This window comes from Ruegeria sp. CDSA020, from assembly GCF_059612345.1.
On sequence record NZ_JBXWQK010000007.1, the window covers coordinates 1 to 53,806 of the forward strand.

Consider the following 53,806-nt stretch of genomic DNA (forward strand, 5'->3'; position numbering starts at 1 on the left):
CAATGTCCGAATACGAAGACGCAGCTGAGTAAACAGACGACAACCAGATCAGCCCCCGCACTGGCCAGGGGCTGATCTTATGGGATGAAATTGCCAGGAACCCCAAATGGCGGCGTCTTGATTCTGGTCCCGGTCAGACCATGCAGAAATTCCACAAGACTGGCGATTTCTGCATCTGTCAGGTCAATCTCTGGGATGTCGATCCGGCTGCGTTGGCGCGCCATTTCGAACTGATCGTCCCATACCGCGAAATCAATCTGTTCCAGCCACGGAATTTCGGGCAGGGTGGCCATGTCACGGGTCCAACGCGACAGGCTGCGTTCAGGGTTGAGGTGATGGCGGATCACGCTGTCGAGATCGGGAAAGGCCCCGTTATGGCCGTATGGTGCGGTTAGAGCGACATTGCGCAGCATCGGCGTTCGAAAGCGGTAGGCATCCTCAAGCCGATCACTTTCGCCCATGCGGCCAACATCGCGGACATTGGGATCCCATTGCCGGGTGCGACCCGGGCCAAAGGGCGGCAAGGCCAGCGCGTGGAACTTCTGATCCGACATTAGCGGGCCGGAGTGACAGGTGGCACAGCGCGCCTTGCCGTAGAACAGGGCCATCCCGGACTTTTGGGTTGGTGTCAGAGCATCGGTGTTCCCAGCCAGATATTGATCAAACGGGCTGTCGATGCTGCGCCATTCGATGGCCATGAAAGCGGCCAGAGCATTGGCGATCTGGGTGATCGTTATGTCTTCGGATGTCTTGACTTCAGGAAAGGCTGCGATCATGGCCGGACCGTAGGCGGGGTCGGTGCGCACACGCTTGGCAAGGATCGGCCAGCCCTTGTCTATCCGGTCATGTACCGCGCCGGTTACTTCGTTTTCAGCCACATTTCCTGCCATCTCAAACTGGGATGTCATTGGAAACAGCGCCTGCGCGGCCAGCAGAGAATTCAATCCCGCGGGCAACCATTCCTGCGCCGGAGAGTTGAAGCCGTTGCCATAGACATCCGAGATACTCAGTCGTCCGTCATGGAAAACAGTATGGATGTTCTTCGCCCCGAGGTTCCAAAGGCCGGGCGAATTTCGGGGAATACGCTTGCGGATTTTGTCGGACCCAGTGCCCGGCGTGCGATCGGGGCCTAACCCCTGACCGCCTTCGCCGATGCCCAGTGACAGCCCATCGGATGTGCCGAAATCCGGGTGGTGGCAATGGGCACAGGCGATGTTTTGATTGCCCGACAGGATCGGATCGTAAAACAGTTGATGACCAATGGCGGCCTGTTCCATATCAAAGGACAGGAAATCATCATCGGTCAGCGGGCGTAGCAGCTCTTGCGCTGCGGCCGCACCGGCGAAAAGGAAAGCAATCCCATGCGCCAGTTTGTATTTGCCCTTTGCCTGTTTGCGGCCCCGGCGCTGGCCGAGCTGGAACAGGCGCGCGATCTGATGGAAGCCGGGGAGTTTCAGGCTGCGCGCGAGGAACTGATGCCCGCCGCACGGTCGGGCAATGCCGAGGCTGAAGAGCTGATCGGGGTAATGTACGGGCTGGGTCTGGGGGTTGAGCAGGATTACGAGCGCGCGTTTGAGTGGTATCTGCGCGCCTCGATGAAGGGGCATCCGGGGGCACAATCGGGGATCGGCTGGTATTATGAGTTGGGTCTGGGAATGCCCGCGCCCGATCTGGTGCGGGCGTATATGTGGTACACGCTCAGCGCTATTGGTGGCGATCCCGATGCGGCAATCAGCCTTGAGGAAGTAGTCAAGAAAATGTCGCCGGAGCAGATCGAAAAAGCGCATGTTCTGGTCAACGACTACAAGGGGTGGATGTACCCGTTTCGGTAAGGGCCGGGCTCGAAAGCCCGGCACCATGGCTTAGTTCAGGTCCGCATCGCGGGATGCGTTCACATCCGCCTCAGCTGCGGCAACAGCCTCGGTCAGGGCGGTGAACACTTCGTCCCCGCGCGCCACGTTGGACTGGAACCAGGCATAAACCGGGGTCGCGGCCTCTTTGAACGCGGCTTTCTGATCGGGTGTCGGCACATAGAGGTCGCCGCCACCGGCGACGAAATCCTCATAGGCCTGGATCGACTTGCGCTTGGGCGACGCGAACGTGGCCTGCTGCAGCGCATAGAACCCGTCGACCACCACGCGGCGCATGTCTTCGGGCATCTCCTGGAACTTGGCGTTATTCATCCACCACAGCGCGCCCATATAGGCGTGACCGTCCAGCGTGACATATTGCAGGCCAGCATCGGGGAATTTCATGCCCATGATGTCGGTGATGCCGTTCTTGGAGCCCTCAACCACGCCGGTCTGAAAGCTGGTGAACAGTTCCGGCCACGGGATCGGGGTGGGCGATGCACCCAGGGCTTTGACCAGTTCTTGCGGCAGGTCGGCAACCACGGTGCGGATTTTCAACCCTTCCATATCGGCAGGCTCGGCCACGCGACGTTGGGTGTTGGCAAAGTTGCGCCAGCCGCCGGTATTGCCGATGGTCATCAGACGGATCGCGCCACCGGAATCCTCAAGCGCCATGTCGCGCATCTGTCGGGTGAAATCACCGGACAGAACATGCTCGGCAATCCGGTCATCCGCCATCAGGTAAGGCAGGTCGAGGACCTGAACATAGGGAAAGATGCCCGACGCCCCGCCTGAGGTCGAGATATAGATGTCGATGGTGCCATCAGCCACGCCCTGCAGGCATTCCGCGCCGTTCGAACACAGCTGCGTACCGATGAACAGCTCGACCTCGATCGCGCCGTTCGAAGCGGCTTCGACATAGTTTTTGAAAACGATCAGACCGTCATAATCCTCGTCATTTTCGTTCGAGTTGGCCGTGGCGCGCAGCGTATAATCTGCTGCCGTGGCCACGATGGCTGATGCGGCGACCAGCGACGTGGCCACCGCTGCGGTTTTGATAAAGGTTCTGAGCATGCGTTTCCTCCCTGTGGAACTCAGTTAGTTGGCAAATCCCGTTATCCTCGGGATCGTCATGGATAATGCGGGGATGTAAGTGATCAGAAAGATCACGATGATTTCAACGGCCAGAAACGGCAGGATCGCTTTGGCAATGGTTTCAACCTTTTCGCGCGACACGGCGGCGGCCACGAACAGCACCAGCCCCATGGGCGGTGTGGCCAGACCAACGGTCAAATTGACGCTCATGATGATGGCAAAGTGGATCGGGTCGACGCCGAGGCTGGTAAAGATCGGTCCCAGGATCGGCCCAAGAATGATGATCGCAGGCCCGGCATCCAGAAACATGCCGACAACGAACAAGAGCAGGTTGATCAGAAACAGCAGGATCAGCGGGTTTTCCGACAGGCTGAGGATCAGCGAGGCCAGCTGTTCTGGCGCATGGCTGAGGCTGACCACGGTTTTGAACGCCATCGCCGCCCCCACCAGCAGCAGAACGACGGCGGAGGTCAGGCCGGCATTGCTGAGGATCTCGGGCACTTCTTTGAGCGTCAGGGTGCGCAGGATGAAAAAGCCGATCAGAAAGGCATAGCCGACGGCCACCGCTGCGGCTTCGGTAGGTGTAAAGATACCGCCCAGAATACCACCCAGAATGATCACCGGAGTCAGCAGTGGAAAGAACGCCTTGAGGCTGGCCTGACCCCGTTCACTCCATGTGTATTTGCGGCTGGCAACGGGAAAATCATACTTGTCGGCCATGAATTTGATCATCAGCATCAGGCCAACGCCAACCATTACGCCCGGCACGATTCCGGCCAGAAACAGCGCCGCAACGCTTTCTCCCATCACATAAGCGTAGATGATCATGATGCCCGAAGGCGGGATGATCGGGCCTATGACGGAACTGGCCGCCGTGATTGCCGCGGCAAATTTGCGGGTATAGCCCTGCTTCTCCATCGCCGGGATCAGCATTGAACCCAGCGCTGATGTATCCGCCACGGCAGAGCCTGAAAGTCCCGCAAACAGGATCGAGCTGAGCACGTTCACATGCGCCAACCCGCCGCGAAAATGGCCCATCAAGGCTTGGCTGAATTCCACCAGACGGATGGTTATCCCGCCGCGGTTCATTAGCTCTCCGGCCAGCATGAAGAAAGGGATTGCCATCAGGGGAAAGCTGTCCATGCCGTTATAGACATTGCGGTACAGCAGGGTGATGTCATTGGATTGGCCATTCAGCCACAGCAGGATACCCGGGGCGGCCAAAAGGGCGAAAAAGACCGGCAGGCCGATCATCAGAAAGACAAGGAAGGTGGGCAGGAACCAAATCAACATCTATTCAGCCCCCACCGGTGCGTCGGCAATTTCAGGCAGCAGGTCTGCGCCACCCAATAGCGAGACAATCGCGCGCAGGATCAGCTCGACATTTACTACGATCAGAAGGGCCACCCCCACCAGCAGCGAGGCCATCATCCAGCTGCGCGGGACACGGTACCATTCGTCAAAGCCAAATGAGGTGGGAATATACAAGGCGGCGGTTGCGAATTTGCCCCCGAACCCGGTCACTTCGGACCAGCCGATCTTAACCGCCACCAGCAGCACCGCCAGTGACACGAACAGCAGCGCGAGCATCAGTATCTGTCCCAATACGCGCGGAAGCATCAGGGGCACCATGTCGATGGCCACGAACCCGCCGCGGCGAAATGCGGTCGGGGCCATCAGACCCGTCATCCAGAGCATGCAGAACCGGGCGGCCTCATCCGGCCAGGGCAGTGCGTTGCCCAGCACATATCGGAAGAATACCTGAATCAGGATTGCGGTCACCATGAATGCAATCGCAACGACGCCAACCGCGCGGCCCAATCGCAGCACGGTTTCGTTCACGAATGCAATCGGCGCCAGCATCGTTGCCAGTCCGCCCATGCGTTTCCTCCCTATGTCAGCCGCGGGTTTGTCCCGCAGTCGTCAGAGCGCGCTTAGGACTGCGCGAATTGGCCGAGTTTTCCGGCATAGAAGGTCAGCGCGTCTCCATCGCTTATGCTGGCCTTCAGGACTTTGCCCACCACGATCACATGATCGCCTGCGTCGTGATAAGCGTGTTGTTCACATTCAAACCGTGCCAGACAATCCGGCAGCAGAGGGGTGCCATTCGAGCAATGCCCATGGGCGATGTCCCGCAGCGCAAAGGCGTTTTTCGAGCAGCCGAAACACAGCTCGGCCTGTTCAGAGGACAATACATGAACGCTGAAATGGCGCGCCTTGTGGAAATAGGGGAAGCGGCGCGAGTTGCGGTCGCCGGCCCACATGATCAGGGGCGGGTCTAGCGACAGGGACGAAAAACTGTTGGCGGTGATGCAGACCGGACCGTCCGTGCTGTTGCAGGTGACGATGGTAACTCCGGTGGCAAAGCGGCCAAACGCATCGCGCAGGGTTCGGGTGTCATCCTTGTGTGGGATGAAAGTATGGTTCATGTCCTGTGACATTGCATTCATCATGGTACCTCATGGCCCAGTGCCGCCTCATAAAGGCGGTACCAACTCTCGCGATCCAGATTGACTTTCAAGGCGTCCGAAATCTGTTTGATCCGGCCCAGATTGTTGGTGCCCAGCACCGGCAGGATGCCTGCAGGATGTGCCAGAAGGAAGGCCACGGCCACTGCCGCCCGGTCCACTCCGAATTCCGCCGCGATCTCATCCGCGACCACGCCGACCGGAGGGTTCCCGGCCATCAGCAGCCCTCCGCCCAGCGGCGACCACGCCATGATTGGCTGCCCATGCTGTTGATGGAATGCAAGGTCGCCATTGGTGAAGGGGCGGATTTCGCCCAGCGAGATCTCGATCTGGTTGGTGACCAGTTGGGTCTTCATCGCTGATTGCAGCAGGGTCCAGTCCCACGGGCGGAAATTCGATACGCCAACCGCGCCCACCTTGCCGCTGGCCACGACCTCGTCCAGCGCTGCGCCGGTCTCATGGTGGTCCATGAAGGGATCAGGGCGGTGGATCAGTAGCAGGTCGACATGGTCGATTGCCATCTCGGTCAGCGAGGTTTCAACCGATTTCAGGATATGCGCGCGCGATGTGTCATAATATTTGACCATGGCGTCTGCGTATCGGCCCATCGGCGCAACGATGTCGCATTTGGTGACGATCTCCATCCGCGCGCGCAGCGCCGGGTTGGCGCGCAGGGCGTTGCCCAAAACCGCCTCGGCTGCGTAACCGCCATAGATATCGGCCTGATCGAATGTGGTGATGCCCTGATCCAGACAGGCCTGAATCTTGGCCTCGACATGGCCCACAGATGTGTCTTCGTCATCGCCCAAGCGCCACATACCATAGACCAGACGGCTTAGTTCCAGCGTGTCGGACAGTTTTACACGTTGCATCAGCGGCGCACTCCGTTGCCCAGCGGGGTGGCTGGGGTGGTTTTGGGCACGCGCCCGTATTCCTCGGGCAGCGAGCAGGTTTTCAGGTTGGGCATCACGCGGGCGCCAAAGTGCTTGGCCTCTTCCAGATGCGGATAGCCCGAGAAGATGAAGGCGCGGATGCCCATCTTTTGATAGCCTTCAATCTTGGACATGACCTGATCGGTTGACCCAACCAGCGCCGCCCCACAGCCCGACCGCGCGCGGCCAACGCCGGTCCAAAGACCTGGCTCGACATAGCCGTATTCATCCGCCAGATCGCGGTTCCTGGCCTGATGCGCCACACCCAAAGAGGTCGAATCCAGCGCCCGTTCGCGGATGGCGCGTCCGTATTCGTCGTCCAGCTTGGATACGATGTAATCAGCGTATTCCTGCGCCTCGGTCTCGGTATCGCGGACGATCATGTGAACGCGCAGGCCGTAATCCAGCGTCCGGTTATAATTCTCGGCCACCGCATGAACCGCCTTCATCCGCTCGGCCAGTTGGTCTTTGGTTTCGGGCCACATCAGATAGACATCGCAATGCTCGCCACACAGGTTCAGCGCGGAGGGAGAGTACCCGCCGAAATACAACAACGGCCCGCCTGTCTGATAGGGCTTGGCCGGATCGGTGGTCAGGCCCGAGAAATTATAGACCTCGCCCGCATGATTGATCTCATCCCGCGTCCAGGCCTGTTTCAGAATCTCGACGACCTCGCGTGAGCGTTGATAGCGGAAGGCGCTGTCGTCTTTTTCCCCGGGGAAATCGGATGAGATGATGTTGACCGTCAGCCGCCCCTTCAGCATGTGATCCAGCGTCGCGATGGTGCGGGCCAGCATGATGGGCTGCATTTCACCGCAACGCACCGCGGCCAGCAGGTTGATCTTGTCGGTGATCGGCGCGCAGCCTGCCACAAAGCTCAGCGTGTCCTGGCCGACCTGATAGGAGGACGGGCACAGGATGTTGCGAAACCCCTGCGCCTCGGCCTCTTTCACGATGGCGGAACAGTGGTCCCAGCTGGACCGCAGATCGCCATCGGGCATCCCCAGAAACTGATAGTCATCCGAACACAGAGCCGAAAACCACGAGACCTCGGCCGCATTCAGATCGGGGGAGGTGATTGGGACGATCGTCATCTGGGTCGTTCTCCGCACAGGATTTGCTTTTTCTCTTGCGTAGCAATCACATTGATGTAGATCAATAGTGTATCAATTTTTCCTGTGACCAATCGAAGCGCCCCGACGTGCCCCCCACAAGCCGAAACCCCAATGCCCTTCCGATATATGTTCAGATTGCAGAACTGCTGATCCGCGATATTGCGGCCGGCCGTCTGATTGACGGTGAGCGCCTGCCGCCGGAACGGGACATGGCGGCGGACCTGAATGTCTCGGTCGGGACCTTGCGAAAATCGCTGTCCGAGCTTGAGAAAAAAGGGATGCTGGAACGCATTCAGGGCTCGGGCAATTACATCCGTGAGACCGGAACGCAGAACAGCGTCTATGCGATGTTCCGTCTTGAGCTGCCCGAAGGGGGCGGTTTGCCAAGCGCGGATATCCTGTCGGTCGATCATCTGGAAAAGCCTGCCAATCTGCCCGGTTTCGGAGCCGCGGCCACGGGGTCGCGCGTGCGCCGGATGCGCTATTTGAATGACACAATCATCGCGGTCGAAGAGATATGGCTCGACGAATCAGTGGGTTTGATCGACGGCGACCTGCTGTCGGACTCGCTGTATCGCTATTATCAGCAGCAGTTGGGGTTCTGGATCACGCGGGCCGAAGACAGGGTTTCAATCGCGGTGCTGCCCGATTGGACACCGACGGGCTTTACCAAGCCCGTTGGGCAGACCGTCGGGTATATCGAGCGGTTCAGCTGGTCAGAACAGGCCGAACCCGTCGAATTCTCTAAAACTTGGTTCGATCCGGATCGGGCCACCTATGTTCAACGTTTGAAGTAAAAGGAAACGCGCATGACCCGGACCATCAATTACGGGCTGATCGGATGCGGCATGATGGGGCAGGAGCACCTGCACAATATCGCTCTGCTGGATGGCACGCGCGTGGCGGCGATCTATGAGCCCGACCCGCAGATGGCCCGCGCGGCGCAAGTGATTGCATCGGAGGCCGAGATGGTGGGATCAGTGGCGGATCTTCTGGCGATCGAGGATCTGGATTGCCTGGTTATCGCCAGCCCGAACCACCTGCATGTGGATCAGATCTGCGACATCGCGGCGATGCGCCCACTGCCCCTGTTGGTGGAAAAGCCGCTTTTTACCGATCCGCAGGATGCGGCGCGGCTGGAAACGGTGCAGCGTGACTATCCCCATCCAATCTGGGTGGCGATGGAATATCGCTATATGCCTCCGATTGCCGCTTTGATCAAAGGGCTCCATTCCACCGGCGGGGTGCAGATGCTAACGATCCGGGAACATCGATTCCCCTTTCTGGAAAAAGTCGGCAGCTGGAACCGATTCAATCGCAATACCGGCGGCACATTTGTCGAGAAATGCTGCCATTTCTTCGACCTGATGCGGCTGATCCTTGGGTCCGATCCGGTGCGGATCACCGCCAGCGGTGGGCAGGCGGTAAACCATCTGGACGAAAGCTATGATGGGGAAACGCCGGATATTCTGGATCACGGTTATGTTCTGGTTGATTTCGCCAACGGCACGCGGGCGATGCTGGAACTGTGCATGTTCGCCGAAGGATCGCGGTATCAAGAGGAAATCTCGGCCACAGGACCGCAGGCCAAGATCGAGGCGCTGGTGCCGGGGCCGGGGCGCTTTTGGCCCGATCATCTGGGTGAGCCGCCGGTGCCGCAGGTGATTGTCAGCCCGCGTAATCCGAAGGGGCCGGTGTCACAGGACATCCCCGTCGATCCGCGCCTGCTGGCCGCCGGGGACCACAATGGATCGACCTATTACCAGCATCAGGGGTTCCTGGCGCTTGTTCGAGGCGAGCGGGCCGCGCCGGATGTGACGCTGCAGGATGGGCTGTGGGCCGTTCGTATGGGGTTGGCGGCACAACAGGCGCTGGCAACGGGTGAAGCCGTTCGGTTGACCTGATAGGCAACGAGGACGATGCGCTGAGCCGGGGACGAAATTGCGCCTATCGGAAACGCGCTCCCCCCACTTGCGCATAAAAACCTGTCGTTTTTGATTTCTGATGAGTCTTTTTCGCTTGTTGATGCTGCGTCTGCACCCTAGCTCTGTCCGTGGGACACCCCTCCCCAACGAGGGGCGTGTATCTGGAAGGGTAATACACATGACTATCGAACAACCGGCGTCGCATGACGCCGTGCGCAAACCTGAAATGCGGCCGGCAAATCCGCGCTTTTCCTCGGGCCCCTGCGCCAAACCCCCCACATTTGACCTGACCAAACTGGCTGACGCAGCGCTTGGCCGTTCGCATCGCGCTGCTGTTGGCAAGGACAAGCTGAAAGCGGCCATCGAAGGTACGCGTGAAGTGCTGGACATTCCAGCAGATTACAAGATCGGCATCGTTCCCGCGTCTGACACCGGCGCGGTTGAGATGGCGCTGTGGTCGCTGTTGGGCGAACGCAAGGTCGAGATGCTGGCCTGGGAAAGTTTTGGCGCGGGATGGATCACGGATGTGGTCAAGCAGCTAAAAATCGACGCCGAAGTGAAAACAGCCGATTATGGGCAGATCATCGATCTGGCCTCGGTCGACTTCTTCCATGACGTGGTCTTTACATGGAACGGCACGACTTCGGGCGTGCGGGTGCCAAACGGTGATTGGATTGCGGATGACCGTCAGGGTTTGACGATCTGCGATGCGACTTCGGCGGCCTTCGCGATGGACCTGCCGTGGGACAAGTTGGATGTGACCACGTTTAGCTGGCAGAAAGTTCTGGGCGGAGAGGCGGCGCATGGGATGCTGATACTTTCCCCGCGCGCTGTGGAGCGGCTTGAAAGCTATACCCCCGCATGGCCATTGCCCAAGATTTTCCGCCTGACCAAGGGCGGTAAGCTGATCGATGGTATCTTTACTGGCGCCACGATCAACACCCCGTCGATGCTGGCGGTTGAGGACTATCTGTTGGCATTGGACTGGGCGCGCTCAGTTGGTGGTCTGCAGGGATTGATTGGCCGGGCCGATGCCAATGCCGGTGAGGTGCATGCGTTCTGCGAGCAGAATGACTGGATCGCCAACCTGGCTGACGACCCGGCGACGCAGTCGAATACGTCTGTCTGTCTGAAATTCACCGATGCGCGCATTCGGGACGGCGCAGCCTTCGCCAAGGCCGTTGCAAAACGGTTGGAGGCCGAGAATATCGCGTTGGATATCGGGGCTTATCGCGACGCACCTGCGGGTCTGCGTATCTGGTGCGGCGGCACGGTCGAAACTTCGGATATCGAAGCGATGTTGCCCTGGCTAGCCTGGGCCTTCGAGGCTGAGCTCGCAGCACAAACTGAAGCCGCCTGATCTTTCCCAATCTTCACCGGGCCGCCTCAGGCCCGGACATCTCATTACATTCAAGGACCACAGACATGGCTCCCAAAGTACTCGTTTCTGACAAACTCAGTGAAACCGCTGTTCAGATTTTCCGCGACCGCGGCATCGACGTGGATTTCATGCCCGACCTGGGCAAGGACAAAGACAAGCTGGCCGAAGTGATTGGCCAATATGACGGCCTTGCCATCCGCTCGGCCACCAAGGTCACGCCGACCTTGCTGGAACATGCGGACAAGCTGAAAGTCATAGGTCGCGCCGGCATCGGCACCGACAATGTCGACAAGGATGCCGCCAGCAAGAAGGGCGTCATCGTGATGAACACGCCCTTTGGCAACATGATCACCACAGCCGAGCACGCGATTGCGATGATGTTCGCCGTGGCGCGGCAAATCCCCGAGGCCAGCACTTCGACCCATGCAGGCAAATGGGAAAAGTCTAAGTTCATGGGGATCGAGCTGACCAACAAGACCTTGGGCGTCATTGGTGCGGGCAATATCGGCGGGATCGTCTGCGAACGCGCCCTGGGCCTGAAAATGAAGGTTGTCGCCTATGATCCCTATCTGGGCGAAGAGAAAGCCGCCAAGATGGGTGTTGAAAAGGTTGAACTGGATGAGCTGCTGTCGCGTGCCGATTTTATCACCTTGCATGTGCCGCTGACCGATCAGACTCGCAACATCCTCAGCCGCGAAAATCTGGCCAAGACCAAGCCCGGCGTGCGCATCGTCAACTGTGCCCGTGGTGGTCTGGTCGACGAAGAGGCGCTGGCCGAGATGTTGCAATCCGGCCATGTCGCCGGGGCCGCCTTTGACGTGTTCAGCGAGGAACCTGCCAAGGAAAACGCGCTGTTCAACCTGCCCAACGTCGTCTGCACGCCGCATCTGGGGGCCGCAACGACCGAGGCGCAGGAAAACGTGGCGCTGCAGGTGGCTGAGCAGATCTCGAACTACCTGCTGACCGGCGCGGTTGAGAACGCGCTGAACATGCCGTCCGTCACCGCCGAAGAGGCCAAGGTCATGGGCCCGTGGATCAAATTGGCCGGGCATCTGGGCGGATTCATTGGTCAGATGACGGATGAGCCGATCAAAGCGATCAACATCCTGTATGATGGTGTTGCGTCAGAGATGAATCTTGCCGCTTTGAACTGCTCGGCTGTTGCCGGGATCATGAAGAAGTTCAATCCCGAGGTGAACATGGTTTCGGCCCCGGTTGTGGCCAAGGAACGTGGTATTCAGATTTCGACCACCAATCAGGACAAGTCTGGCGCCTTCGAGGGCTATATCAAGGTGACTGTCGTGACCGAGAAACGCGAGCGTTCGATCGGCGGAACCGTGTTCAGTGATGGCAAGCCGCGCTTCATTCAGATCAAAGGCATCAATATCGACGCCGAGGTGGGCGCGCACATGCTTTATACCACAAACGAAGATGTGCCGGGTATCATCGGTGCGTTGGGCCAGGCCATGGGTGAGCACAGCGTCAATATCGCGAACTTCACCCTCGGACGCGCCGAGGCAGGGGGGGAGGCGATCGCCTTGCTTTATGTTGATGAACCCGTACCAGCCGAGGCGCGGGCAAAGCTGGCCGAAACCGGCCTGTTCACGCAAATCAAACCGCTGGAGTTCGACGTTGCCTGAGGCGGTGTTGAATATCTGAGACACTTCATACCCGCGTCTTCCAAGGCGTGGGTATTTTCTTTTCCCGGCCGCCAAGACGCGTCACAAGCAGGGTGTTCCTGTTGATTTAGGGTTTTCCATGTCCTCGCCAATTTATGCAATCGGTGACATCCACGGCCAGCTCGGCATGCTGCAGGTTGCGCTGTCGCGGATCGAGGCCGATGGCGGGCCAGATGCAAAGATCGTGTTTCTGGGTGACTATGTCGACCGGGGCCCGGACAGCCGCGCTGTGCTGGACCTGCTGATCGAAGGCCAAAAAGCGGGGCGCAACTGGGTCATGGTCAAGGGCAACCACGACCGCATGATGGCCCGCTTTGTGCAGGACCGAGAAATCGCGGACAAGCAGCTGCCCATCACGCTGAACTGGCTGAACCCTCGGCTGGGTGGCGGGGAAACGCTGGCCTCCTACGGGGTGGAAGTCACGGACAATGACCGCATCTATCAGGTCCATGAACGGGCCTGTGCCGCCGTACCGCCAGCACATCTGGATTTCATCAACGCTTTGCCAGTTTACCATCAAGAGGATGAGCTGCTGTTCGTCCACGCTGGCATCAGGCCCGGTCTTCCACTGTTGCAGCAATCCGAAGATGACCTGGTTTGGATACGGCAGGAATTTTTGGTTGAATCTGGCCCGCACCCCTGGCTGATCGTGCATGGTCACACCCCTGTGGATGCGGCGGAACATTGCGGCAATCGGATCAATTTGGATGCGGGTGCGGGCTATGGTCATCCGTTGGCCACTGCCGTGTTCGAGGGCCGTGATTGCTGGTTGCTGACCGCACAGGGGCGCGCGCCGCTGAGACCTAGTCTTCGGTAAACAGGTCTTTGTAAGCTTCGCGTAGCGCGTTTTTTTGCACTTTGCCCATCGTATTGCGCGGCAATTCGTTCAGCACGATCAGCTTGCGGGGATGTTTGAATCGCGCCAGTTGGGTCTGTGCGCTTGCCATGATGGCCTCGAGGTCGGGCGACTTGTTTGGTTCGGCTACCAACAGGCCCAACACGGTTTCGCCGAAATCCGGATGGGGCACGCCGATAACTGCGCTTTCCAGAACACCGAGCTGGTCGTCCAGCACCAGTTCGACTTCTTTGGGATAGATGTTGTACCCGCCCGAGATGATCAGGTCCTTGCCGCGTCCGACGATATGGACATAGCCGTCCACGTCCACACGTCCAAGGTCGCCGGTGATAAAGAACCCGTCCTCGCGCAACTCTGCTGCGGTCTTCTCGGGCATTTCCCAATAGCCCTCAAAGACGTTGGGACCACGCACTTCGATCATGCCGATTTCGCCCTGTGGCAAGGTCTCACCCGTCTCAGAGTCGGTCACTTTCAGCTCAATGCCCGGCAAGGGGAACCCCACGGATCCGGCGCGGCGTTCACCGTCATAGGGGTTCGAGGTGTTCATGTTGGTCTCGGTCATACCGTAGCGTTCAAGAATGCGGTGCCCGGTGCGGGCCTCAAACTGCTGATGCGTTTCGGCCAGCATTGGGGCCGAGCCCGAGATGAACAGCCGCATATGACGTGCCAGATCGCCGGTGAACCGGTCGTCATCCAACAGACGGGTGTAGAAGGTCGGAACCCCCATCATCGCGGTTGCATCAGGCAAATGCCGCAGTACCTCATCCAGATCGAATTTTGGCAGAAAGATCATCGACCCGCCCGAAGCCAGCACCACGTTGGTTGCCACGAACAGCCCATGAGTGTGAAAGATTGGCAGAGCATGCAGCAACACGTCATCGTCGGTAAACCGCCATTCCCGTACCAATGTTTCGGCATTCGACAGCAGATTGGCCTGTGACAACATCGCGCCCTTGGATCGGCCGGTCGTGCCGGACGTGTACAGGAAGGCGGCCAGATCATCCTCGGTGCGGTTGACCGGCTCGAAAGCAGGCAGCATACCCAGAGCACGCCGCATCAGGCTGCCGGATCCATCAGCGTTTAGCGTTTCAAGTCGTGCCTTCTGGGCGGCGGCGACGGGTGCCAGTCCAGCCTTATTTACATCATCGCAGACCACCAGCGCAGCGCCGCTGTTTTCGATGAAATAGCTCAGTTCGCTGACCGTATAGGCAGTGTTGAGTGGCAGAAAAACCAGACCGGTCTGCACACAAGCAGCAAACAGCGCAAGCGCTTCGGGCGACTTTTCCACCTGAACCGCAACGCGTTGTCCGGGTTCGAGCTCAAAGCCGATTAGGGTATTGGCCAACCGAGATGCCATGTCCAGGAAATCAGAATGGGTCAGCACCTGACCGTTGGGCAGATGCAGGAAAGGCGTCTCTTTGCCCGCGTGAATGCCAAACAAGCGATCGTAAAGCGGGTTGCCCATTTACCGAGTTCCTTTCTGTCCAGTCCTGGCGAATCTGTCTTGGAATGGCGTGCTGGTAAAGCCCTGAAAGGCGCAATCGGTCGCCGTTCTGTCCGCACGATGTGCCAGAGGTTGCTGCGGACAAACTGTCTTCTGGCGATCGGGGGCTATCTGCGTTAATCGCAGGTGAATTCGCCGGAGATAGACTATGTATGTTGCCACCCTGTTGACCAATCCCGAAACGCGCGCGCTGGATTTGGCGCTGGTCGAGTCGTTGCGGAATGCCTGGGGCGGGGCCGAGATCATCTGGCTCAGCCCGGATGAGGCGGCGGAGTTTGCGCTGCAGGAACTTCCGGGCAACCAGTGGGATGTCTGGGGTGATTTGCAGAAGCTTGGCGTTGACCTGATCGTGCAGCCTGCCGAGGGGCGGCGCAAAAAGATGCTGTTGGCGGATATGGACAGCACCATGATCCAGCAGGAATGCATCGACGAATTGGCGGATGAGGCCGGTGTCGGCGACCGCGTCAAGGACATCACAGCCCGCGCAATGAATGGTGAATTGGATTTCGAAGGCGCGCTGACCGAACGGGTCGGGTTGCTGAAAGGGTTGGATGAGGCTGTGATCGGCAAGGTTCTGGCCGAACGCATCACCTTGATGCCCGGCGGCAAGGAGCTGGTCGCGACGATGCGCGCCAATGGCGGCTATGCGGCGCTGGTCTCGGGCGGGTTCACGGCGTTTACTGCCAAGGTGGGCAGTGAATTGGGGTTTGACGAAAACCGTGCCAACACTCTGCTGGCCGAAAACGGCAAGCTGACCGGCGATGTGCAGCGACCGATTCTGGGACGACAGGCCAAAGTCGACGCGCTGGAACAGATTACCAAGCGTCTGGGCCTGTCCGAAAACGATGTGATCGCTGTGGGTGACGGGGCAAATGATCTGGGTATGTTGGGCCGGGCCGGAACCGGGGTTGCGCTGCATGCAAAGCCTTCGGTCGCGGAACAATGCGAAGTGCGCGTCAACCATGGCGATTTGACCGCGCTTTTGTATCTGCAGGGCTATGCGCGGCAGGAATTTTCCCAAGCCTGAAAGCCGGGGCTTCCCTTTATTTAGCAAAAATGTTAAACAGTGGTCATGAGCACGCTTCTGACCACATTCTTCGCCTTGTCCGACGCCACGCGGTTTTCCATCGTTGAACAGTTGATGCAGGACGGAGAGCAGCCCGCAGGCGACCTGATCGAAGGGCGCGGTATGTCAGGTGCTGCGGTCTCGCGCCACCTGAAGGTTTTGCGTGAGGCCGGGCTGGTTCGGCAACGGGTGCAGGGCACCCAGCGGATGTATTCGATCCGCCCCGAAGGTCTGCGCGCAATCGCGGAATGGACCATTTCGAAACGACAATTCTGGGAAAGCAGTCTGGATCGTCTGGGCGATGCTATTGAAAGGGATAATTCATGGCCGATCTAAAGCTGGAGCGCACGTTCCCGATACCGCCAGAGGATCTGTTTGCGTGGATCAGTGTCGCAGAACGGCTGTTGCAATGGTGGGGCCCCGAAGGGGTGCATGTGCCCGAACATACTCTCGATTTTTCGCGCGTTGGTCCGTGGTATTCGGTCATGCAGAATGGCGAGGGCCAGCGGTTCAAGGTCTCGGGCCATGTGACCCATGTCGACCCGCCCAATTCGGTTGGCTTCACCTGGGGCTGGCATGACGATCAGGATCAGCGTGGGGCCGAAAGCCATGTAACACTGCGGGTCGAAACTGCGGGCGGCGGCGCTCGGCTGGTGGTCGATCACCGCGACCTGGGCGATGACGAAATCGCCGCAAACCACGAGAAAGGCTGGACCTCGACGCTGAACAAGCTGGCCGGTCTGGTGCAATAAGTTTTCATCTGGGAGGAAAGAAATGCCACAGTTTCTGTTTGTCTATCACGGCGGGACCACGCCATCGGACCCGGCCGAAGTCGAAGCAACCATGGCCGCCTGGGGCGCGTGGTTTCAGAATATGGGTCCGTCACTAGAAATACCCGGCAACCCGGTGGGCCAGTCCTATACCGTCAGCTCGGGCGGTGTGGTCGACAATGGCGGTGCCAACCCGGTATCCGGCTTTACCGTGATCAAGGCCGACAGCATCGACGCCGCCAATGAAATGGCCAAGGGATGCCCCATGGTCGTGAACGGGTCAGGCTCGGTCGAGGTGGCCGAGATTCACGAGATTGAGATGTAGCGGCCCTAGCCGGGGAATCCCGGCGCGGGTCGGATCACGCCACATTCCAGCCCGCGACGGCTGTATTGCGTGGCGTTCATAAAGGTGCGGGTGGCCGGGTGATCGGCCTCCAGTACGCCGAGGCTGACCAGAATGGCAGCAATGGCGCATTCGCTGGCACGGGTGGCGCCATCGGTGATCTTCAGCGCGACGCCCATGCGTTTTTCAGGGATGATGGCGATGAATACGGCCTCGGCCCCGGTCTTGATCGCGGCGCGCCCGTTCATGGCGCGCATCAGCTCGGTACAGGCGCGCGTCTCTCCGGCCACCAGCTCGGGATGTTTGATCATCGCCGCGGTCAGGTGTTGTGCTGCATCGCTGGCCCGGTCCGACCGGTCCGCCGCCGAGGCAAACCACGCCATCGACCGTGCCATCCCCACCAGCGAGGTGGCAAAGTTCGGGGCGGAACAGCCATCGATGCCATAGCCGGGGCTGGTTTCGCCGGTGGTTTCTTCCAGCGCGGACAAACAGGCCTGTTGAACCGGGTGGTCGATTTCAAGATATTCCGGCCCGGCGCCCATATGCTGTGCTACCGTCAAAAACCCGCAATGTTTGCCCGAGCAGTTGTTATGGATCTGACAGGGCGTGTCGTCGGCAAGTATCAGCCCGTCGCGCGCCGCCATATCCTGTGGCTCTTGCGGCCCACAGCGCAAATCGGGTTCTGCCAGGCCCAGATGGTCCAGCCAGGACGTTACCCTGTCTGTGTGAATATGCGCGCCGTTATGCGAGGCACAGGCCAATGCCAGATGCTCGCTGTTCAGCCCGTATTTCGCGGCCGCCCCAGATGTAATCAACGGCAGGGCCTGTATCATCTTGGCCGAAGACCGGGGGTAGATTATCGCCTCCGGGTCGCCCCAGCTGCGCACGATCTGACCCGTGTCATCACAGATAACCGCATGTCCCAGATGCAGGCTTTCCAGTAAAGGCCCCCGCCATAGTTCGGTCATTGCTACAGGCTGCGTCATCGGGACCCTCCTAAACATGCGCAAAAAACTGCCAACCGCCCTTTCGCCTATGGCGAAACTTGCGATAGTGTGTGTATGTCGGCAATCACCGGAAGACGCAACTTACAGACGAACCGTCAGGGTTCGCGAGCCATTCCGGTGGGTATGAGGTATTAGGTCGAGCTAGGAGGCTGGACAGATGGGATCAAAGCTCGTCCGCGTAATCGCGGGCCTGTGCGTGGCAGGGATGACAACGGCTGCAACCGCTCAGCAGGCAGACAGCACCAATAGAGTATCCGTAAACACCGACTGGAGTGTGTTTGTGGAAGAGGACCCAACCGAATGCTGGAGCGTTGCAACGCCGGATGAAACCGTCAACACGCGCGGCGGGCGCGTTGTTTCGGTAAGGCGCAGCGACATCCTGCTGTTTGTCGTGTTCAGACCTGATCCCGATGTGAAGGGGCGCGTCTCATTCACCGGGGGCTATCCGTTTGCCGCGGGATCGACCGTATCTGTATCCATCGACGGAAACAGCTTCGAATTCAGCACCGAAGGCGAATGGGCCTGGCCCGCGTCAGAGGGTGATGACCAAAAAGTAATCGCTGCCATGAAGAGCGGTACCGAAGCAGTGCTGACCGCCCGGTCCGAACGCGGTACTCAGACCAAAGATACTTTCTCATTGCTGGGCTTCACAGCCGCTTTAGACGACGCCGAGAAACGCTGTACCAACTGAGCGCGCCAGCGCTCGGGCAGTGGCCCGGCTTGCAAAGTGGTGCCAGTTTCGCAGGATAGGACCGCCCTCCTTCATAGCTTAACTTAACGTCATCTATAAATTTGATCTGCGTCAATGCTCCGTGCTCTGAAATACTGAACTAATCGGTTCAAGCAGAGAGAAAAGGAGAGCATCGATGCAGAAGAAAGTTTTGGGCCTGTTTGTGCTGACCGCCGTCGTATTGCTGAGCGCTTGTGATAAATCCGCTGAGACATACCCGGTTTCGGGAGAGCAATGTGGGCCAAACGATCCGGTCAAAACGCTGGACGCCGAGGATTGCTTTATTCCACCAGCAGGTGCGTGATCCAGTACGGCTGGCCTGGAAACGTCCGGGCGGCATAGGAGTTCGAATGACCGCGGGGTTGATCCCCCCGCGGTTTTTTGTAACCTCTGGCGTCGCTGTGCTAAGCTGAACGCGTTAGTCTAACGACCCTTCGAGGAGTATGTCATGCGTTTGGTGCTACTGGCTGTTTTAACCCCCACGTTGGCTGTGGCGGATCCTGCAATGGAATGCACGAACGCAAGTTCACAAGTCGAAATCGGATCTTGCGTTGCCAGTATGGAAGCGGGGGTTGAGGCCGCGCTGACCGATAGTTTTGGCTTTGCCATGGATGCAGCCAACGCGTTGGACGAGGTGACCGGACGGACAAGCGCGGCGCCTGCGATGGAGGCGGCGCAAAGCGCCTGGGTCGGGTATCGTGATGCGCAGTGCGAGGCGGTCGGCGCGTCTTTTGGTGGTGGGTCGGGAACCGGCATTGGTATCACCTCTTGCCGGATTGAATTGGGGCGCCTGCGGATTGACGAATTGCTGCGTTTTGTAAATTAGGCGCGACGAATTCTTTTGATCTTTGCGCGCAGTCCTATATAGAGGCGCATTCCAAGCCAGAATCTTCGAGACCCACCTATGTCGCCCAAAGCGCCGATCACTCAAGACGTCATGACCATCCCCCGCAAATTGCCGGAGGGGAAGGTGAACCTTGTCGGGTTGACCCGGGATCGCCTGCGCGAAACCCTGATCGAACACGGCACGCCTGAAAAACAGGCCAAGATGCGCACGGGCCAGATCTGGCAATGGATTTACCAATGGGGTGTGCGCGACTTTGCCGAGATGACCAATCTGGCCAAAGCCTATCGTACCCAGCTGGCCGAGCATTTCGTGATCGAAATCCCCGAGGTTGTGACCCGACAAGTGTCCGAGGATGGCACACGCAAATATTTGGTCCGTATTGCTGGCGGGCATGAGGTCGAGGTGGTCTATATTCCCGAGGACGATCGCGGCACGCTGTGTATCTCGTCTCAGGTCGGTTGCACGTTGACTTGTTCCTTCTGCCATACAGGCACGCAGAAACTGGTGCGCAACCTGACGGCGGCGGAAATTGTCGGTCAGGTGATGATGGCGCGGGATGATCTTGACGAGTGGCCGGTACCGGGTGCGCCCAAGGACGAAACCCGCCTGCTGTCGAACATCGTTCTGATGGGTATGGGCGAGCCTCTTTACAATTTCGAGAATGTCCGCGATGCGATGAAAATCGCGATGGACCCCGAAGGTATCTCGCTGTCTCGCCGCCGGATTACCCTGTCGACATCGGGAGTGGTGCCCGAGATCGCGCGTACCGCGCAGGAAATCGGCTGCCTGCTGGCAATTTCGTTCCACGCGACGACCAATGAAGTCCGCGATGTGCTGGTGCCGATCAACAAACGCTGGAATATCGAAGAGTTGCTGCAGGCTTTGGCCAGCTATCCCAAGGTTTCCAATTCGGAACGGATTACGTTTGAATACGTGATGCTTGATGGTGTGAATGACAGCGATGAGGATGCGCATCGTCTGATCGGACATATCAAGCGCCACAAAATCCCGGCCAAGATCAATCTGATCCCGTTCAACGAATGGCCCGGCGCGCCGTATAAGCGCAGCTCGAACAATCGTATTCGGGCTTTTGCCAATATCATCTATCAGGCCGGGTATGCCTCGCCCATCCGCAAGACGCGGGGCGAGGACATTATGGCGGCCTGCGGTCAGCTGAAATCGGCCACCGAACGCGCCCGTAAATCGCGCAAGCAGATTGAGGCCGAGGCCGGTCTCGACCGCGGATAAGCGGCTGAATAGAAGGGCGTCGCAAAATTAATTTTTGGGGCGCTGTCTATCGAATGCAAAATTTGATATGTTTCATTGGCTAGGTGTGGATGCACCAGGCTCACTTGCGCACAATAGGGTGAGTTCGGTGGCTGGCATGTGGCAAATTCGTTCACGGCGGCTACCTTGTATTTCAGCTCCGTGTGCCGATTGCGGCATAACAGGTTACGAGTTGGGTTATCTTTATGATGTTTCGATTGAAAATCCCGTACTTTAATTTTGTTTTAGTTTTGGCTTGTGCGGCCGTAGCCGTAACTGATGCTGTTGCGCAGTCAAATGATGAGGATGCTCATCTGGCTATCGAAAATCCGGCTGATCTGACCAAGGACGACGCGCGTGAAATTTATGACTCGTTGCAGCGCCGGATGGCACGCGGCTATGCCGCAGCGCAGTTGGATCTGCTTCTGAATTACCAAAACTGGCCGCTGTACAACGATGCGCCGTATATATCTGAAACCCATGGTCGACGATTTGTGAACAGCTATGCGAACCGGATGGCGTATAATTATGCAACCCTGACGGATGGCGAAAAGCTCCCGGTGGGGTCTGTGCTGGCCAAGGACAGCGTGACCGTTACGGATGAGGGGAAAAGCCATCCCGGCGCGATGTTCGTCATGCAGAAACTGGCCGAGGGCGCCAACCCTGCTACGGCTGACTGGCGCTATATCATGGTCATGCCGGACGGGTCATTGTTTGGGGACACGATGGGGGATCGCGCCAACGCAGTTGCGTATTGCCACGATTGCCACGAGGCGGTTGCCGACCGAGATTACACATTCTTTGTTCCCGAAGAATATCTGGTCGACAATTAGGCCGCTCTCACCCGAATCTCGCGGTGCCGATCACTTTGATCAGCTGCTGACGAACCGGATCTGGCTGCGCTGCGACGGCGTTCAGGACCTCTCGAAGTTCTGCGCGCAGCCCATGCATCTGGTCGATCAGGGAAATCATCATCGACACTGCGTCTGCCTCCATTTCGTATTGGTCGTGCAACTCGCAGGCCAACTCCAGCCGGGCAACGTCGAGGCTGTGATAGACCAATCCGCGATCTGTTTGTTCGGGGATCACGATTTCGGCGGCCAGATATTCTGTCAATCGGGTCGAAGTCAGCCGGGCTACGGCAGTGATCAGTTCCTCTTCGGTCAGGGTGCGGGTCATGACGGCATTCCTTTGCGTGGGTCATAGCGGTGGGTTTCTCGCCATGAATCCATAAATTGCCTCAACTCATCATCGATTTGATCGGGCATTGAAATGGTCAGCTCGATCAACTGGTCGCCCCGTTCGGCCGAGCCGCGCTTCTTGACGCCCTTACCCCGCAGGCGCAGGGTTCTGCCGCTGCTGGTTCCGGCCGGGACGGTCACGTTTACACCCCCATCGATCGTGGGCGCCGCCACTTTGGCGCCCAGCACCGCCTCATCAATCGTGATGGGCAGCGTGATGTGAATGTCATTTCCCTGACGGTCGAATACCGGATGATCCGCGACCGATACTGTCACCAGCGCATCGCCGCGCGGCCCCTCACCATAGCCAGCGGCACCCTTGCCCCGCAGGCGAATGGTCTGACCGCTTGTGATCCCTGCGGGTATCTTGACTTCGATCCGGTCCCCATCCGGCAGGGTCAGCTTCTGGCTGGCGCCGAATACCGCATCCAGAAAGCTGATCTGAAGCGTGAAGTTCAGATTGTGGCCGGGCGCGTGAAACTCGCGGCCGCCTTGCCCACCAAATCCGCCGCGACCCCGCATGAATTCAGCAAAGATATCCGACATGTCGTCCGGGTCCGTCGCCTGCCCGCGATAAGGGTTGCCGGCAGCTTCGGCGTAATCGCGATAGTATTGCTGTTGCGGGCGTTCCTGTCCCGAGGCATCAATCTCACCATTGTCATAGCGTTTGCGCGTCTCAGGATCTTTCAACAGATCATAGGCCGCGGCGGCGGCCTTGAACTTGGCTTCGGCCTCGGCGTCCCCGGGTTTCAAGTCCGGATGGCATTCCTTGGCAATACGCCGATACGCTTTTTTGATTTCAGCGTCGCTGGCATCTTTGGCCACGCCAAGTGCGGCATAGGGATCGTCGCTCATCTCACCTCTCATGGATGGGGGAAGGGCTGATCATGATGAAGGTATTTTATCACGTGATTTCAACAGGTCAAAAAGAACCGGTGGCTAAATCGGTTCGCAAGTTTCGTAATCTCTGATACTATTAGGTTGTTTCATATTATTCATTGACGGAGATCAGCCGATGACGCGCAGACTTAAATCGGTTCTGGCCTTGCTGGCGGGCAATGCCATTGGGTTAATGTTGGCCGCTTTGCTACTGACCGGTTTTGCAATCAAGCCGATTTCATTCATCGTTGTGGTGATCGTCTTCACGCTGGTGCAGGTGGTGGCCGAGCCGCTGATCCTGAAGTTGGGTGAGAAAAGGGCGCCTTCGTTGAAAGGTGGGATCGCGTTGATCGTGACCTTTGTCGGCTTGCTTGTGACCGATCTGGTGACCAATGGGCTGACGGTTGGCGGAATTTCCAACCTGCTGGCTGCGACATTGCTGGTCTGGCTGGGCGCGCTGATCGCCAGCGTCGTGCTGCCGATCTACGTGTTCACCGAGCTGCGCGCGCCCAAAAAGTAATTACAGCACGTTCAGGCTGGCATCGATTGCCTGCCAAAGCTCAACCACCGGCTCGCATCCCACCGACAGACGGACAAAAGCGGGGTCAACGTCGTCGCCCCAACGGGCGCGGCGCTCGGCCGAGCTATGGACGCCGCCAAAAGACGTCGCAGGGCGCAGCATTGGACAGGTGTTGATGAAGGTTTCGGCCTTGGCCTGGGTTTCCAACGTGATCGACAGAAGGAATCCGAACCGCGTGGTCTGAGCCTGTGCCAAGGTGTAGGATGGGTCACCTGGCAGGCCGGGATAGCGGATGTCTTTCACAGCCGGATGCGCCGCCAACCGTTCCGCCAGTACCTGGGCTGAGCTGCACATCCGGTCGAACCGAACATCCAGCGTTTCCAACCCACGATGCAGCAACCAAGCCTCGTGCGGACCGGGGATCGCGCCAGAGACACGCCGCCATTCCTCGACACGCTCCATGGCATCTGTATTACGGCTGGCCACATGGCCCATCAGCAGATCGGAATGCCCACCCATGGCCTTGGTGTCCGAGGACACGACGATATCTATGCCTATATCCAAAGGACGCTGGCCCAGTGGTGTCATGGTTGTGTTGTCAGCAATGGTGATCCCACCAGCTGCGCGCACGGACGACGCGATGGCTGGCAGGTCCATCATATCCAGACCAGGGTTCGAGGGGCTTTCGACAAAGACCACATCGAAGCCGTCGAACCCGCCTTCGGAAAAGGCGGTTGTCGGGCGTTCTGTCACGATGACACCCAGACCAGACAGAAATCGGTCGGCCAGCACGCGGGTGACGTAATAGCCATCCGACGGGATTAGGATGCGCGACCCGGCTTTGACCGTGGCAAACAACGCGGCCGAGATCGCCGCCATGCCCGACGGGAAAGCCAGGCAGGGGGCGTCTTCAAGATGGGCGAGAACCTGTTCCAGATGTTCCCAGGTTGGGTTGTTGACGCGACCGTAGAAATCATGCCCGTCCGGTGCGCCGGGCAGGTGAAACATACTGCTTTGGGTCAGGGGCAGGGCCACGGGCTCGCCCTTGGTCAGTGCGTTGCCCCGCAGATGCAGCATCTCGCCGGTCTTGCGCCCCATCGTTTAGCGCCCCGGTATTTCGTCACGGGGCGGGGTGGGTTCCCATTTCTCGATTATGTCGACCGCCTCTTGCGCGGTATCGACGAACCGGAACAGGTCCAGATCCTCGTCCGAGATGGTGCCGGCATCGGCCAGCGCCTCCCAGTTGATGACCTTTTCCCAGAACGCGCGACCGAATAGCAGGAAAGGCACACGCTCCATACGGCCGGTTTGAATCAGGGTCAGGGACTCGAACAGCTCATCCATGGTGCCAAAGCCGCCGGGGAAGATGGTGATGGCGCGGGCGCGCATCAGGAAATGCATCTTGCGGATGGCGAAATAGTGGAAGTTAAAGCTGAGCTCGGGCGTAACGTACAGGTTCGGTGCCTGTTCATGCGGCAGCACAATGTTCAGACCGATGGAACAGCCGTTCGCATCCTGTGCGCCGCGGTTGCCAGCCTCCATCACGCCGGGGCCACCGCCGGTGACGATTACATTCTCTCGCCCGCCGGTTTCGTTCGATTTCTCGGTCATCAACCGGGCAAACTCGCGCGCTTCGTCGTAATATTCCGACAGCCCGGCCAGCGTTTCCGTCCGCGCGGTGTGTTTCTGTGATGGCTCAGGGATACGCGCGCCGCCGAACATGACGATGGTCGAGGTGATCTCACGCTCGGTCATGATCATCTCGGGCTTGAGCAGTTCCAGCTGCAGGCGCACCGGGCGCAACTCGTCCCGGCACAGGAAATCCTCATCGGCAAAGGCAAGGCGATAGGCGGGTGAGCGGGTTTGCGGGGTGTCGGGTACCTCGCTTGCGGTCGAACGGTCGGTCTGCGCGTCGCGAAACGGGCTGAGGCGGTCTTCTCTCATGGGGTAACGATCCCTGCTTGCGTGTTTTCCAAACAGCTATAGGGTTCGGGCGCAGAGTGCCAGTCACGGAAAGATGAGAATGAATTGGAAGAGCGAAATACTGGCGGCGCAACACCGCATAAGTGGCTATGCGCAGGTGACGCCAGTGGTGGAAAGCCGTGCCCTGGGGCTGGATTTTCCGGTGGAAATGAAGCTGGAGCATATGCAGCACACCGGCAGTTTCAAAGCGCGCGGGGCGTTTAACACTCTGATCAGTTCGGATGTGCCCGAGGCCGGGGTTGTGGCCGCATCGGGCGGCAATCATGGCGCAGCCGCAGCCTTTGCGGCACAGGCGCTAGGCTATCCGGCCAAGATTTTTGTCCCGGAACTGGCAGGGCCGTCCAAGATCGCGCTGATTGAACAGGCAGGCGCAGATCTGAGCGTGGTGCCGGGAGAATATGCCAACGCTCTTGCTGCGGCGCAGGCGTATGAGGATGCGTCGGGCGCGATGCAGATTCACGCCTATGACGCCCCCGCTACGGTCGCCGGGCAGGGAACCTGCTTTGCCGAATGGGAGGCACAGAGCCTGAAAGCGGATACCGTATTGATCGCGGTGGGCGGTGGCGGCCTGATCGCCGGGGCGCTGGCCTGGCTGCAAGGCACGCGCAAGGTCGTGGCGGTTGAGCCGGAAACCTCCTGCGCGCTGAATGCAGCCCTGCAGGCGGGAGAACCGGTGGATGTGTCCGTCTCGGGCATTGCGGCAAATGCGCTGGGCGCGCGGCGGATCGGCTCGATTTGTTTCGATCTGGCACAGGGCGTGCAATCGGTTCTGGTCAGTGATCAGGCCATTTCTCAAGCGCAGCAGGCCTTGTGGCGGGCGCATCGCGCTCTGGTGGAACCAGCGGGCGCAACAGCCTTGGCTGCGCTGCTATCGGGGGCTTACACGCCAGAGCCGGGCGAACGGGTGGCGGTGCTGATCTGTGGTGGAAACATCTCACCGGACCCTCTGAACGGCTGAAACCGCAACAAACAGCCGCAAAGCGCGCGCTCAGCGTCGCATTGCAGCCAGTCCGTCGCTTGCGTATAGGCAACACAAGCGTGAACAGAATCTGCAGGGAGCCGCCAAATGTCCAACGCGCAACTGGAAGCCGCCATCGAAGCCGCCTGGGAGGCGCGAGATGCCATCACCCCCGCCACCACCGGCGAGACACGCGAAGCGATCGAAGATACGCTGAACGCGCTGGACAGCGGGTCGCTGCGGGTCGCGGAAAAGCAAGACAGCGGCGACTGGCATGTGAACCAGTGGGCGAAAAAAGCGGTTTTGCTGGGCTTTCGCATCAAGGATATGGAAATCCAGACCGGCGGCGCTCAGGACGGCGGCTGGTGGGACAAGGTGGACAGCAAGTTCGCGGGTTGGGGTGAAAACCAATGGCGGGCCGCTGGCTTTCGCGCGGTGCCGAATTGCGTCGTTCGCAAATCCGCCTTTATTGCGCCCGGCGTGGTTCTGATGCCGTCATTTGTGAACCTGGGTGCCTATGTGGACGAGGGCACAATGGTTGATACTTGGGCCACCGTCGGTTCATGCGCGCAGATCGGCAAGAACGTCCATCTGTCGGGCGGTGTTGGGATCGGCGGCGTTCTGGAACCGATGCAGGCGGGTCCGACCATCATCGAAGACAACTGCTTTATCGGCGCCCGGTCCGAAGTGGTCGAAGGCTGCATCGTGCGCGAAGGCTCGGTTCTGGGCATGGGCGTGTTCATCGGCAAATCGACCAAGATCGTCGACCGCGAAACCGGCGAGGTCACCTATGGTGAGGTTCCGCCCTATTCGGTGGTTGTTGCGGGCTCGATGCCGTCCAAGAACAACATCAACCTCTATTGCGCTGTGATCGTGAAGCGGGTGGATGAAAAGACCCGCTCGAAAACCGGGATCAACGAATTGCTACGCGACTAAACTGGGCGCGGATCAAACAAGGGGGCTGCAGCGCGATCCGCTGCGGCCCTTTTTTTGTTATCGCTTACCCTTTGACCGGATAGCGGTCCGGTTCTTCGAACACATCAATGACGCGCGACCCGGCTTTGATCTTGCCGCCATGCTCCACTCCTGCGGGGATCGAATAGCTGTCACCGGGGCCATAGCTCTTGGTTTCATCGCCAATGGTCAGCTCAATCTCACCTTCGACCACAGTTCCCCATTGTGCCAGATGGGAATGAAGGGGCAGTTCGAAATCCTGAAGAAAGGTAAAAAACGCCACCAGCCCCGCGTCTGATCTGATCACGGCCGTTTGCACCACATCTTCGGGGAAGGGCACGTCGAGGCTTGGGAATCCTGTGATGAAATCCGGATAAGTCATGGCAACGTCCTTTTGTGATCGGTGTCAGGTTACTGCGGGCACTATGGCGGCACAGGCGATCCACTGCAATTCCCCGGCTGCTTGACCGCAGGCAGGTGCGCGGCTATGGCCCCTTGCATGGAAAAGCAAAAGAAACCTTCGCGTCAGCAGGTCTATACCCTGCTTGTGCAGATCGGTCGCAAGGATGGCGATGGCCTGCCCGACGGCGCAACCGGGGCGGCATTGATGTGTTTTGCCAGCGGCGTCGACGAGGCCGAGGCCGTGCGCGAAACGGTGGCGATCCTGAAACAGGCAGATACCGCGCCTTTGGATGTCACAGGCTATGGCACTTTGGCCGAACGTGAGGCGCAAGGTCACGAGATCGACCCGGATGAACGGGCCCTAATGCAGCGCGCGCTGGATGAAAATGCAGTGATCGTGGCGCAGATGACCCCGTTTTTCGGGGATGAAGAGACGGCTTAGTTCCGCGCCCCAAACCACTTGCGATAAATCTCGTCATAGGTGCCGTCTTCGCGCAGCGCCAGCAGCGCCTGGTTGACGTCTTCGACCAGCGGGGACCCGGTGGGGAAGGCAATACCGTAATTCTCGCGCAGGAATATACCGCCTGTCATCGAGGCAATCCGGCGTCCTTCATGGGCGGCGAAATAGGACAGGATCGGCGCGTCGAACACTATGGCGTCCAGTTCCTCGTTGCGAAAAGCTTCAAGCATGGGGTCGAGCCCATCATAGTTGGTAAACTCGATCTCGCGGCGGTTCAGGAAGTTAGCAGCGGTTGAATTCGAGATTGTTCCGACCTCTTTGCCGTAAAGGTCATTTATCGAATTCACGCTGCCACTGATTGCATCCACTGTCATGACCGAGGTGATCCGCGCGGTGAAGACCGAGACGATAAACAGCGAAGACACAACCAGCACTACACCCAGAATTCGACCAAATGGCGTTCGCGGCATTCGTTCCTCAAACCCGCCATTGACCACCAGGTTCAAGGCCCACCAGAATGAGGGGAACCAGGCCTCGTCTAGCTTGCGGTCGAAATAGGGCTGCGAGCGGCGCTCGAACACCCACATCAGCATGCCGCCGCCAAGAAGGATTGCAAAGGCGAGCCCGATAGCAATAAACAATTCGCGCGACAGTAACGCATGTAGCAGTGACGGGCGGCGCACCGCGTCCGATGGCACCATGATCTGCAAACCAGCCTCGAAAATCGGCTGGCTGAAGTCCATCTGCGTTTCTCGCGAGGCAGTGATCGAGATATTGGCGATGGCCAGATCGGCGGATCTGTTCTGCACTGCGCCCAGCATGTCGCCAAAGGCGTCGGAACGCTGGATGGAATAGTCCCAATTCAGGGATTCAGCCAACGCCTCAAGCAGGTCCATCGAGAATCCGGTTTGGGCTCCATCTTCGACAAAAGAAAACGGAGGCCGTGTCACGGTCGAAACCGTCAGCGTCTGGGCCTGGCTTTGCTGGCCGAGAACGGCGAAAGTCAGGCAGATCAATGCGAAAAGAGCACGTGTCATCGTAAAATCACCTGTTTCGCGGCCCTCTAGCGCATATTCGAACCGGCAGACAAGGCAATCGCAGCGTAAGGCCCCATGTTTTCCGGGGGTGTCAGTTCGATACAATGTGGAAAAAGCCCGCGGTTTCTGGCCTGTTGGGGTTGGCAATCGGGCCAATTCGTTGAATCTGTGCACGAACCTGAAAGAAATTTTATGGAAAGGGCCCACCATGACAGATCCGATTGCGTTGACGGCCGACCTGATCCGTTGCCCATCGGTCACACCTGAAGAAGGTGGTGCCCTTGTCCTGCTGCAGGATGTCCTGTCACAGGCGGGGTTTGATTGTACCCGTGTTGATCGCGCCGGCATCAGCAATCTGTTTGCGCGATGGGGTGCAAAAGGTCACGCCCGAAGCTTTGGTTTCAACGGTCACACCGATGTTGTTCCAGTGGGCGACGAGGCCGCTTGGACCACACCGCCTTTCGGGGCAGAAATCCGGGAAGGGTTCATGTATGGGCGCGGGACCACTGACATGAAATCGGGTGTGGCGGCCTTTGCAGCGGCGGCAGTGGATTTTGTACGCGACACGCCGCCCGACGGGGCCATCATCCTGACGATCACGGGTGACGAAGAGGCTGATGCGCTGCATGGCACCACCGCCCTGCTTGACCATATGGATCAATGCGGCGAGCGGATGAGCGTCTGCCTGGTCGGTGAACCCACCTGCCCGAACAGGATGGGTGAAATGATGAAGATTGGCCGTCGCGGCTCGATGACCGCCTGGTTTACCGTAACAGGTGTGCAGGGCCATTCGGCCTATCCGCACCGGGCAAAGAACCCACTACCCGCCATGGCCCGGCTGATGGACAGGCTGGCCAGTCACGAGTTGGACCAGGGCACCGACCATTTCGATGCCTCGACGCTGGCGGTTGTGGCGATCGACACCGGCAATTCCGCCACAAATGTCATCCCGGCACAGTGCAGCGGGGCGGTGAACATCCGGTTCAACGACCTGCATTCCGGCGCCAGCCTCAGTGATTGGCTGCAAGCGCAGGCGCGCGATGTGGCCACCGCGTTTGGTGTCGAAATTGACGTGCGTATCAAGATATCGGGCGAAAGCTTTCTGACCCCTCCTGGCCCTCTGTCGGAATTGGTGGCCAAAGCGGTTGCGGCTGAAACCGGGGTCACGCCCGAGATGTCGACAACCGGAGGTACTTCGGACGCACGTTTCGTCAAAGATCATTGTCCGGTTGTCGAATTTGGTTTGGTCGGCAAAACCATGCATCAGGTGGATGAATGCGTTGAGGTGGCGCAGATTGAACAGCTCAAGGCGGTCTATACCCGTATCCTGACCGACTATTTTTCCTGATTCATGCAGCGCACCCTGGTGATCATGGTGAAAGAACCGCGCCCGGGCCGTGTCAAAACCCGGTTGGGGCGCGATATCGGTATGGTCGGTGCGGCGTGGTGGTTTCGGCATCAGACCCGCTCTTTGATCCGGCGCCTGCGCGATCCGCGCTGGCAGATCGTGCTGGCGGTCTCGCCGGACCGCGAAGGGCTGAACAGCCGCATCTGGCCCGCTGATCTGCCACGTGCGCCACAGGGTCGAGGGGATCTGGGCGATCGTATGGGGCGGATGCTGCGGAAAATGCCAACAGGGCCAGTCTGTCTGATCGGTGCGGATATCCCGGGGGTTACACGGGGGCATATCGCGCGCGCGTTCCGGGCATTGGGGCGCAACCAGATGGTGTTTGGTCCGGCCCCGGATGGCGGATATTGGCTGGTCGGGGCGCAACGCATTGGTGCCCTGCCGCACGGCCTGTTCCAAAACGTGCGCTGGTCGACGGAACATGCGCTGGCCGACACGCTGGCCTCGATCCCCGGATGCCGGGTGGCGATGCTGGATCAGCTGCGCGATGTCGATACGGTTGCCGATCTGCGAGGCTGACCCTTTTTGGTCATGACGCCGCCGCATCTCCGTGTTAGGCCGATCTCATGACACGTATTCCGACCAAGCAAGAGGTCCTCGACTGGATCTCGGCAAACCCCACCCTGACCTCGAAACGCGATATCGCCAAAGCCTTTGGCATCAAGGGCGCGGATCGGATTGATCTGAAGCGTATTCTGAAAGAGCTTGAGGCCGAAGGGCATCTGGAAAAGCGCAATCGCAGTTATCGTGACCCCGACCGCCTGCCGCCGGTCAGTGTGTTGCAGGTGAAGGCTCCGAATGCCGATGGTGACCTGTTCGCGAGACCGTTGGAATGGCATGGCGAAGGTGTTGAACCCATTGTGCTGATGGTTGCGCGGGCCAGTGATCCGGCGCTGGGCGAGGGCGACCGCATTCTGGCGCGCCTGACAGTGGTCCACGAGGAAGACCACAATTATGAGGCGCGCCTGATCCGTCGCATCGGGACCAACCCGCGTAAGATTGTTGGTATCTTCCGGAAAAGCGCAGAAGGTGGCCGGATTGTACCAATCGACAAGGCCGGCCAGAACGAGTGGCTGGTTTCTGACGGAGCGGTTCACGGCGCGAAGGATGGCGAACTGGTCGAGGCGGAACAAGCAGGACCGAAAAACCGCATGGGCCTGCCGCGTGCGCGTATTGTCGAGCGGCTGGGTGATCCGTCGGCACCCAAGGCCGTCTCGTTGATCGCCATTCACCAACACGGTATCCCGGATGACTTTCCGGACAAGGTGATTGAAGAGGCTGACAAGGCCAAACCCGTTGGTCTGAAAGGGCGCGACGACCTGCGGGACATACCCTTGCTGACCATCGACCCGTCGGATGCGCGCGACCACGACGATGCGTGTTACGCGCATGAAGATGATGACCCGAAGAATAAAGGGGGACATGTGATCTGGGTCGCCATCGCGGATGTCGCCGCCTATGTGCAGCCCGGTACAGCGCTGGACCGCGAGGCGCGCAAACGCGGCAATTCCAGCTATTTTCCTGACCGCGTGGTTCCGATGCTGCCGGATCGTTTGTCGGGTGACCTCTGTTCTTTGCACGAGGGTGTCCCCCGCGCCTGTATCGCTGTTCGGATGCAGATTGACGCGGACGGCAACAAGATTGACCACCGCTTTGTGCGTGGTTTGATGCGGTCTGCCGCCTCGCTGCACTATGGCGAGGTGCAAGAGGCCATCGATGGCAACCCGAACGACCGCACCGGGCCGCTGTTGGAGACGGTTCTGAAACCGCTCTATGGCGCCTATGCCGCGCTGAAAAAGGCGCGCGCGGTGCGCCAGCCATTGGAACTGGATCTGCCTGAACGCAAGATCGTTCTGAGCGATACCGGAGAGGTTACCAGCGTCGCCTTCCGCGACCGGCTAGATGCGCATAAGTTAATCGAGGAATTCATGATCCTCGCCAATGTTGCAGCCGCCGAAACGCTAATCGCCAAACAACGCCCGCTATTGTTCCGCGTGCACGAAGAACCCGCGCCGGAAAAGCTGGAAAGCTTGCGGGAAACGGCGCAAGCGGCGGGGCTGAATCTGGCCAAGGGGCAGGTGCTGCAGACCCGGCATCTGAATGCTTTATTGAATGCTGCCGCTGGAACTGAAGACGCAGAACTGATCAATCTATCGACTTTGCGGTCTATGACGCAGGCCTATTACAACCCTGAAAATTTTGGCCATTTCGGACTGGCTCTGCAGAACTATGCCCATTTTACCTCACCCATCCGCCGCTATGCCGACCTGATCGTTCACCGTGCGTTAATCACGGCTCATGGTTGGGGCAAAGATGGGCTGACCGAGGATGAGATCGCCCGATTGGAGGACACCGCCACCCATATCTCGGATACCGAGCGCCGCTCGATGATGGCCGAGCGCGATACGACCGATCGCTATTTGGCCGCCTTTCTTAGCGAGCGGGTGGGCAATGAGTTCACCGGTCGGATCAGTGGCATCGCCCGGTTCGGCGCCTTTGTGAAGATGGACGAGACCGGAGCGGATGGTCTAGTACCGGTGCGGTCTTTGGGGCGCGAGTTCTTTCATTTCGACCGCGAGGCCGGAACGCTGATGGGATCGGACACTGGTCTGATCATCGCTATCGGTCAACGTGTCACCGTACGTCTGACCGAGGCGACACCTGTGACGGGCGGGCTGGAGTTGGAGCTGTTGTCGATCGACGATCAGGCCCTGCCGACGGGGCGCGGAGGGGCATCCAAGCGCCCAACGCGACGCAAGGCAGTCAGCACCAAGCGCAAGAAGGACAAGATCAAACGCAAGGTGGAACGCAAACGCCGTCAGAAGTGAGTTCGCATCTCGGGAACAAGGCGCATGTAAGTCAGCCTTTTGCGGGAAGGTGATAGGTCAACGCGCGGGCTATAAGCCAGCCATGGCGGGTGGCGTCGATCTGATCCGGATCATCAAACAGAACAGCCCGGTTGCCGTCTATCCGATCTTCGCCCGGAAAGGCCGAGGTGAAATCGCCCATCAACCGGCTTTGGCAATGCACGAACAGGGCAAAGCGGGCCGCTTTGTGCCCGCCCAATCGGATCGTGGATCCCTTGGGCGCCAGATAGGCGGGCTGCCCCCAGCGCAATGCCTCTTGCAACGGCTGCGCGCGGGGCAACGAAGTGGCGGTTTCCAGGATCAACTGACGCAGTGCAAGCGCCCCGGCACGTGTGCCTTCGGGCAGGGCTTGATAGGCCGCTGCCACTGCGGGATCGTCAAATTGTGTCATGACAGCGGTATCGCCTGCTCCATCCGGTCTATGTAGTCGCTCAACAGCTTATCCTGTTTGATCCGCCGGGTCAGTGGTGTATCGGCCGGCGTCGCGCGCATCGCGGCAAGCATGGGGGCCACGCTCATATCCACTGAGGTCGGGGTTTCTCCCATCAAATAGGTCGACTGCCATAGATAGGCCGAGATCGCCTCAAGATCGCGTTCCAGCCTGTCCTGACGTTCCGCATCTGAGAATCGAGAGACGCCCTGAAACCCCAATCCTTTAACAACGTTCTTGCGGACGGAATTGGCAACTGGTTTGCGGATCAGGGCGGGGATGCCAGTGAAAAAGGTCTTATACAGAATCGGCCAGACTTCGTCATTCGCCCAACGGTCCTGGACGATCTGAAAATACAGATGCTCTTCGGCCAAACGGATCAATGCGCGCGATTGAGCTTTTTGCAGATCGCTCAGCCCGTGATCAAAATCACTACCTTGCGTCTCAAGCCAGTCGCGGATCAGGTCGCTGTCGGGGATCAGACGCTGCGGCGTGCGCAGAACCGGCAGCTTCTGATGCGGCATCTTGCGCGGATCAAGGAGGTCAGATCGCTGCCAGCGTTGGCCCGATGTTTGCAGCATTAGTGCCGTCTTCACGCAAAACGGGCTGGCGCTGAACAGGCCAAAGGCAGAGGGGTAGGTCAAAAGGGTCAGCATCTTGGGCTCCATCATGGGTATAGGTGATGGGTATGCCGAGCTAATGACAATTTCTGTCATTAGAGATAAAGTAACCTGCATTATGACCCGCACCGCCCGTTTGTTCCAATTAATGCAATCCTTGCGCTCTGGCCCGTCGCCAAGAACGTCGATTGAGCTGGCTCAGGATCTGGGCGTTTCGCCGCGCACGATTCACCGAGACATCGATTCATTGCGCAGCCTCGGCGCCGTGATCGACGGAGAGGCGGGGTTCGGGTTCACCCTGATCGAGGACGCCACCCTGCCACCGCTTGGCTTCACCGATGATGAGCTTGAGGCCCTGGTGCTTGGCCTGCGCGAGGTACAATCCATTGGTGATCCCGGCCTCTCAGAGGCTGCCAGCGAAGTCCTACGCAAGCTGCAGGGTCGTTTGCCACCGCGCCAGTCCCAACGCCTCAGCCATGCGGTGCTGACCGCCACACGGTTTGACCGGCCGGCGAAACCAACGGTGGATGTCGCTGAACTGCGGCGGGCCACCTGGGACGAACAGACGATCGAATTTTCCTATTGGGATGCCAAAGGCGACGAGACCCATCGCTGCGTAAATCCGTTGAGCATCGTTTACATGGACCGCGCCAGCGTGCTGATCAGCTGGTGCCTGTTGCGGCAGGATTTCCGCGTGTTTCGGTTGGATCGCATGCAAGAGATGCAGATTACCGGGGCCTCGTTCCGGCCCAACCGGGTTCCGCTGCTGCGCGAAGCCCTGAACCGGCTGCGGTCTGAGCGGGAGGCGAGAGACCGCGACTCGGAAAGCTGAGCGCTTTGTGATTTGCCATTTTTGCGCTATCCTGTGGTTGAGCAGTTATCAGGAAATTCGGAATGCGTAGATGCGTAAGCGGCGTTATGACCGCAGCATTATGGGCATCCATCGTACAGGCGGAGTCCATCAAAAGCCCGGAAGGGCCACAGCCGATACAATTGGCGTCGGCTGATCTTACAGTCTCAATCCGACCGGTCGTCCGACCATCGGAGGAGATGTATCGCGTGTCAGAAGAAAGAAGCGCCCGGTTTCAGGCGTGGCTTGGCGATTTTCGGACGCGGGCACAGACCCAGGGTATCTTGTCCGGCACTCTGGATCACGCGCTAGCAGGGCTGGCCTATGACAAGGATATCATCAAGCGCGATCGCAATCAGGCCGAGTTCACCAAGCCGATCTGGGACTATCTGGATGCGGCCGTTTCTGATCGGCGCGTCGCAGACGGACGCGCGGGGTTGGAACGCCATGCCGCGGTGCTGACCCGGATTGAGGCGCAATATGGCGTCGAAAAAGAGGTCGTGACCGCGATTTGGGGGCTCGAGACGTCTTTCGGCACATTTCGGGGGTCGGATCAGACGATCCGTTCGCTTGCGACGCTGGCCTTTGATGCCCGACGGGCTGAGTTCTTTGAAACGCAACTGATTGCCGCCCTGCGGATCATTCAGGCAGGCGATGTCAGCCCCGCAACGATGGTCGGAAGTTGGGCCGGAGCAATGGGGCATACGCAATTCATGCCGACCTCGTTTCTGGATCACGCCGTGGATTTCGACGGTGACGGGCGGCGGAATATATGGACGGATGACCCGACCGATGCGCTGGCCTCGGCAGCGGCCTATCTGGCGCGTCATGGGTGGACCAAGGGACAGCCATGGGGTGTTGAAGTGCGCCTGCCCGCCGGGTTCGATTTTGCAGCCGCGAGACGCGATTACACGCTGCTGCCGTCAGGTTGGGCGGCGCTGGGCGTGGTTGCGTGGGATGGACAGCCCGTTGCGGATCATGGTCAGGCAGCGATTTTGTTGCCAGCAGGCGGTGAAGGCGTCGCATTGATGATCTTCGACAATTTCCGCGTGATCGAGCAATACAACGGTGCAGATGCCTATGTGATCGGCATTGGGCATTTGTCCGACCGTCTGGCGGGCCGCGCGGCGTTTCAGGCCGAGTGGCCTCGGGGTGATCGGGCGTTGAGCTTTGCTGAGAAGAAGGAATTGCAGCTCCGGCTGACCGAGGCCGGGTTTGACACGCAGGGGATCGACGGGCGCACCGGCCCGAACACCACCGAGGCGGTTCGAGCCTATCAACTGGCGCAGGGGCTTTTGCCGGACGGCTATGCCTCCGCGCCGCTGTTAGAGCGGTTGAGGTAGGGGAGGGGGCTCTGCCCCCGTCGCCTGACGGCACCTCCCCCGAGGTATTTTCTGCCAGATGAAGCTGCGCGGGTCAGGAGGCCGCTTTCATCAGGCCCTGTGCGATGATCTCGGCCTGTGCCTCGTCCAGCGATTTGTGGATGCGTACGAGCATTTCATCAATTTCCGCGGGTGTTAGAACCAGCGGAGGAGAGATGATCATCCGGTCGCCTACATGGCGCATCACCAGGTTGTTGGCAAAGCACCGATCGCGACAGATATAGCCGACAGTGCCCGGATTGGACGCGAATTTGGCACGGCTGGCCTTGTCCGGTGTCAACGCGATTGACGCCATCATGCCGACAATCTTGGCTTCGCCCACTAGCGGGTGATCGGCCAGCGCCTCCCATTTTTTCTTCAGATAGGGGGCGGCTACGTCGCGGACATGCTCGACGATCTTTTCTTCTTCAAGGATGCGCAGGTTTTCCAGTGCCACGGCTGCAGCGACCGGATGGCCGGAATAGGTGTAGCCGTGATTGAACTCGGTTCCGCCAATGACCTCGGCAATCTCGTCACTCACGATGGACCCGCCAATAGGCGCATAGCCCGAGCTGAGCCCCTTTGCGATTGTCATGATATCGGGGCGAATGCCGACGGTTTGAGACCCAAACCAGTTGCCTGTGCGACCAAAACCGCAGATGACCTCATCCGCAATCAGCAGGATATCGTATTTGTCACAGATGCGCTGAATTTCAGGCCAGTAGGTATCCGGTGCAACAATCACGCCACCTGCGCCCTGTACGGGTTCGGCGATAAAGGCTGCGACGCGGTTTTCGCCAAGTTCCTCAATCGCCTCTTCCAACTCGCGCGCGCGGGCCAGGCCGAATTCTTCGGGAGACATGCTACCACCTTCAGCCCACCAGTTTGGTTGGTTGATATGGTGGATATTCGGGATCGGGATTCCACCCTGCGCGTGCATCCCTGCCATGCCGCCCAACGACGCCGAGCCGACCGAAGAGCCATGATAGGCGTTATGTCGGCTGATGATGATGTTCTTGTCGGGCTGGCCTTTTTCGGCCCAATAGGTCCGAACCAGACGGATGTTTGTGTCATTCGCCTCAGACCCGCCGGCTGCAAAGAACACATGGTTCAGATCGCCTGGCGCAAGTTCCGCGATCTTCGCGGCCAGCGCGATGGCAGGGACGTGGGTCGTTTTGAAAAAGGTATTGTAATACGGCAGTTCGCGCATCTGGCGGGCTGCGACCTCGGCCAGTTCATCGCGACCATAGCCGATATTGACACACCACAGGCCCGCCATTGCATCGAGTATTTCTTCACCCTCGCTGTCCGTAAGGTAGACGCCCTTCGCACGGGTGATCACACGCGCGCCTTCTTTCCCTAGGGCGCCATTGGCCGAAAAAGGGTGCATGTGGTGGGCGGCGTCCAAGGCCTGCAGCTGGGCCGTGGGCAAATGGTTTGTGATGGTCGACATCGGAAAATCTCCTGCAAGAGCGATTGGCAGCTACAATATGATCAAATTTTTTCCTGTCAATCGAATCGGACAGATCTAAGCGTTGACTAAGGCGTCTGCCATCAGCTCCATGCCCTGTTCGATATCTTGTGCGGTTGCTTTTGCTGCCATATCCGCGTCCTGATTGCGCAACGCCGAAATGATATCCTTGTGGCGGTCCGGCAGGCTCTGAGTGCCGAATCTACCGCATACAACGCGCAAAGACGGCCCGAATCTAAGCCACAGGCGCTCGGCCAGATCATTGAGAATCGGGGCATTTGCATGGCCGTAAAGCGTTTCGTGAAACCGGTGGTTGAGGCGCAGATAGCCGCTAACGTCTCCGTCGCTGATAGTGCGATCCAGACGTTGGTCGATCTGCTCAAGATGATCAATGTCCTGAGGTGTCACATTCGCAGTTGCACGCCTCGAAAGCTCTGATTCTATTTTGATTCTTGAATAAATCATCTGTTCGACGTCGCCGTCGGTCAGAAGAGGAACACTCACTCGGCGGTTGCCCTGAAACACCAGAGCACCATCGGATATCAGGCGTCTGATAGCCTCCCGCACAGGGGTCATTCCAACACCCAGCGAATCAGTGAGACCCTGGATCGTGACGGGTTGCCCCGGCACCAATTCACCGTACATGATTTGTGATCTGAGGGTATTATAGACCTGTTCATGCGCAGGTCGTTTTTCACGCGCACCGTCAGTGCTGGATGCCTTATTTTTGATCAAATCCAAGTGGTTTGCCCTGTTTCCCGCTATGTTGACTTGTCAGGTTTCTGACCTCGTGAAACCATACGACGGATCGTGCGAAAACGCAAAACTTGATCAAATCCAAAAAAACGGGAAAATAGCGCGTACACTTGCAGGGAGAATAATATGACAATCAAAACGCTGACCATGACAGCGGTCATCGCATTGGGGACTTCGGCGGCCTTCGCTGAAGAGGTGCGTGTTTACAACTGGTCCGACTATATCGACGAAGAGCTTCTGACAAAGTTCGAGGAAGATACCGGTCTGACTCTGATTTATGATGTTTTTGACAGCAACGAGGTATTGGAGACCAAGATGCTGGCCGGTGGATCAGGCTATGACGTGGTGGTGCCTTCGGGTACTTTCCTTCAGCGTCAGATCCAGGCTGGAGCCTTTCAGGCGCTTGACGCTGCACAGCTGTCGAATTCAGGCAATCTGTGGGATGTGATTCAGGAACGTACTGCCGGGTATGATCCGGACAACGCCTATTCTATCAACTACATGTGGGGCACAACCGGGCTTGGTGTAAATGTTGGAAAAGTGCAGGAAGCGTTGGGCGAGGATGTTGCGCTGAACAGCATGGATCTGGTTCTGAAACCCGAGAATATGGAGAAACTTGCATCCTGCGGCGTACATTTCCTGGATGCTCCGGCAGAAATCATTCCGATGGTTCTGCAATATCTGGGTGAAGACCCGGACAGCCATGACAAAGATGTTATTGGCAAGGCCGAGGCGGTTTTGACCAGCGTTCGACCGCACATTCAGAAGTTCCACAGCTCGGAATATATCAACGCATTGGCCAATGGCGACATCTGTGTCGCCGTGGGGTGGTCGGGTGATATCCTGCAGGCCCGCGATCGTGCGGCCGAAGCCGATAATGGTGTTGAAATTGAGTACCATCCCTTTGCTGAAGGGTCGTTGATGTGGTTCGACCAGATGGCGATTCCGGCTGATGCTCCGAACCCGGAGGGTGCGCATAAATTCCTGAATTTCATTCTGGATGCCAACAATATGGCGGCGGCCTCGAACTATGTTTACTACGCCAATGGCAACAAGGCTTCGCAAGAACTTCTTGAGGAAGACGTGATCGGTGATCCGGCCATTTATCCGGATGATGCGACCATGCAGAACCTCTATATCACGACGCCTTACCCGTCGAAGATACAGCGGGTCGTGACCCGTTTGTGGACCAAGATCAAATCGGGCACCTGATCCGGCTTGTTTCAGCAGGGCGGACCAACCGCCCTGCCATTCTTTTCAGATTGCCGAACGGGGGCCGTTTTGAACTCTACTGTTTTTGTGCCGTGGGAAGACCCACAGGCGAAACCTCTGATCCAGTTCCAGAATGTCACCAAACGGTTTGGTGAGTTCACGGCCATCGACAATCTGTCCTTGGATATATTTGAGAAAGAATTCTTTGCTCTGCTAGGGCCCTCGGGCTGCGGCAAGACCACGATGATGCGAATGTTGGCCGGGTTTGAAAAACCGACCGAAGGGCATATTCTGCTGGGCGGGCAGGATATAGATCCCATTCCACCGAACAAACGGGCTGTGAACATGATGTTCCAATCCTACGCGCTGTTTCCGCATCTATCTATCTGGGAAAACATCGCCTTTGGTCTGCGTCGGGACAATATGCCAAAGCATGATCTTATGGATCGTGTCGAAGAGATGTTGCGCCTGACCCGGCTTGAACAATTCGCCCGTCGCAAACCGCACCAGATCTCTGGTGGTCAGCGTCAGCGCGTGGCGCTTGCGCGATCCCTGGCCAAAGCGCCGAAGCTGCTGTTGCTGGACGAACCTTTGGGGGCGCTGGATAAGAAATTGCGACAGGATACGCAGTTCGAGCTGATGGATATTCAGGAAAAGACCGGCACCACCTTTGTGATCGTGACCCATGATCAGGAAGAGGCGATGACCGTGGCCAGCCGGGTTGCGGTAATGGATCAGGGTAATCTGATACAAGTGGCGACACCCGACCGGATTTATGAGAATCCCAGTTCGGTCTATGTTGCCGATTTCATTGGCGACGTGAACATCATCCAGGGCCGGGCCACGGCAAGCGCCGATGAGACCTATCAGATTGATTGGGCTGAAGGTCAGGCACCTTTGACTGCGTCCTCGACCACAGAGTTTTCGAACGGCCAGCTCTGTCATCTGGCGATCCGCCCCGAGAAGGTGATGATCTCGGTTGATCGTCCAGCGGATGCAATCAACGCAGTGCAGGGCAAGGTGCTTGACATTGCCTATCTGGGCAATCTGTCCACTTATCACGTCGAACTGAATAACGGCACGATTATCAAGGCGCAGACGGCAAATACCCGTCGCATTTCGCGTCGTTCCTTTACATGGGAAGACCCGGTCTGGCTGTCCTGGACAGCCACCGCCGCGGTTCTTTTGGCGGATTGATGCGCCGCGCCCTTCTGATCGCCGTCCCGTATGTCTGGCTTTTGGCGCTGTTTCTGGTGCCATTTTTCATCGTTCTGAAAATCTCGCTTTCGGACACGGAACTGGCCATCCCGCCTTACACGCCGACACTGGATTTATCTCATGGCTGGGCCGGGCTCAGGGATTTCTTCAGCCAGCTGGATTTTGAGAATTTCGTCTGGCTAACCGAAGATGACCTGTATTGGAAAGCTTACCTGTCCAGCGTCAAAATCGCGTTGATTTCAACCATACTGACTTTGCTGGTGGGGTATCCTATCGCGTATGGCATGGCCCGCGCACCGGCTGAGTGGCGCCCGACGTTGATGATGCTGGTTATCCTGCCGTTCTGGACGTCGTTCCTGATCCGGGTCTATGCTTGGATGGGTATTCTCAGCAACGAAGGTTACCTGAACCAACTGCTGCTGTGGACGGGCATCATCTCGACCCCGCTGACCATTCTGAACACCAACACAGCTGTCTATATCGGTATCGTCTATACCTATCTGCCCTTCATGATTCTGCCGATCTATTCCGCGCTTGAACGAATGGACGAGTCGCTGATCGAGGCCGCAGAGGATTTGGGCTGTTCGCGTATTCAGGCCTTCTGGCTGATAACAATCCCTTTGTCACGCCCGGGTATCATCGCGGGTTGTTTCCTGGTGATGATTCCGGTGATCGGCGAATTTGTGATCCCATCATTGCTCGGAGGATCCGGGACATTGATGATCGGCAAAGTGTTGTGGGAGGAGTTCTTCTCGAACCGCGACTGGCCGGTGGCCGGTGCCGTGGCAGTTGTGCTGTTGCTGATCCTTGTGATTCCCATCGTGCTGTTCCAGCGCAACCAGCAGAAACAGACGGAGGCTGAGCAATGAACAGGTTAAGCTGGTTCAACGTCGTCTCGTTGACGCTTGGTTTCGCGTTTCTCTATATCCCGATGCTCATTTTGATCATCTTCTCTTTTAACGAAAGCAAACTGGTCACGGTTTGGGCTGGATTTTCGACCAAATGGTATGGTGAGTTGGTCCAGAACGAAGCGTTTCTTGATGCTGCCTGGGTCACCTTGCGGGTTGCAGTATTCTCGTCGACCCTGGCTACCATTCTGGGTACGGCGGCGGCTTATGTGCTGGTACGCGGTGGGCGGTTCTTTGGCCGGACTCTGTTTTCGGGCATGATCTATGCGCCTCTTGTGATGCCCGAAGTGATCACTGGCCTGTCGCTTTTGCTGCTGTTCATCGGAATTGGACTGGACCGGGGTATTTTGACCATCGTGCTGGCACATACGACCTTTTCAATGTGCTTCGTGTCGGTTGTTGTATCCTCACGTCTGGTCACGTTTGACCAGTCTCTGGAAGAGGCAGCGTTGGATCTTGGGTGCTCACCCGCACAAGCCTTCCGTCTTGTCACCCTGCCGATCATCGCCCCGGCGGTGATTTCAGGCTGGCTATTGGCTTTTACGCTGTCGCTGGATGATCTGGTGATCGCATCATTCACATCGGGCCCGTCAGCCACGACTCTGCCGATCAAGATTTTCTCAGCTGTGCGGTTGGGCGTCAGCCCTGAAATCAATGCGCTATCCACGATCATGATTGCGGTCGTGACGGTCGGTGTCATAGCAGCATCTTTGGTCACCAAGCGCGCGATGGTCCGGCAGAAACAGGATGAGATGGCGGCAGTGCGTGCGGAATGAAACGCCTGTTCCCTGAGTATACCTATGGATCTGGACCGCGATCAGGGTGCTGGTGGGATGAAACTATCGCAGCACCGGACTGGCCGGTGTTGCAGGATGATCTGAGCGTGGATGTCGCCATCATCGGCGGCGGGTTCACAGGTGTTACAGCCGCGCTTTTCCTGGGGCAGGCAGGCCTATCCGTCGCAGTTCTCGAGGCGGAGACGCCGGGGTGGGGTGCCTCGGGTCGCAATGGTGGGTTTTGCTGCCGAGGTGGGTCAAAGCTGAGCGATCGTGGCATGGCTCGGCGATATGGGGTCGAGGGGGCCGAAAGCTTTGCCCGGGCCGAAGTGGATGCGGTCAATCTTGTCGCCGACCTGCTTGAGGCGCATCAGATCGAAGCGGACGTTCATTCCAAGGGCGAGACCGCCCTGGCCCACACCGCCCGCGCCATGGAGAAATTGCGACGCTCGGCGGATGACGGGGGCTGCTTGCATGAGGCGGCCGACCTGCCCGGGCTCGGGTTGGGAGGGGATTTTTTCGGGGGCTATAGCGTGCCGGTCGGATTTGGTCTGAACCCCCGGAAATACCTGTTCGGCATTGCAAATGCGGCCGCTTCCGTTGGGGTCCGATTTTTTCAGAAAACCATGGCCAGAGACATCACCAAAACCAGCGCGAGCTTTGATGTTCGAACCGGGTCAGGGCGGATCAAAGCGTCGAATGTACTGATCTGCACCAACGGATATTCCAGTGAAAATATGCCTGAATGGCTGTCTGGGCGCTATATGCCAGCGCAATCAACCGTTCTGGTGACCCGCCCATTGACCGAGGCTGAGGTGTCGGCGCAGGGCTGGACCTCGGATCAGATGTCTTACGATACACGAAATCTTCTGCACTATTTTCGTCTTATGCCGGATCGACAGTTTCTGTTTGGGATGCGCGGTGGCCTGCGCTCATCACCTAAGGCCGAGGCTGCGATCCGCCAAAAGGTGCAGCGTGATTTCAAGGCCATGTTTCCGGCATGGGCCGATGTGGACGTGACCAATATGTGGTCAGGGATGGTGTGCCTTACCCAGGACCTGACGCCGTTCGCAGGGCCCGTTCCGGGTCAGAATGGGATGTTTGCCGGGCTGGCCTATCATGGAAACGGTGTCGCGATGGGTACCTATTGTGGGCGGGCGCTTAGTCGCATGGTGCTTGGACAGGATGCGGAATTGCCTGAGCCAATGGCCCGACCCCCGCGGCGTTTTCCACTTGGGTCCTGGCGGCGGGCTCTGATGCCGCCAGCCTATGCGCTAATGGCACTGGCCGACCTCTGACATTCACAAAGCGGCCAGTTCCAGCTCGAGCCCTTGTTCATAATCTGGTGCCCCATGTTCTGCGCGCCATAGGCAGTAGGCCGCCATCCTCCACCCGTACCAGCGGCGTAAAGACCGGTAGCGGTTTACGGTTTCCTGCCGGTCATACGCCGAAAGAAAGGACTTTTGCTCTTCAACGGTCAAAACCGCACCTCTGTAAAGATATTGCATGGCGGGTGACAGGAACAGCGCAAGGTCCTCGCAAGGATCACCAACGGCTGGGCATTGCCAGTCAATCAGCGTCAGACCAGAGGATGCGACGAGGATGTTTCCCGCCACCGGGTCGCCGTGAATCAGGCAAGTATGATCCGACCGGAAAATATGATGCTGTGGTTGCATCTTTTCCAGCTGAGTCCGTCGATCCGATGTGCACATCGCCAGAATGCTTTGACCATGTTCGGCCAGATCTGCGCTACCGTTTTTACCGGCGGGTGCGTTCTCTATGTTTGGGTTGAGCGAATGCAGGCGGTGCAGCAACCGGGCCACTGGGGCCGGGTCAGACCGCCAGGGGGTGCCCTGTGCGTGGTCGTAGAACACCCAATATCCGTTGTCATGTTGTCCCGTTGCCCGCAATCGCGGCACAACCCCAGAAGAAGCCAGTGCCCGCAGACAGGCGGCCTCCAATGCGGGATCGTTGCGAAACAATGGGTTTTCCAGGTCCGAGCGGTACAGTTTCAATACTTGATCACTGTCGTCGCCCAGCACCTTCCACACCCGGTTTGTCCTGCCACCATACAGAGTTTCGAACTGTGCCCCAGCGCTGGCAAATCCGAGCCTGACAAGTTGAGCAACAAGGTCGCGCGGTGGGGACGGTATTTGAGGCAGGGAGATCACCAATCAGTCAACGAGTCGGGCATTGCCTTGGTTTCGCCTGTCGTTAACCGTAGATCAAGCTCCTGTTCGCACCGCAGTGACTATTCCTGCTGGCACCACCTCTCCTCCAGCGAGCGTCAGCAACACTGCATCAGTGCCGACCTGCGCCTCCAGAACCTGATTATAAGCTGCGGCGATGCGTTCAGACAGCAGTTCATCGCCCTCATAACTTTCCATTGTTGCGGTATAATTTCCTGTCGGTAACGGGGTGCCGTCGTCATCGGTTCCGGCCCAGACAAACTCGGATTCCGTCGTTGAAACAGCGATGCGTTCAACGACCTCGTCGGACTCGTTGCGGATCACCATATAGGCGCTGTCCGCCCCGGGGTCGGCCTGCGCATACAGCGTTTCTGGTGAACCGTCGAAATGAAAGGCCGAGGCGGTTCGCACATCCATCCCGACCCAGCTGGCAAGCTCTTCAAGGTTGACGCTACCAAGTGAATAGGCAAGCGCAGTAAGCAGATCGTTGGTTTGAACCTGCTGCTCGACCATCGAGAATTGAGCCAGTTGCGAGGCGTATTCCGATGAATCCAGCGGCTCCAGCGGGTCTTGGTTGCGGGCCTGGGCGGTCAGCATCAGAAGGAAGGTTTCAAAATCCGAGGCCAGGCCGGATGTTCCAGATTTCGCCGAAGACTGTGCCTGCGCGGCGGTAGAGCTTGTATTCTGTGCGGGTGTGATCATGCTCAAAGCCTCATATCAACGCGGCCACTATGGCCGATCCGGGTTAAGACCGGCTCGCTGGCCTGATCCATTTCGGTCTGGGTTGTATTCAGACCGGAATCTGCGTGTCTATCCGCGCTTTCGGACTGGCCGTCTGACGAACCACCCAGATTGAAAGACAGATCGCCAAGCCCGAGGTTTTTGAACTCAGTCTCAAGAACCGAAAGATGTCGCCTCATCATTTCCAGAGTTTCCGGCCGCTCGGCTGCGATCGTCATCTGCAACCCGTCTTCCCGGCCATTCATGACGATTGAGATCTTGCCCAGCTCTTCCGGATTCAAGGTCAGTTCAATCGTGCCGGATTGTGGTCTTGCATGTATCGCAGCGGCCATCTGCCCCGCGATTGCCCGCGCCGTTTCTGCCCGTGCTGAGGTTAAAAAGTGCTGATGGCTTGCTGACGTATCTCGTGCCGTTGAAAATGGCTGGCTTTCGCGCGCGGGCAGAATCCCCTCGGCATCCGGGTCTGATACCAAATCAACGTCCTGCACCTTGGCAGACGCCATCAGTTGTATTTGAACAAATGTCGGAACGGATTGCGTTGTCGGCGGTGAACCGGTGGCTTTGGGAGCCCGAGCCGCATCGGGTGTATCTCGCGAAACCAGCTTTGGTTCTGGCACTTCGGGTTTTTCGGACGCAGAATCCGAGGGTATCGACGCCTTGGTCCGATAGCCCTTTGCAATAGCGGTTTGCGTCAGATTGTGTTCCGGGTTTTGCTGAGCGGTTTTCGCCTGCAACAAAGCCGGAACCTCAGATCGGGCGCGTTGCGCCGCGTTTCCAAGCGCATCACCCCGAGGATCGGGGGTCGCATTGTTTGGCGCTGCGAGTATTACGGCCTTGTCAGGTTCGGGCAGCGATGCCGGCGTTTCCTCAGGTGCCATCTCTTCGTCCTGCGCCGGCGCGCGGGTGGGCGGGTCAGTTACAGGTTTTCCCGACAGGCTGGTCGCAAGATCAACAGAGTCTTCTTCGACCACATCCTCTTCAACCTGCACCTCGGCATTAATGGTCAGTTCGGGCACGTCCTCATTCAAGCTGTCACCTTCGGAACGCTGCAATTCCTGCTCCATTACCTCAGCAAAGGTGTCAGCCCCTTCCGAGATTGGGTGTCCCTTGGCGGCAGTTTCAGATTTTGCGGCGCTGGCGGTCGAGGATGTGGACAATATAAGAGGGTTGGGCATTTTGCTCCGGCTCCGGTTTGCGTAACCAGGAATTTGCCCGCAGGAAGTTACGTTTATTTTAACCGCTTTCATATTTGATCCAGAAAGTTCGATGCAATTTTCGGAGAAAGCGATGAAGCTATCTGGTATTCCAGCGGCGCCGCAGCCCTTGTCTGTTGAGCAAAAGCTGAAAGATGCTGCGGTAGAGCTTGAGGCGGCGTTCCTGTCTGAAATGCTTAAGTCCGCAGGTCTGGGCGAATCCCGAGATTCGTTCGGCGGCGGTGCGGGTGAAGACCAGTTTTCATCGTTTCTTGTTCAGCAGCAGGCACTGCAGCTTGCCAGGTCCGGCGGTGTTGGCCTGTCCGAAATCCTGTTTCAGTCCATGATGGAGAATACCAATGCCTAACAAGTCTGAACATGACCTGATCAAATCTCTTGAAGAAGTTCTGGACCTTGAACGCAACGCCTTGGTGACCGGGGATCTGGATCGGTTGAATCACATGGTCCCGGAAAAGGAAAAGCTGATCGGTGCGATCAATGATCTTGAGGTGATTGATAGTGATGAACTGATCGGGGTTCAAAAGAAAGTCGACCGGAATCAGGCTCTGCTGAACAATGCGGCCGAAGGGATTCGGGCGGTTGCCGGGCGCATGGCTGAACTGCGCCGAGTGCGTCAGGAATTCAGTACTTATGGAGCGGATGGGCAACGCAGCGATTTTACCGTTCGCAGTCACGCAAAGCTGGAAAAGCGGGCCTAGCGCGAGGATTGAATCAAATCCGAGCTTTCTGATTTTCGAGTCTTAGCACTCCGTTAGGAGATCGGCGTCAAAGGTGATCCTGCATCTGGAAACTCAGATGGCGCGAAAAGCCCGACGGCGGGTCGCAGTGATCAGAAAGACGTCAAAGCCCGTACATGTTGCGGGGTAAGCAAGGGCGCAAAAGGCCCGAACGGAAAAGGAAGAAAGCTATGTCCAGCATTCTGACAAACAACGGCGCAATGGTTGCGCTGCAAACCCTGAAATCGGTCAACAGGAACCTGGCGCAGACCCAGAACGCGATTTCGACCGGTAAAGACGTCGCCACAGCCAAGGACAATTCAGCCGTCTGGGCGATTTCCAAAGTCATGGAGTCGGACGTTAAGGGGTTCAACGCCATCAAAGACAGTTTGGCACTGGGTGAATCGACCGTTGCGGTGGCCCGGAACGCGTCCGAGACAGTCACTGACCTGCTGTCCCAGATGAAAGAGAAGATCGTTGCGGCACAGGAAGACAATGTTGACCGCGGCAAAATCAATGACGACGTGACTGCTCTTAAAGATCAGATCGCATCGGTGGTTGGAGCGGCGCAGTTTAACGGGCTTAACCTGGTTGACGGGTCGGCGGGTACAGCCTCGATCCTGTCGTCTCTGGATCGTGACTCCAGTGGCAACGTAACCGCATCTTCGATTTCGGTGGCCTCGCAGAACCTGTCCACAGGTGGGTATGCCAGCAAAGGTGTTCTGGCCGGCTCGGACAACGTCACAACCGACAATGACGCCGCGGGCTTCACGATGGACAAAGCTGGTGGAACCGGCGACATCGTGGTGGACAGTTCAACGGACAACTTTGCTGCTGGTGACAAGATCTCTATCACTATTGGTGACAAGGTTGCGTCCTACACGGTGCAAGCTGCTGATCTGGACCCATCTGGAACATATGACGCCGCTTATACGGATGCCATTGTTGCCGTTGGCCTGAAAAATCAGATCGATTCCCTGGGGATCACGGGTGTCGCAATCGACTATGACTCGGCCAACCCGGGCACTTTGACATTTGTAACCGGTGCTGCGACGGCTGGTGCCGACGCTGATCGGGACGTTACTGTCTCGGCGCAGTTCACCAATGCCAATGCAGGTGGCCTGGGGGCGTTGGCTTCGATTGATGTTTCGACAGATGCTGGTGCTCAGGCGGCGCTGGGTACTATCGAGACCTTGATCGACACGTCCATTGATGCATCTGCGGCGTTCGGTTCGTCTCAGGGCCGGATCGAAACGCAGAAAGAATTCATCTCGAATCTTTCTGACTCGTTCAAGTCCGGTATCGGAGCGCTGGTTGACGCTGATATGGAAGAAACCTCGGCCCGTCTGCAGGCCCTGCAGGTACAGCAGCAACTGGCAACGCAGTCGTTGTCGATTGCCAACCAGGCGCCGCAGTCGATCCTGTCGCTGTTCCGCTAAGTTCAGGACCCTGGCCGGGGCGTGGAAACGCGCCCCGGCTTTGACCGCCGTAAGACGGCCTTTTGGAAGGATTTCAAGTGACACCGCAAACTCTTGCACAACGCGTCTATGCGCAGACCGCTGCTCCGACGCGCACACCGCGTGATACGGAATATGAGGCGATTTCCAAGATCACGCATCGGTTGAAGGCTGCGGCCGCGCGGCACAAAACCGACTTTGGAGCGTTTGTTCAGGCTTTGCATGAAAACCGGAGGCTTTGGTCTGTGTTGGCAAACGGGGTTGCCGATTCCGATAACGCCTTGCCGAATGACCTTCGCGCCCGGATTTTCTATCTAGCTGAGTTCACCGAACAGCACAGCAGCCAGATACTCAGCAATAAGGCTTCGGTAGAGCCCCTTCTGGAAATAAACATGGCCGTTCTCAAAGGCCTTCGGCAAATGGGTGCGAATTGATGGCGGGTTTGGTATTGAAGCTTGCCCCAAAAGAACGCGTGCTGATTAATGGTGTAGTTGTGGAAAACGGCGATCGTAGAAGTCGGTTTTCAATCATGACACCACAGGCAAATGTCCTGCGTTTGCGCGATGCGATACATCCTGATGAGGTGAACACACCCGTTCGCAGAGTGTGCTATGCGACGCAACTGGTTCTGTCTGGAGACATGGAAGCTGAAAGCGCCCGCCAACAACTGCTGCGTCGGGTGGAAGAGTTGAGCCAAGTGTTTACGGATGCGGACAGCCGCAGAGTTTTGGCCGAGGCAACCGAAGCCTTGTTGGCCGAGCAGTATTACAAATGCCTTAAATCCCTGCGTGCTCTGCTACCGCGAGAAGAGCGCCTCATGGCCTACCAGCAATGACCTTTCAGCCGGTCATACCCTCAGGTGGCATTGTTGGCTGGCGGTTCCTTCAACGCACCTACGAAGGCCAGTTGAACAGCTTTTCCTCTTCGTCGGTCAATGAGCGTGAGGCGACGTATTTCCGGGAAAACATCGGCAAGGTTCAGACGGCTGAAGATCTGGTTTCTGACCGCCGGCTGCTACAGGTTGCCTTGGGCGCATTTGGTCTGGAGAGCGACATCGACAACCGCTATTTCATCCAGAAAATCCTGTCAGATGGAACAAGCGCAGATGATGCATTGTCCAATCGCCTATCTGATAAAAGATACCGTGAATTCTCTGAGGCATTTGGACTGGGCCCTGGCGAAATTCGAAGAACCATTCTTTCGACATTTATGGAGGATATTGCCCGGGACAACGTGACCTCACGCTTTGAGGTCGCCGTGGGTGAACAGGACGAGTCAATGCGCATATCCCTGTATGCACAACATGCGCTGGCTGAGTTGGCATCGCAAGCCAGCAGTGGTGACACGAAATGGTTCGACTTGATGGGCCTTCCGCCGTTGCGAAAGATGATGGAGACGGCGCTTGGGTTGCCCTCAAGCTTTGGTCAGTTGGACATCGACAAGCAGCTTGAGGTGTTCAAGGATAGGTTGTCGAACCTGACTGGATCTGACGATTTAGCGCAGTTCGCGGATGAAGAGGCGATCGGGGAATTGACCGACAGATACCTTGCGCGCAGTCAGATCGCGCAGCTTCAAAGCACAATTTCCCCGGCCCAAACCGCGTTGCTTCTACTGGGCGGATAGTGCCGTCCCTATCGCAAGATGCGTGAGTATCAAACGCAACTTCGCGCGACTAGCCGTTCAGAATCGCGTCCGCCGAGGTTTTGAGCGCGTATGAGCACACGGGTTGTGACACGTTGTGCAGCTTGACCTCTCCAAGTGGCAAAGCGTCTGTACAGGCCGGCACGATGTCTTTGGTAACAACGATCCTGTGATTCACGATCTTGCTGTATTCCCCAAGCCGTGCGGCGACGTTTGCCGCTTGTCCGATGACGGTGAAGTCTAACCGTTCGCGCGACCCGATATTGCCGTAAGTTACGCGCCCATAAGCGACACCAATCGAACAGTCGCAATGCATGTCCGACCCGGACTTGCGCAGCTCTCCAAGCCTTTCAACGATTCCAACTGCTGATCGCTGCGCGTTTTCGCGGGCTAAGGTAGAATCTTCGCCTGCCGGGAATACAGCAAGAACAGCGTCCCCGATGAATTTTAGAACTTCACCACCGTTTTCGTCGACGATGTCCGAGACCGTTTCAAAGAAGTCATTCAGCAGATTGATATAGGCGGCGCGGCCCAACTTTTCTTCCAACAGGGTAGAATTGCGCAAGTCGCAGAACATGATGGCTGCATCAATCTCATCACCGTCGCCACGACGGATTTCTCCGCCCAGGACACGCGCGCCGGTCCGCTTTCCGACATAGGTTTCCAGCAATACCTGGGCGTTTTCGCGCTGCATGAAAACTTCGTAGAACCGGGCAATCACCGAGGAGCATTCGAACACCAGCCCAAGATTGGCCGTTGTGAACCCGTCGGGGTGATCGCAAGTCAGCGTCAAGACATTGGTGCGCCCGTCGGAAAATGGCAGGGGCATCGCGACATAGTCAGTCGCCCCTTTGGCGCGCAGGTCTTCCATGATTGGAAAGCTGTGCTGAGGGTTCTCGTCATTCAGCCTTTGGCGCACGCCGCCCATACCGTTGGACACGTGGCGCAGAGGGCTGTTGATATAGGCGGGGTGGTCGTGGATTTCATAGGTGGGCACATTGGTCGAAATCTCGGCTTCACCCTTTTCCCAAATATAGTGTTTGCCCGCGATCAACGGATGTAGGGACCAGGCAAGGATACTGAGGCGCTGAATGGCAATTCCATGTTCCAGCATCTTCTCGGCCAGCGCTTTGGTGAATGCTTCGGGCGTGCTGAGATCACTGGCCCCCCGCATCAGCCAATCAATCAGCGGCCCGCTGATATTGCCGTCTTCCGGGTTGCGCAGGTTGTTTTCACCCAGCTCAATCCGCGTATATGCGGTGGGCATAAAGCCGATATGGCCCTGGATCGCGGCGCTTTCGGGCAGGGCATTCTCGTAAGCCCAGACGGAGTTGGCCAATCGTTGATCCGCCAGAACGACATCGTGGTAAGTGGCGGTGCCTTTGAACGGGCAGAATGTCTGAAGTTCGGTCTCATCGCTGAGATCGACATGTACATCCTGACGGGGGATGTAGATCATCGGCGGCAACCGAGTTTCGTACATTACCTTGGCATCAAAGCTTTCAGCCAGAAGGATCTCATCCCGGTAGATTGCGATACGGCCGACAAGTGGTTCGACCGAGATCCCATAGCCTTTGATATTTGGAGTCACGTGAACGTTCATAATCATCCTCCCCGGCACGGGTCTTTATAGGATGGGCGTTTGATCCGTGTTTTCCAAGGGGCAGAGCAGGATTTTCCCAATATCAAATCATCTGAATGACATCTTTTTCGATCGACAACATATAGCCTTTTTTAGCAATGTTCTTGACCAGCAACTCGCTGACCATCTGATTGCCCAAAGCATCGCGCAGGCGCTTGATCCGCGTCGCGCCAGCAGCCTCGTCACAATCAGCTGTGCTTTTGCCGGAAATCATCGCCTCGATCTGAATGCCGGATAGAACCTCGTCATCCAACCGGGATTCGGCAAGAACTGACAGGGTTTCCATCGCCGACGCTGTCAGTTTGAAATCCATGTTATTGAGATAGACGGTATTCTCTTCCCGGCTGATCAAAAGTGAAGTGACCTGAATCCCAGTGCGCTCAATCTGTGCCATGCGTCGGTTCAACAGCACCAGCATGACCAGAAACACCAGCGCAGCAATCAGCATTGCAGTGGCGAAAACCAGCAAAACAAAGATAACCATGCGGTAACTGGACAATGTATCGGCAAAGGCAGTGCCGGACTGGGCCAGAACCTCGAGTAGGCGAATCTCGGTCAGCGAGGTCAGATCACTCTCGACGAACAGACGTTCGACGCGGGCATTGAACGCGTTTGCATCTGGCAATGTCCACAACAGAAAGGCGGCAGAGGCCACAAGTATGACAACGATTACCGTGATGCCCGCGCCAACCAACCTGACGCCCGAGCGCCGTGCCTCAGTAACGGAGATAGAATTTTCCGGCATTGGCCTTCCTTTTATCCAACCCTTCCGGTCCAAAAACGGACATGACGTTCAGCAGGGTCCAGCCCGAGCCGCGCAGCCGTTGCGCGACCTCTTTTTTGGCTTTTCCTTTGCCGCAGGACGAAACCTGCATGACGCCATAATGCAGGCGCAACGGATTGTCCTGCTTGGCCTTGTAATCGGCATAGCAGTCCGCTGCTGACGCCATGGAGCCAAGCGATATCAGGGCCCCGATGGCCAGAGAAGAGAGGATCTGTTTCATAGGCTGCATCCTGCGCATGGCTTTGGTTGATATTCAATAACGCAAAGGGGTTTCGCG

General features: G+C 57.9%; 60 protein-coding genes. 35 read left to right on the forward strand and 25 right to left on the reverse strand.

Annotation, left to right across the window (positions count from 1 at the left end):
• Nucleotides 1-77: 77 nt before the first annotated feature.
• Nucleotides 78-1,277, reverse strand: a complete 1,200-nt coding sequence (locus tag AC2FJW_RS13555; RefSeq protein WP_496750318.1) for a cytochrome-c peroxidase — start codon at nucleotides 1,275-1,277, stop codon at nucleotides 78-80.
• 84 nt (nucleotides 1,278-1,361) lie between these two features.
• Between AC2FJW_RS13555 and AC2FJW_RS13560 the strand changes: the two genes are divergently transcribed.
• A complete protein-coding gene (locus tag AC2FJW_RS13560; RefSeq protein WP_496697700.1) occupies nucleotides 1,362-1,832 on the forward strand; it encodes a tetratricopeptide repeat protein in 471 nt (156 codons plus the stop codon).
• 30 nt (nucleotides 1,833-1,862) lie between these two features.
• On the opposite strand, the gene AC2FJW_RS13565 is transcribed toward AC2FJW_RS13560, so the two are convergent.
• The 6 genes from AC2FJW_RS13565 to AC2FJW_RS13590 are packed head-to-tail and all read right to left on the reverse strand — an operon-like array spanning nucleotide 1,863 to nucleotide 7,439.
• Entirely contained in the window at nucleotides 1,863-2,924 is a 1,062-nt protein-coding gene (locus tag AC2FJW_RS13565) for a TRAP transporter substrate-binding protein (protein WP_496697498.1), read from the reverse strand.
• Between the two features lie 24 nt (nucleotides 2,925-2,948).
• Nucleotides 2,949-4,238, reverse strand: coding sequence for a TRAP transporter large permease (locus tag AC2FJW_RS13570; RefSeq protein ID WP_496697500.1), 1,290 nt, complete (start codon nucleotides 4,236-4,238; stop codon nucleotides 2,949-2,951).
• A complete protein-coding gene (locus AC2FJW_RS13575; RefSeq protein WP_496689969.1) occupies nucleotides 4,239-4,826 on the reverse strand; it encodes a TRAP transporter small permease in 588 nt (195 codons plus the stop codon).
• 53 nt (nucleotides 4,827-4,879) lie between these two features.
• Entirely contained in the window at nucleotides 4,880-5,395 is a 516-nt protein-coding gene (locus tag AC2FJW_RS13580) for a flavin reductase family protein (protein WP_185956692.1), read from the reverse strand.
• Nucleotides 5,395-6,285 (reverse strand): aldo/keto reductase, encoded by an 891-nt coding sequence (locus AC2FJW_RS13585; RefSeq protein ID WP_496750319.1) that lies wholly within the window; start codon nucleotides 6,283-6,285, stop codon nucleotides 5,395-5,397. The genes AC2FJW_RS13580 and AC2FJW_RS13585 overlap by 1 nt, the downstream gene beginning before the upstream one ends.
• Nucleotides 6,285-7,439, reverse strand: a complete 1,155-nt coding sequence (locus AC2FJW_RS13590; RefSeq protein WP_496750320.1) for an LLM class flavin-dependent oxidoreductase — start codon at nucleotides 7,437-7,439, stop codon at nucleotides 6,285-6,287. Before AC2FJW_RS13590 ends, AC2FJW_RS13585 begins: the two co-directional genes overlap by 1 nt.
• Nucleotides 7,440-7,546: 107 nt before the next feature.
• On the opposite strand from AC2FJW_RS13590, the gene AC2FJW_RS13595 reads away from it, so the two are divergent.
• From AC2FJW_RS13595 to AC2FJW_RS13615, 5 genes are all read left to right on the forward strand, one after another.
• The gene (locus tag AC2FJW_RS13595) at nucleotides 7,547-8,257 is read left to right on the forward strand and encodes a GntR family transcriptional regulator (protein ID WP_496697503.1); all 711 of its coding nucleotides are present in this window, start codon (nucleotides 7,547-7,549) and stop codon (nucleotides 8,255-8,257) included.
• Between the two features lie 12 nt (nucleotides 8,258-8,269).
• Nucleotides 8,270-9,364 carry a Gfo/Idh/MocA family protein gene (locus AC2FJW_RS13600; RefSeq protein WP_496750321.1) on the forward strand — a complete coding sequence of 365 codons (1,095 nt, stop codon included), beginning with the start codon at nucleotides 8,270-8,272 and terminating at the stop codon, nucleotides 9,362-9,364.
• Between the two features lie 199 nt (nucleotides 9,365-9,563).
• Nucleotides 9,564-10,745 carry a phosphoserine transaminase gene (locus AC2FJW_RS13605; protein ID WP_496750322.1) on the forward strand — a complete coding sequence of 394 codons (1,182 nt, stop codon included), beginning with the start codon at nucleotides 9,564-9,566 and terminating at the stop codon, nucleotides 10,743-10,745.
• Nucleotides 10,746-10,810: 65 nt separating this feature from the next.
• Complete coding sequence (gene serA, locus AC2FJW_RS13610; protein WP_496697508.1) at nucleotides 10,811-12,406, forward strand: phosphoglycerate dehydrogenase; 1,596 nt, start codon at nucleotides 10,811-10,813, stop codon at nucleotides 12,404-12,406.
• Nucleotides 12,407-12,524: 118 nt separating this feature from the next.
• Nucleotides 12,525-13,262 carry a metallophosphoesterase family protein gene (locus AC2FJW_RS13615; RefSeq protein WP_496750323.1) on the forward strand — a complete coding sequence of 246 codons (738 nt, stop codon included), beginning with the start codon at nucleotides 12,525-12,527 and terminating at the stop codon, nucleotides 13,260-13,262.
• Here the strand turns inward: AC2FJW_RS13615 and AC2FJW_RS13620 are convergent.
• The gene (locus tag AC2FJW_RS13620) at nucleotides 13,249-14,766 is read right to left on the reverse strand and encodes a malonate--CoA ligase (protein WP_496750324.1); all 1,518 of its coding nucleotides are present in this window, start codon (nucleotides 14,764-14,766) and stop codon (nucleotides 13,249-13,251) included. The genes AC2FJW_RS13615 and AC2FJW_RS13620 overlap by 14 nt on opposite strands.
• 187 nt (nucleotides 14,767-14,953) lie before the next feature.
• Here AC2FJW_RS13620 and serB point away from each other — a divergent pair, with 187 nt between their 5' ends.
• Genes serB through AC2FJW_RS13640 form a run of 4 tightly spaced genes read left to right on the forward strand, consistent with a single transcriptional unit; the run spans nucleotide 14,954 to nucleotide 16,966 of the window.
• Nucleotides 14,954-15,832 carry a phosphoserine phosphatase SerB gene (gene serB / locus AC2FJW_RS13625; protein ID WP_496750325.1) on the forward strand — a complete coding sequence of 293 codons (879 nt, stop codon included), beginning with the start codon at nucleotides 14,954-14,956 and terminating at the stop codon, nucleotides 15,830-15,832.
• Nucleotides 15,833-15,877: 45 nt separating this feature from the next.
• Nucleotides 15,878-16,207 carry an ArsR/SmtB family transcription factor gene (locus AC2FJW_RS13630; protein WP_496750326.1) on the forward strand — a complete coding sequence of 110 codons (330 nt, stop codon included), beginning with the start codon at nucleotides 15,878-15,880 and terminating at the stop codon, nucleotides 16,205-16,207.
• Nucleotides 16,195-16,623 (forward strand): SRPBCC family protein, encoded by a 429-nt coding sequence (locus AC2FJW_RS13635; protein WP_496750327.1) that lies wholly within the window; start codon nucleotides 16,195-16,197, stop codon nucleotides 16,621-16,623. The genes AC2FJW_RS13630 and AC2FJW_RS13635 overlap by 13 nt, the downstream gene beginning before the upstream one ends.
• Nucleotides 16,624-16,645: 22 nt before the next feature.
• Nucleotides 16,646-16,966 carry a YciI family protein gene (locus AC2FJW_RS13640; protein WP_142637219.1) on the forward strand — a complete coding sequence of 107 codons (321 nt, stop codon included), beginning with the start codon at nucleotides 16,646-16,648 and terminating at the stop codon, nucleotides 16,964-16,966.
• Nucleotides 16,967-16,971: 5 nt separating this feature from the next.
• On the opposite strand, the gene AC2FJW_RS13645 is transcribed toward AC2FJW_RS13640, so the two are convergent.
• On the reverse strand, nucleotides 16,972-17,970 hold the full coding sequence (locus AC2FJW_RS13645) for an asparaginase (RefSeq protein WP_142637217.1): 999 nt from the start codon (nucleotides 17,968-17,970) through the stop codon (nucleotides 16,972-16,974).
• 178 nt (nucleotides 17,971-18,148) lie between these two features.
• On the opposite strand from AC2FJW_RS13645, the gene AC2FJW_RS13650 reads away from it, so the two are divergent.
• The 5 genes from AC2FJW_RS13650 to AC2FJW_RS13670 all read left to right on the forward strand — a co-directional run bounded on the left by AC2FJW_RS13650 (nucleotide 18,149) and on the right by AC2FJW_RS13670 (nucleotide 21,667).
• Nucleotides 18,149-18,682: an invasion associated locus B family protein gene (locus tag AC2FJW_RS13650; protein ID WP_142637215.1), complete on the forward strand. Its 534-nt coding sequence runs from the start codon at nucleotides 18,149-18,151 to the stop codon at nucleotides 18,680-18,682.
• 175 nt (nucleotides 18,683-18,857) lie between these two features.
• Nucleotides 18,858-19,025, forward strand: a complete 168-nt coding sequence (locus AC2FJW_RS13655) for a hypothetical protein (protein WP_185956689.1) — start codon at nucleotides 18,858-18,860, stop codon at nucleotides 19,023-19,025.
• 144 nt (nucleotides 19,026-19,169) lie between these two features.
• Nucleotides 19,170-19,547: a lysozyme inhibitor LprI family protein gene (locus AC2FJW_RS13660; RefSeq protein ID WP_496750328.1), complete on the forward strand. Its 378-nt coding sequence runs from the start codon at nucleotides 19,170-19,172 to the stop codon at nucleotides 19,545-19,547.
• A gap of 78 nt (nucleotides 19,548-19,625) precedes the next feature.
• Complete coding sequence (rlmN, locus tag AC2FJW_RS13665; protein ID WP_496750329.1) at nucleotides 19,626-20,816, forward strand: dual-specificity RNA methyltransferase RlmN; 1,191 nt, start codon at nucleotides 19,626-19,628, stop codon at nucleotides 20,814-20,816.
• A 227-nt stretch (nucleotides 20,817-21,043) separates the two neighbouring features.
• Nucleotides 21,044-21,667, forward strand: coding sequence for a cytochrome P460 family protein (locus tag AC2FJW_RS13670; protein ID WP_496703258.1), 624 nt, complete (start codon nucleotides 21,044-21,046; stop codon nucleotides 21,665-21,667).
• Nucleotides 21,668-21,674: 7 nt separating this feature from the next.
• On the opposite strand, the gene AC2FJW_RS13675 is transcribed toward AC2FJW_RS13670, so the two are convergent.
• Together AC2FJW_RS13675 and AC2FJW_RS13680 are read right to left on the reverse strand one after the other, a co-directional pair.
• Nucleotides 21,675-22,013, reverse strand: a complete 339-nt coding sequence (locus AC2FJW_RS13675) for a hypothetical protein (RefSeq protein WP_281973035.1) — start codon at nucleotides 22,011-22,013, stop codon at nucleotides 21,675-21,677.
• Nucleotides 22,010-22,930: a DnaJ C-terminal domain-containing protein gene (locus AC2FJW_RS13680; RefSeq protein ID WP_496750330.1), complete on the reverse strand. Its 921-nt coding sequence runs from the start codon at nucleotides 22,928-22,930 to the stop codon at nucleotides 22,010-22,012. The genes AC2FJW_RS13675 and AC2FJW_RS13680 overlap by 4 nt, the downstream gene beginning before the upstream one ends.
• A gap of 160 nt (nucleotides 22,931-23,090) precedes the next feature.
• On the opposite strand from AC2FJW_RS13680, the gene AC2FJW_RS13685 reads away from it, so the two are divergent.
• The gene (locus tag AC2FJW_RS13685) at nucleotides 23,091-23,474 is read left to right on the forward strand and encodes a hypothetical protein (RefSeq protein WP_496750331.1); all 384 of its coding nucleotides are present in this window, start codon (nucleotides 23,091-23,093) and stop codon (nucleotides 23,472-23,474) included.
• On the opposite strand, the gene AC2FJW_RS13690 is transcribed toward AC2FJW_RS13685, so the two are convergent.
• Complete coding sequence (locus tag AC2FJW_RS13690; protein ID WP_496750332.1) at nucleotides 23,475-24,572, reverse strand: cystathionine gamma-lyase; 1,098 nt, start codon at nucleotides 24,570-24,572, stop codon at nucleotides 23,475-23,477.
• A gap of 3 nt (nucleotides 24,573-24,575) precedes the next feature.
• Nucleotides 24,576-25,418, reverse strand: a complete 843-nt coding sequence (locus AC2FJW_RS13695; RefSeq protein ID WP_142637203.1) for an LOG family protein — start codon at nucleotides 25,416-25,418, stop codon at nucleotides 24,576-24,578.
• Between the two features lie 79 nt (nucleotides 25,419-25,497).
• Between AC2FJW_RS13695 and AC2FJW_RS13700 the strand changes: the two genes are divergently transcribed.
• Nucleotides 25,498-26,415 carry a serine/threonine dehydratase gene (locus tag AC2FJW_RS13700; RefSeq protein WP_496750333.1) on the forward strand — a complete coding sequence of 306 codons (918 nt, stop codon included), beginning with the start codon at nucleotides 25,498-25,500 and terminating at the stop codon, nucleotides 26,413-26,415.
• Between the two features lie 108 nt (nucleotides 26,416-26,523).
• A complete protein-coding gene (gene dapD / locus AC2FJW_RS13705) occupies nucleotides 26,524-27,351 on the forward strand; it encodes a 2,3,4,5-tetrahydropyridine-2,6-dicarboxylate N-succinyltransferase (RefSeq protein WP_271949578.1) in 828 nt (275 codons plus the stop codon).
• Nucleotides 27,352-27,415: 64 nt separating this feature from the next.
• Here dapD and AC2FJW_RS13710 read toward each other — a convergent pair whose 3' ends face one another.
• Nucleotides 27,416-27,751, reverse strand: a complete 336-nt coding sequence (locus AC2FJW_RS13710; protein ID WP_142637196.1) for a cupin domain-containing protein — start codon at nucleotides 27,749-27,751, stop codon at nucleotides 27,416-27,418.
• 117 nt (nucleotides 27,752-27,868) lie between these two features.
• On the opposite strand from AC2FJW_RS13710, the gene AC2FJW_RS13715 reads away from it, so the two are divergent.
• Nucleotides 27,869-28,213 carry a DUF8846 family protein gene (locus AC2FJW_RS13715; RefSeq protein WP_039539567.1) on the forward strand — a complete coding sequence of 115 codons (345 nt, stop codon included), beginning with the start codon at nucleotides 27,869-27,871 and terminating at the stop codon, nucleotides 28,211-28,213.
• Here AC2FJW_RS13715 and AC2FJW_RS13720 read toward each other — a convergent pair.
• Nucleotides 28,210-29,268, reverse strand: coding sequence for a transporter substrate-binding domain-containing protein (locus AC2FJW_RS13720; protein WP_142637194.1), 1,059 nt, complete (start codon nucleotides 29,266-29,268; stop codon nucleotides 28,210-28,212). The two genes, AC2FJW_RS13715 and AC2FJW_RS13720, sit on opposite strands and share 4 nt — an antisense overlap.
• Nucleotides 29,269-29,476: 208 nt before the next feature.
• Between AC2FJW_RS13720 and dapE the strand changes: the two genes are divergently transcribed.
• The 3 genes from dapE to rnr are packed head-to-tail and all read left to right on the forward strand — an operon-like array spanning nucleotide 29,477 to nucleotide 33,504.
• Nucleotides 29,477-30,616 carry a succinyl-diaminopimelate desuccinylase gene (gene dapE, locus AC2FJW_RS13725; protein WP_496702762.1) on the forward strand — a complete coding sequence of 380 codons (1,140 nt, stop codon included), beginning with the start codon at nucleotides 29,477-29,479 and terminating at the stop codon, nucleotides 30,614-30,616.
• A 3-nt stretch (nucleotides 30,617-30,619) separates the two neighbouring features.
• On the forward strand, nucleotides 30,620-31,195 hold the full coding sequence (locus AC2FJW_RS13730; protein ID WP_496750334.1) for a TIGR04282 family arsenosugar biosynthesis glycosyltransferase: 576 nt from the start codon (nucleotides 30,620-30,622) through the stop codon (nucleotides 31,193-31,195).
• Nucleotides 31,196-31,242: 47 nt separating this feature from the next.
• Nucleotides 31,243-33,504 (forward strand): ribonuclease R, encoded by a 2,262-nt coding sequence (rnr, locus tag AC2FJW_RS13735; protein ID WP_496750335.1) that lies wholly within the window; start codon nucleotides 31,243-31,245, stop codon nucleotides 33,502-33,504.
• Nucleotides 33,505-33,535: 31 nt separating this feature from the next.
• Here the strand turns inward: rnr and AC2FJW_RS13740 are convergent, their stop codons facing one another.
• Nucleotides 33,536-33,934 (reverse strand): DUF1801 domain-containing protein, encoded by a 399-nt coding sequence (locus AC2FJW_RS13740; RefSeq protein WP_496706851.1) that lies wholly within the window; start codon nucleotides 33,932-33,934, stop codon nucleotides 33,536-33,538.
• The gene (locus AC2FJW_RS13745; protein ID WP_496706849.1) at nucleotides 33,931-34,644 is read right to left on the reverse strand and encodes a glutathione S-transferase family protein; all 714 of its coding nucleotides are present in this window, start codon (nucleotides 34,642-34,644) and stop codon (nucleotides 33,931-33,933) included. Before AC2FJW_RS13745 ends, AC2FJW_RS13740 begins: the two co-directional genes overlap by 4 nt.
• Nucleotides 34,645-34,711: 67 nt before the next feature.
• On the opposite strand from AC2FJW_RS13745, the gene AC2FJW_RS13750 reads away from it, so the two are divergent.
• Entirely contained in the window at nucleotides 34,712-35,425 is a 714-nt protein-coding gene (locus AC2FJW_RS13750) for a helix-turn-helix transcriptional regulator (RefSeq protein WP_496692550.1), read from the forward strand.
• A 62-nt stretch (nucleotides 35,426-35,487) separates the two neighbouring features.
• A complete protein-coding gene (locus AC2FJW_RS13755; protein WP_496697541.1) occupies nucleotides 35,488-36,786 on the forward strand; it encodes a lytic murein transglycosylase in 1,299 nt (432 codons plus the stop codon).
• A 73-nt stretch (nucleotides 36,787-36,859) separates the two neighbouring features.
• On the opposite strand, the gene AC2FJW_RS13760 is transcribed toward AC2FJW_RS13755, so the two are convergent.
• Together AC2FJW_RS13760 and AC2FJW_RS13765 are read right to left on the reverse strand one after the other, a co-directional pair.
• On the reverse strand, nucleotides 36,860-38,257 hold the full coding sequence (locus AC2FJW_RS13760) for an aspartate aminotransferase family protein (protein ID WP_496697543.1): 1,398 nt from the start codon (nucleotides 38,255-38,257) through the stop codon (nucleotides 36,860-36,862).
• 75 nt (nucleotides 38,258-38,332) lie between these two features.
• Entirely contained in the window at nucleotides 38,333-39,016 is a 684-nt protein-coding gene (locus AC2FJW_RS13765; protein ID WP_271949594.1) for a GntR family transcriptional regulator, read from the reverse strand.
• A 141-nt stretch (nucleotides 39,017-39,157) separates the two neighbouring features.
• Between AC2FJW_RS13765 and AC2FJW_RS13770 the strand changes: the two genes are divergently transcribed.
• From AC2FJW_RS13770 to AC2FJW_RS13790, 5 genes are all read left to right on the forward strand, one after another.
• On the forward strand, nucleotides 39,158-40,243 hold the full coding sequence (locus AC2FJW_RS13770; RefSeq protein ID WP_281995445.1) for a polyamine ABC transporter substrate-binding protein: 1,086 nt from the start codon (nucleotides 39,158-39,160) through the stop codon (nucleotides 40,241-40,243).
• A gap of 69 nt (nucleotides 40,244-40,312) precedes the next feature.
• A complete protein-coding gene (locus AC2FJW_RS13775; RefSeq protein WP_496750336.1) occupies nucleotides 40,313-41,440 on the forward strand; it encodes an ABC transporter ATP-binding protein in 1,128 nt (375 codons plus the stop codon).
• The gene (locus AC2FJW_RS13780) at nucleotides 41,440-42,330 is read left to right on the forward strand and encodes an ABC transporter permease subunit (RefSeq protein ID WP_496750337.1); all 891 of its coding nucleotides are present in this window, start codon (nucleotides 41,440-41,442) and stop codon (nucleotides 42,328-42,330) included. Before AC2FJW_RS13775 ends, AC2FJW_RS13780 begins: the two co-directional genes overlap by 1 nt.
• A complete protein-coding gene (locus tag AC2FJW_RS13785) occupies nucleotides 42,327-43,145 on the forward strand; it encodes an ABC transporter permease (protein WP_142637169.1) in 819 nt (272 codons plus the stop codon). Before AC2FJW_RS13780 ends, AC2FJW_RS13785 begins: the two co-directional genes overlap by 4 nt.
• Nucleotides 43,142-44,443 carry an NAD(P)/FAD-dependent oxidoreductase gene (locus AC2FJW_RS13790; RefSeq protein WP_496750338.1) on the forward strand — a complete coding sequence of 434 codons (1,302 nt, stop codon included), beginning with the start codon at nucleotides 43,142-43,144 and terminating at the stop codon, nucleotides 44,441-44,443. The genes AC2FJW_RS13785 and AC2FJW_RS13790 overlap by 4 nt, the downstream gene beginning before the upstream one ends.
• Nucleotides 44,444-44,446: 3 nt before the next feature.
• Here the strand turns inward: AC2FJW_RS13790 and AC2FJW_RS13795 are convergent, their stop codons facing one another.
• Genes AC2FJW_RS13795 through AC2FJW_RS13805 form a run of 3 tightly spaced genes read right to left on the reverse strand, consistent with a single transcriptional unit; the run spans nucleotide 44,447 to nucleotide 47,250 of the window.
• The gene (locus AC2FJW_RS13795; protein WP_496750339.1) at nucleotides 44,447-45,316 is read right to left on the reverse strand and encodes a phosphotransferase family protein; all 870 of its coding nucleotides are present in this window, start codon (nucleotides 45,314-45,316) and stop codon (nucleotides 44,447-44,449) included.
• Nucleotides 45,317-45,370: 54 nt separating this feature from the next.
• Nucleotides 45,371-46,036, reverse strand: a complete 666-nt coding sequence (locus AC2FJW_RS13800; RefSeq protein WP_496750340.1) for a flagellar hook capping FlgD N-terminal domain-containing protein — start codon at nucleotides 46,034-46,036, stop codon at nucleotides 45,371-45,373.
• Nucleotides 46,037-46,038: 2 nt separating this feature from the next.
• A complete protein-coding gene (locus tag AC2FJW_RS13805; protein ID WP_496750341.1) occupies nucleotides 46,039-47,250 on the reverse strand; it encodes a flagellar hook-length control protein FliK in 1,212 nt (403 codons plus the stop codon).
• Between the two features lie 112 nt (nucleotides 47,251-47,362).
• On the opposite strand from AC2FJW_RS13805, the gene AC2FJW_RS13810 reads away from it, so the two are divergent.
• From AC2FJW_RS13810 to AC2FJW_RS13835, 6 genes are all read left to right on the forward strand, one after another.
• Nucleotides 47,363-47,635, forward strand: a complete 273-nt coding sequence (locus AC2FJW_RS13810; protein WP_142637161.1) for a rod-binding protein — start codon at nucleotides 47,363-47,365, stop codon at nucleotides 47,633-47,635.
• Nucleotides 47,628-47,987, forward strand: coding sequence for a flagellar biosynthesis protein FlgN (locus tag AC2FJW_RS13815; RefSeq protein ID WP_271949607.1), 360 nt, complete (start codon nucleotides 47,628-47,630; stop codon nucleotides 47,985-47,987). The genes AC2FJW_RS13810 and AC2FJW_RS13815 overlap by 8 nt, the downstream gene beginning before the upstream one ends.
• 209 nt (nucleotides 47,988-48,196) lie before the next feature.
• Complete coding sequence (locus AC2FJW_RS13820; protein WP_271949609.1) at nucleotides 48,197-49,444, forward strand: flagellin N-terminal helical domain-containing protein; 1,248 nt, start codon at nucleotides 48,197-48,199, stop codon at nucleotides 49,442-49,444.
• Nucleotides 49,445-49,521: 77 nt separating this feature from the next.
• Nucleotides 49,522-49,896, forward strand: coding sequence for a flagellar biosynthesis regulator FlaF (gene flaF / locus AC2FJW_RS13825; protein ID WP_496694182.1), 375 nt, complete (start codon nucleotides 49,522-49,524; stop codon nucleotides 49,894-49,896).
• Nucleotides 49,896-50,297, forward strand: coding sequence for a flagellar biosynthesis repressor FlbT (gene flbT / locus AC2FJW_RS13830; RefSeq protein WP_271949613.1), 402 nt, complete (start codon nucleotides 49,896-49,898; stop codon nucleotides 50,295-50,297). Before flaF ends, flbT begins: the two co-directional genes overlap by 1 nt.
• Nucleotides 50,294-51,085: a DUF1217 domain-containing protein gene (locus AC2FJW_RS13835; protein ID WP_496750342.1), complete on the forward strand. Its 792-nt coding sequence runs from the start codon at nucleotides 50,294-50,296 to the stop codon at nucleotides 51,083-51,085. Before flbT ends, AC2FJW_RS13835 begins: the two co-directional genes overlap by 4 nt.
• Nucleotides 51,086-51,134: 49 nt before the next feature.
• Here the strand turns inward: AC2FJW_RS13835 and AC2FJW_RS13840 are convergent, their stop codons facing one another.
• The 3 genes from AC2FJW_RS13840 to AC2FJW_RS13850 form a co-directional block, all read right to left on the reverse strand.
• Nucleotides 51,135-52,706, reverse strand: a complete 1,572-nt coding sequence (locus AC2FJW_RS13840) for a DUF427 domain-containing protein (protein ID WP_496750343.1) — start codon at nucleotides 52,704-52,706, stop codon at nucleotides 51,135-51,137.
• A gap of 82 nt (nucleotides 52,707-52,788) precedes the next feature.
• Nucleotides 52,789-53,490, reverse strand: coding sequence for a winged helix-turn-helix domain-containing protein (locus AC2FJW_RS13845; RefSeq protein WP_496750344.1), 702 nt, complete (start codon nucleotides 53,488-53,490; stop codon nucleotides 52,789-52,791).
• Nucleotides 53,462-53,749 (reverse strand): hypothetical protein, encoded by a 288-nt coding sequence (locus tag AC2FJW_RS13850; protein WP_142637145.1) that lies wholly within the window; start codon nucleotides 53,747-53,749, stop codon nucleotides 53,462-53,464. The genes AC2FJW_RS13845 and AC2FJW_RS13850 overlap by 29 nt, the downstream gene beginning before the upstream one ends.
• Nucleotides 53,750-53,806: the final 57 nt, after the last annotated feature.

Bases quoted from the DNA above. Each gene is read 5' to 3' on its own strand.
- AC2FJW_RS13800 (WP_496750340.1), bottom strand. From the start codon at position 46,036: ATGATCACACCCGCACAGAATACAAGCTCTACCGCCGCGCAGGCACAG.
- AC2FJW_RS13655 (WP_185956689.1), top strand. From the start codon at position 18,858: ATGCAGAAGAAAGTTTTGGGCCTGTTTGTGCTGACCGCCGTCGTATTG.
- rnr (WP_496750335.1), top strand. From the start codon at position 31,243: ATGACACGTATTCCGACCAAGCAAGAGGTCCTCGACTGGATCTCGGCA.
- AC2FJW_RS13585 (WP_496750319.1), bottom strand. From the start codon at position 6,285: ATGCAACGTGTAAAACTGTCCGACACGCTGGAACTAAGCCGTCTGGTC.
- rlmN (WP_496750329.1), top strand. From the start codon at position 19,626: ATGTCGCCCAAAGCGCCGATCACTCAAGACGTCATGACCATCCCCCGC.
- AC2FJW_RS13560 (WP_496697700.1), top strand. From the start codon at position 1,362: ATGCGCCAGTTTGTATTTGCCCTTTGCCTGTTTGCGGCCCCGGCGCTG.
- AC2FJW_RS13620 (WP_496750324.1), bottom strand. From the start codon at position 14,766: ATGGGCAACCCGCTTTACGATCGCTTGTTTGGCATTCACGCGGGCAAA.
- AC2FJW_RS13640 (WP_142637219.1), top strand. From the start codon at position 16,646: ATGCCACAGTTTCTGTTTGTCTATCACGGCGGGACCACGCCATCGGAC.
- AC2FJW_RS13700 (WP_496750333.1), top strand. From the start codon at position 25,498: ATGAATTGGAAGAGCGAAATACTGGCGGCGCAACACCGCATAAGTGGC.
- AC2FJW_RS13590 (WP_496750320.1), bottom strand. From the start codon at position 7,439: ATGACGATCGTCCCAATCACCTCCCCCGATCTGAATGCGGCCGAGGTC.
- AC2FJW_RS13680 (WP_496750330.1), bottom strand. From the start codon at position 22,930: ATGAGCGACGATCCCTATGCCGCACTTGGCGTGGCCAAAGATGCCAGC.
- AC2FJW_RS13820 (WP_271949609.1), top strand. From the start codon at position 48,197: ATGTCCAGCATTCTGACAAACAACGGCGCAATGGTTGCGCTGCAAACC.
- AC2FJW_RS13570 (WP_496697500.1), bottom strand. From the start codon at position 4,238: ATGTTGATTTGGTTCCTGCCCACCTTCCTTGTCTTTCTGATGATCGGC.
- AC2FJW_RS13575 (WP_496689969.1), bottom strand. From the start codon at position 4,826: ATGGGCGGACTGGCAACGATGCTGGCGCCGATTGCATTCGTGAACGAA.
- AC2FJW_RS13650 (WP_142637215.1), top strand. From the start codon at position 18,149: ATGGGATCAAAGCTCGTCCGCGTAATCGCGGGCCTGTGCGTGGCAGGG.
- AC2FJW_RS13580 (WP_185956692.1), bottom strand. From the start codon at position 5,395: ATGAATGCAATGTCACAGGACATGAACCATACTTTCATCCCACACAAG.
- AC2FJW_RS13630 (WP_496750326.1), top strand. From the start codon at position 15,878: ATGAGCACGCTTCTGACCACATTCTTCGCCTTGTCCGACGCCACGCGG.
- AC2FJW_RS13690 (WP_496750332.1), bottom strand. From the start codon at position 24,572: ATGGGGCGCAAGACCGGCGAGATGCTGCATCTGCGGGGCAACGCACTG.
- AC2FJW_RS13730 (WP_496750334.1), top strand. From the start codon at position 30,620: ATGCAGCGCACCCTGGTGATCATGGTGAAAGAACCGCGCCCGGGCCGT.
- AC2FJW_RS13565 (WP_496697498.1), bottom strand. From the start codon at position 2,924: ATGCTCAGAACCTTTATCAAAACCGCAGCGGTGGCCACGTCGCTGGTC.
- AC2FJW_RS13605 (WP_496750322.1), top strand. From the start codon at position 9,564: ATGACTATCGAACAACCGGCGTCGCATGACGCCGTGCGCAAACCTGAA.
- AC2FJW_RS13810 (WP_142637161.1), top strand. From the start codon at position 47,363: ATGAAGCTATCTGGTATTCCAGCGGCGCCGCAGCCCTTGTCTGTTGAG.
- serB (WP_496750325.1), top strand. From the start codon at position 14,954: ATGTATGTTGCCACCCTGTTGACCAATCCCGAAACGCGCGCGCTGGAT.
- AC2FJW_RS13635 (WP_496750327.1), top strand. From the start codon at position 16,195: ATGGCCGATCTAAAGCTGGAGCGCACGTTCCCGATACCGCCAGAGGAT.
- AC2FJW_RS13790 (WP_496750338.1), top strand. From the start codon at position 43,142: ATGAAACGCCTGTTCCCTGAGTATACCTATGGATCTGGACCGCGATCA.
- AC2FJW_RS13745 (WP_496706849.1), bottom strand. From the start codon at position 34,644: ATGATGGAGCCCAAGATGCTGACCCTTTTGACCTACCCCTCTGCCTTT.
- AC2FJW_RS13660 (WP_496750328.1), top strand. From the start codon at position 19,170: ATGCGTTTGGTGCTACTGGCTGTTTTAACCCCCACGTTGGCTGTGGCG.
- AC2FJW_RS13645 (WP_142637217.1), bottom strand. From the start codon at position 17,970: ATGACGCAGCCTGTAGCAATGACCGAACTATGGCGGGGGCCTTTACTG.
- AC2FJW_RS13770 (WP_281995445.1), top strand. From the start codon at position 39,158: ATGACAATCAAAACGCTGACCATGACAGCGGTCATCGCATTGGGGACT.
- AC2FJW_RS13755 (WP_496697541.1), top strand. From the start codon at position 35,488: ATGCGTAGATGCGTAAGCGGCGTTATGACCGCAGCATTATGGGCATCC.
- AC2FJW_RS13840 (WP_496750343.1), bottom strand. From the start codon at position 52,706: ATGAACGTTCACGTGACTCCAAATATCAAAGGCTATGGGATCTCGGTC.
- AC2FJW_RS13740 (WP_496706851.1), bottom strand. From the start codon at position 33,934: ATGACACAATTTGACGATCCCGCAGTGGCAGCGGCCTATCAAGCCCTG.
- AC2FJW_RS13750 (WP_496692550.1), top strand. From the start codon at position 34,712: ATGACCCGCACCGCCCGTTTGTTCCAATTAATGCAATCCTTGCGCTCT.
- AC2FJW_RS13695 (WP_142637203.1), bottom strand. From the start codon at position 25,418: ATGAGAGAAGACCGCCTCAGCCCGTTTCGCGACGCGCAGACCGACCGT.
- AC2FJW_RS13845 (WP_496750344.1), bottom strand. From the start codon at position 53,490: ATGCCGGAAAATTCTATCTCCGTTACTGAGGCACGGCGCTCGGGCGTC.
- AC2FJW_RS13675 (WP_281973035.1), bottom strand. From the start codon at position 22,013: ATGACCCGCACCCTGACCGAAGAGGAACTGATCACTGCCGTAGCCCGG.
- AC2FJW_RS13685 (WP_496750331.1), top strand. From the start codon at position 23,091: ATGACGCGCAGACTTAAATCGGTTCTGGCCTTGCTGGCGGGCAATGCC.
- AC2FJW_RS13815 (WP_271949607.1), top strand. From the start codon at position 47,628: ATGCCTAACAAGTCTGAACATGACCTGATCAAATCTCTTGAAGAAGTT.
- AC2FJW_RS13785 (WP_142637169.1), top strand. From the start codon at position 42,327: ATGAACAGGTTAAGCTGGTTCAACGTCGTCTCGTTGACGCTTGGTTTC.
- AC2FJW_RS13760 (WP_496697543.1), bottom strand. From the start codon at position 38,257: ATGTCGACCATCACAAACCATTTGCCCACGGCCCAGCTGCAGGCCTTG.
- AC2FJW_RS13715 (WP_039539567.1), top strand. From the start codon at position 27,869: ATGGAAAAGCAAAAGAAACCTTCGCGTCAGCAGGTCTATACCCTGCTT.
- AC2FJW_RS13780 (WP_496750337.1), top strand. From the start codon at position 41,440: ATGCGCCGCGCCCTTCTGATCGCCGTCCCGTATGTCTGGCTTTTGGCG.
- AC2FJW_RS13835 (WP_496750342.1), top strand. From the start codon at position 50,294: ATGACCTTTCAGCCGGTCATACCCTCAGGTGGCATTGTTGGCTGGCGG.
- serA (WP_496697508.1), top strand. From the start codon at position 10,811: ATGGCTCCCAAAGTACTCGTTTCTGACAAACTCAGTGAAACCGCTGTT.
- AC2FJW_RS13600 (WP_496750321.1), top strand. From the start codon at position 8,270: ATGACCCGGACCATCAATTACGGGCTGATCGGATGCGGCATGATGGGG.
- AC2FJW_RS13720 (WP_142637194.1), bottom strand. From the start codon at position 29,268: ATGACACGTGCTCTTTTCGCATTGATCTGCCTGACTTTCGCCGTTCTC.
- AC2FJW_RS13850 (WP_142637145.1), bottom strand. From the start codon at position 53,749: ATGAAACAGATCCTCTCTTCTCTGGCCATCGGGGCCCTGATATCGCTT.
- AC2FJW_RS13670 (WP_496703258.1), top strand. From the start codon at position 21,044: ATGTTTCGATTGAAAATCCCGTACTTTAATTTTGTTTTAGTTTTGGCT.
- AC2FJW_RS13710 (WP_142637196.1), bottom strand. From the start codon at position 27,751: ATGACTTATCCGGATTTCATCACAGGATTCCCAAGCCTCGACGTGCCC.
- flbT (WP_271949613.1), top strand. From the start codon at position 49,896: ATGGCGGGTTTGGTATTGAAGCTTGCCCCAAAAGAACGCGTGCTGATT.
- AC2FJW_RS13805 (WP_496750341.1), bottom strand. From the start codon at position 47,250: ATGCCCAACCCTCTTATATTGTCCACATCCTCGACCGCCAGCGCCGCA.
- AC2FJW_RS13615 (WP_496750323.1), top strand. From the start codon at position 12,525: ATGTCCTCGCCAATTTATGCAATCGGTGACATCCACGGCCAGCTCGGC.
- dapD (WP_271949578.1), top strand. From the start codon at position 26,524: ATGTCCAACGCGCAACTGGAAGCCGCCATCGAAGCCGCCTGGGAGGCG.
- AC2FJW_RS13555 (WP_496750318.1), bottom strand. From the start codon at position 1,277: ATGGAACAGGCCGCCATTGGTCATCAACTGTTTTACGATCCGATCCTG.
- dapE (WP_496702762.1), top strand. From the start codon at position 29,477: ATGACAGATCCGATTGCGTTGACGGCCGACCTGATCCGTTGCCCATCG.